The 56,447-nt window shown below is 71.5% G+C and carries 52 protein-coding genes, 1 tRNA gene and 1 pseudogene (1 of these 54 running past the window's edge); 37 read left to right on the top strand and 17 right to left on the bottom strand.

Annotated features, from left to right (window positions below; genetic code table 11):
- A protein-coding gene (locus AB0E02_RS31925) for a diiron oxygenase (RefSeq protein WP_362145804.1) crosses the window boundary here: on the bottom strand, positions 1-374 show its 5' portion. The gene continues 574 nt to the left of window position 1, outside the view; only the first 374 of its 948 coding nucleotides appear in the window; the start codon lies at positions 372-374; the stop codon falls past the left edge of the window.
- A gap of 170 nt (positions 375-544) precedes the next feature.
- On the opposite strand from AB0E02_RS31925, the gene AB0E02_RS31920 reads away from it, so the two are divergent.
- Entirely contained in the window at positions 545-1,654 is a 1,110-nt protein-coding gene (locus AB0E02_RS31920) for a ferritin-like domain-containing protein (protein ID WP_362145801.1), read from the top strand.
- A 46-nt stretch (positions 1,655-1,700) separates the two neighbouring features.
- Entirely contained in the window at positions 1,701-2,627 is a 927-nt protein-coding gene (locus AB0E02_RS31915; RefSeq protein WP_362145798.1) for an ADP-ribosylglycohydrolase family protein, read from the top strand.
- Here the strand turns inward: AB0E02_RS31915 and AB0E02_RS31910 are convergent.
- Complete coding sequence (locus tag AB0E02_RS31910; protein ID WP_362145795.1) at positions 2,539-3,459, bottom strand: alpha/beta hydrolase; 921 nt, start codon at positions 3,457-3,459, stop codon at positions 2,539-2,541. The genes AB0E02_RS31915 and AB0E02_RS31910 overlap by 89 nt on opposite strands.
- Positions 3,460-3,550: 91 nt before the next feature.
- On the opposite strand from AB0E02_RS31910, the gene AB0E02_RS31905 reads away from it, so the two are divergent.
- Positions 3,551-4,003, top strand: a complete 453-nt coding sequence (locus tag AB0E02_RS31905; RefSeq protein ID WP_362145792.1) for a MarR family transcriptional regulator — start codon at positions 3,551-3,553, stop codon at positions 4,001-4,003.
- Positions 4,004-4,014: 11 nt separating this feature from the next.
- Here the strand turns inward: AB0E02_RS31905 and AB0E02_RS31900 are convergent, their stop codons facing one another.
- From AB0E02_RS31900 to AB0E02_RS31880, 5 genes are all read right to left on the bottom strand, one after another.
- Complete coding sequence (locus AB0E02_RS31900) at positions 4,015-4,860, bottom strand: ATP-binding cassette domain-containing protein (protein ID WP_362145789.1); 846 nt, start codon at positions 4,858-4,860, stop codon at positions 4,015-4,017.
- Between the two features lie 94 nt (positions 4,861-4,954).
- Positions 4,955-5,443 carry an HD domain-containing protein gene (locus tag AB0E02_RS31895; RefSeq protein ID WP_362145786.1) on the bottom strand — a complete coding sequence of 163 codons (489 nt, stop codon included), beginning with the start codon at positions 5,441-5,443 and terminating at the stop codon, positions 4,955-4,957.
- Positions 5,444-5,511: 68 nt separating this feature from the next.
- A complete protein-coding gene (locus AB0E02_RS31890; protein WP_362145783.1) occupies positions 5,512-6,963 on the bottom strand; it encodes a penicillin-binding transpeptidase domain-containing protein in 1,452 nt (483 codons plus the stop codon).
- On the bottom strand, positions 6,960-8,423 hold the full coding sequence (locus tag AB0E02_RS31885) for an FtsW/RodA/SpoVE family cell cycle protein (protein WP_362145780.1): 1,464 nt from the start codon (positions 8,421-8,423) through the stop codon (positions 6,960-6,962). Before AB0E02_RS31885 ends, AB0E02_RS31890 begins: the two co-directional genes overlap by 4 nt.
- Before the next feature lie 364 nt (positions 8,424-8,787).
- Positions 8,788-9,087, bottom strand: coding sequence for a hypothetical protein (locus tag AB0E02_RS31880; RefSeq protein WP_362145777.1), 300 nt, complete (start codon positions 9,085-9,087; stop codon positions 8,788-8,790).
- Between the two features lie 1,119 nt (positions 9,088-10,206).
- Here AB0E02_RS31880 and AB0E02_RS31875 point away from each other — a divergent pair.
- Complete coding sequence (locus AB0E02_RS31875; RefSeq protein ID WP_362145774.1) at positions 10,207-11,493, top strand: cytochrome P450; 1,287 nt, start codon at positions 10,207-10,209, stop codon at positions 11,491-11,493.
- 599 nt (positions 11,494-12,092) lie between these two features.
- Here the strand turns inward: AB0E02_RS31875 and AB0E02_RS31870 are convergent.
- Positions 12,093-12,164 (bottom strand) — tRNA-Arg (locus AB0E02_RS31870).
- Positions 12,165-12,400: 236 nt separating this feature from the next.
- Between AB0E02_RS31870 and AB0E02_RS31865 the strand changes: the two are divergent.
- From AB0E02_RS31865 to AB0E02_RS31740, 26 genes and pseudogenes are all read left to right on the top strand, one after another.
- Positions 12,401-12,775, top strand: a pseudogene (locus AB0E02_RS31865) (response regulator); the annotation flags it as partial.
- Between the two features lie 457 nt (positions 12,776-13,232).
- Positions 13,233-14,570 carry an ArgS-related anticodon-binding protein NrtL gene (gene nrtL, locus AB0E02_RS31860; protein ID WP_362145771.1) on the top strand — a complete coding sequence of 446 codons (1,338 nt, stop codon included), beginning with the start codon at positions 13,233-13,235 and terminating at the stop codon, positions 14,568-14,570.
- Between the two features lie 31 nt (positions 14,571-14,601).
- Positions 14,602-15,993, top strand: coding sequence for a diaminopimelate decarboxylase (gene lysA / locus AB0E02_RS31855; RefSeq protein ID WP_362145768.1), 1,392 nt, complete (start codon positions 14,602-14,604; stop codon positions 15,991-15,993).
- A gap of 149 nt (positions 15,994-16,142) precedes the next feature.
- Positions 16,143-17,435 (top strand): homoserine dehydrogenase, encoded by a 1,293-nt coding sequence (locus tag AB0E02_RS31850; RefSeq protein ID WP_362145765.1) that lies wholly within the window; start codon positions 16,143-16,145, stop codon positions 17,433-17,435.
- An 8-nt stretch (positions 17,436-17,443) separates the two neighbouring features.
- Positions 17,444-18,529 carry a threonine synthase gene (thrC, locus tag AB0E02_RS31845; RefSeq protein WP_030414153.1) on the top strand — a complete coding sequence of 362 codons (1,086 nt, stop codon included), beginning with the start codon at positions 17,444-17,446 and terminating at the stop codon, positions 18,527-18,529.
- A gap of 339 nt (positions 18,530-18,868) precedes the next feature.
- A complete protein-coding gene (gene thrB / locus AB0E02_RS31840) occupies positions 18,869-19,786 on the top strand; it encodes a homoserine kinase (RefSeq protein ID WP_362145760.1) in 918 nt (305 codons plus the stop codon).
- A gap of 375 nt (positions 19,787-20,161) precedes the next feature.
- Positions 20,162-22,201 carry a transcription termination factor Rho gene (rho, locus tag AB0E02_RS31835; protein ID WP_362145757.1) on the top strand — a complete coding sequence of 680 codons (2,040 nt, stop codon included), beginning with the start codon at positions 20,162-20,164 and terminating at the stop codon, positions 22,199-22,201.
- Positions 22,202-22,627: 426 nt separating this feature from the next.
- Positions 22,628-23,755 carry an LCP family protein gene (locus tag AB0E02_RS31830; RefSeq protein WP_362145754.1) on the top strand — a complete coding sequence of 376 codons (1,128 nt, stop codon included), beginning with the start codon at positions 22,628-22,630 and terminating at the stop codon, positions 23,753-23,755.
- A gap of 174 nt (positions 23,756-23,929) precedes the next feature.
- Entirely contained in the window at positions 23,930-24,154 is a 225-nt protein-coding gene (gene rpmE / locus AB0E02_RS31825; protein ID WP_362145751.1) for a 50S ribosomal protein L31, read from the top strand.
- 123 nt (positions 24,155-24,277) lie between these two features.
- Positions 24,278-25,357 (top strand): peptide chain release factor 1, encoded by a 1,080-nt coding sequence (gene prfA, locus AB0E02_RS31820; RefSeq protein ID WP_265361106.1) that lies wholly within the window; start codon positions 24,278-24,280, stop codon positions 25,355-25,357.
- Positions 25,358-25,394: 37 nt separating this feature from the next.
- On the top strand, positions 25,395-26,240 hold the full coding sequence (prmC, locus tag AB0E02_RS31815; RefSeq protein WP_030414147.1) for a peptide chain release factor N(5)-glutamine methyltransferase: 846 nt from the start codon (positions 25,395-25,397) through the stop codon (positions 26,238-26,240).
- A 52-nt stretch (positions 26,241-26,292) separates the two neighbouring features.
- Positions 26,293-26,940 carry an L-threonylcarbamoyladenylate synthase gene (locus tag AB0E02_RS31810; protein ID WP_030414146.1) on the top strand — a complete coding sequence of 216 codons (648 nt, stop codon included), beginning with the start codon at positions 26,293-26,295 and terminating at the stop codon, positions 26,938-26,940.
- Positions 26,940-27,620 carry a protein-tyrosine-phosphatase gene (locus AB0E02_RS31805; protein WP_201801568.1) on the top strand — a complete coding sequence of 227 codons (681 nt, stop codon included), beginning with the start codon at positions 26,940-26,942 and terminating at the stop codon, positions 27,618-27,620. The genes AB0E02_RS31810 and AB0E02_RS31805 overlap by 1 nt, the downstream gene beginning before the upstream one ends.
- Positions 27,621-27,750: 130 nt before the next feature.
- A complete protein-coding gene (locus AB0E02_RS31800) occupies positions 27,751-29,154 on the top strand; it encodes a serine hydroxymethyltransferase (protein ID WP_362145745.1) in 1,404 nt (467 codons plus the stop codon).
- Positions 29,155-29,253: 99 nt separating this feature from the next.
- Positions 29,254-30,597, top strand: coding sequence for an MraY family glycosyltransferase (locus tag AB0E02_RS31795; RefSeq protein WP_362145819.1), 1,344 nt, complete (start codon positions 29,254-29,256; stop codon positions 30,595-30,597).
- Positions 30,598-30,885: 288 nt separating this feature from the next.
- On the top strand, positions 30,886-31,323 hold the full coding sequence (locus AB0E02_RS31790; RefSeq protein WP_362145742.1) for a hypothetical protein: 438 nt from the start codon (positions 30,886-30,888) through the stop codon (positions 31,321-31,323).
- Between the two features lie 279 nt (positions 31,324-31,602).
- Positions 31,603-32,397 (top strand): F0F1 ATP synthase subunit A, encoded by a 795-nt coding sequence (gene atpB, locus AB0E02_RS31785; protein WP_362145816.1) that lies wholly within the window; start codon positions 31,603-31,605, stop codon positions 32,395-32,397.
- A 76-nt stretch (positions 32,398-32,473) separates the two neighbouring features.
- Complete coding sequence (gene atpE, locus AB0E02_RS31780; RefSeq protein WP_018087389.1) at positions 32,474-32,722, top strand: ATP synthase F0 subunit C; 249 nt, start codon at positions 32,474-32,476, stop codon at positions 32,720-32,722.
- A gap of 42 nt (positions 32,723-32,764) precedes the next feature.
- Positions 32,765-33,331 carry a F0F1 ATP synthase subunit B gene (locus AB0E02_RS31775; RefSeq protein ID WP_362145738.1) on the top strand — a complete coding sequence of 189 codons (567 nt, stop codon included), beginning with the start codon at positions 32,765-32,767 and terminating at the stop codon, positions 33,329-33,331.
- Positions 33,328-34,143: a F0F1 ATP synthase subunit delta gene (locus AB0E02_RS31770; RefSeq protein WP_362145735.1), complete on the top strand. Its 816-nt coding sequence runs from the start codon at positions 33,328-33,330 to the stop codon at positions 34,141-34,143. Before AB0E02_RS31775 ends, AB0E02_RS31770 begins: the two co-directional genes overlap by 4 nt.
- Positions 34,144-34,354: 211 nt before the next feature.
- A complete protein-coding gene (gene atpA, locus AB0E02_RS31765; RefSeq protein WP_030414137.1) occupies positions 34,355-35,947 on the top strand; it encodes a F0F1 ATP synthase subunit alpha in 1,593 nt (530 codons plus the stop codon).
- Positions 35,948-35,967: 20 nt separating this feature from the next.
- Positions 35,968-36,888 (top strand): F0F1 ATP synthase subunit gamma, encoded by a 921-nt coding sequence (locus tag AB0E02_RS31760; protein ID WP_030414136.1) that lies wholly within the window; start codon positions 35,968-35,970, stop codon positions 36,886-36,888.
- Between the two features lie 5 nt (positions 36,889-36,893).
- The gene (gene atpD, locus AB0E02_RS31755; protein ID WP_362145730.1) at positions 36,894-38,336 is read left to right on the top strand and encodes a F0F1 ATP synthase subunit beta; all 1,443 of its coding nucleotides are present in this window, start codon (positions 36,894-36,896) and stop codon (positions 38,334-38,336) included.
- 108 nt (positions 38,337-38,444) lie between these two features.
- The gene (locus AB0E02_RS31750) at positions 38,445-38,828 is read left to right on the top strand and encodes a F0F1 ATP synthase subunit epsilon (RefSeq protein ID WP_261955682.1); all 384 of its coding nucleotides are present in this window, start codon (positions 38,445-38,447) and stop codon (positions 38,826-38,828) included.
- Positions 38,829-38,991: 163 nt separating this feature from the next.
- Positions 38,992-39,435 (top strand): DUF2550 domain-containing protein, encoded by a 444-nt coding sequence (locus AB0E02_RS31745; protein ID WP_362145725.1) that lies wholly within the window; start codon positions 38,992-38,994, stop codon positions 39,433-39,435.
- A 198-nt stretch (positions 39,436-39,633) separates the two neighbouring features.
- Complete coding sequence (locus AB0E02_RS31740; protein ID WP_362145722.1) at positions 39,634-40,017, top strand: VOC family protein; 384 nt, start codon at positions 39,634-39,636, stop codon at positions 40,015-40,017.
- A gap of 177 nt (positions 40,018-40,194) precedes the next feature.
- Here AB0E02_RS31740 and AB0E02_RS31735 read toward each other — a convergent pair whose 3' ends face one another.
- Both AB0E02_RS31735 and AB0E02_RS31730 read right to left on the bottom strand, forming a co-directional pair.
- The gene (locus AB0E02_RS31735) at positions 40,195-40,884 is read right to left on the bottom strand and encodes a response regulator transcription factor (protein WP_362145720.1); all 690 of its coding nucleotides are present in this window, start codon (positions 40,882-40,884) and stop codon (positions 40,195-40,197) included.
- Positions 40,881-42,119 carry a histidine kinase gene (locus tag AB0E02_RS31730; RefSeq protein ID WP_362145718.1) on the bottom strand — a complete coding sequence of 413 codons (1,239 nt, stop codon included), beginning with the start codon at positions 42,117-42,119 and terminating at the stop codon, positions 40,881-40,883. Before AB0E02_RS31730 ends, AB0E02_RS31735 begins: the two co-directional genes overlap by 4 nt.
- Before the next feature lie 172 nt (positions 42,120-42,291).
- Here AB0E02_RS31730 and AB0E02_RS31725 point away from each other — a divergent pair, with 172 nt between their 5' ends.
- Entirely contained in the window at positions 42,292-42,885 is a 594-nt protein-coding gene (locus AB0E02_RS31725) for a hypothetical protein (protein ID WP_362145715.1), read from the top strand.
- Between the two features lie 194 nt (positions 42,886-43,079).
- Here the strand turns inward: AB0E02_RS31725 and AB0E02_RS31720 are convergent, their stop codons facing one another.
- Genes AB0E02_RS31720 through AB0E02_RS31710 form a run of 3 tightly spaced genes read right to left on the bottom strand, consistent with a single transcriptional unit; the run spans position 43,080 to position 45,213 of the window.
- Positions 43,080-43,652 (bottom strand): cob(I)yrinic acid a,c-diamide adenosyltransferase, encoded by a 573-nt coding sequence (locus tag AB0E02_RS31720; protein ID WP_030815491.1) that lies wholly within the window; start codon positions 43,650-43,652, stop codon positions 43,080-43,082.
- A gap of 10 nt (positions 43,653-43,662) precedes the next feature.
- Entirely contained in the window at positions 43,663-44,418 is a 756-nt protein-coding gene (locus AB0E02_RS31715; protein WP_362145710.1) for an ABC transporter permease, read from the bottom strand.
- A gap of 12 nt (positions 44,419-44,430) precedes the next feature.
- A complete protein-coding gene (locus tag AB0E02_RS31710) occupies positions 44,431-45,213 on the bottom strand; it encodes an ATP-binding cassette domain-containing protein (RefSeq protein WP_362145708.1) in 783 nt (260 codons plus the stop codon).
- A gap of 80 nt (positions 45,214-45,293) precedes the next feature.
- Here AB0E02_RS31710 and AB0E02_RS31705 point away from each other — a divergent pair, with 80 nt between their 5' ends.
- The 4 genes from AB0E02_RS31705 to AB0E02_RS31690 all read left to right on the top strand — a co-directional run bounded on the left by AB0E02_RS31705 (position 45,294) and on the right by AB0E02_RS31690 (position 50,349).
- Positions 45,294-45,935 carry a TetR/AcrR family transcriptional regulator gene (locus tag AB0E02_RS31705; protein ID WP_362145705.1) on the top strand — a complete coding sequence of 214 codons (642 nt, stop codon included), beginning with the start codon at positions 45,294-45,296 and terminating at the stop codon, positions 45,933-45,935.
- Between the two features lie 165 nt (positions 45,936-46,100).
- Complete coding sequence (locus AB0E02_RS31700) at positions 46,101-46,949, top strand: 3-hydroxyacyl-CoA dehydrogenase family protein (protein WP_030414125.1); 849 nt, start codon at positions 46,101-46,103, stop codon at positions 46,947-46,949.
- Positions 46,950-47,094: 145 nt separating this feature from the next.
- The gene (locus AB0E02_RS31695) at positions 47,095-47,418 is read left to right on the top strand and encodes an STAS domain-containing protein (protein WP_030414124.1); all 324 of its coding nucleotides are present in this window, start codon (positions 47,095-47,097) and stop codon (positions 47,416-47,418) included.
- Between the two features lie 327 nt (positions 47,419-47,745).
- Positions 47,746-50,349: an ATP-binding protein gene (locus AB0E02_RS31690; protein ID WP_362145700.1), complete on the top strand. Its 2,604-nt coding sequence runs from the start codon at positions 47,746-47,748 to the stop codon at positions 50,347-50,349.
- Positions 50,350-50,442: 93 nt separating this feature from the next.
- Here the strand turns inward: AB0E02_RS31690 and nucS are convergent, their stop codons facing one another.
- On the bottom strand, positions 50,443-51,105 hold the full coding sequence (nucS, locus tag AB0E02_RS31685) for an endonuclease NucS (protein WP_030414122.1): 663 nt from the start codon (positions 51,103-51,105) through the stop codon (positions 50,443-50,445).
- Between the two features lie 249 nt (positions 51,106-51,354).
- Here nucS and AB0E02_RS31680 point away from each other — a divergent pair, with 249 nt between their 5' ends.
- Entirely contained in the window at positions 51,355-51,747 is a 393-nt protein-coding gene (locus AB0E02_RS31680; RefSeq protein ID WP_030414121.1) for an SCO5389 family protein, read from the top strand.
- 109 nt (positions 51,748-51,856) lie between these two features.
- Here the strand turns inward: AB0E02_RS31680 and AB0E02_RS31675 are convergent, their stop codons facing one another.
- A complete protein-coding gene (locus AB0E02_RS31675) occupies positions 51,857-52,906 on the bottom strand; it encodes an LLM class flavin-dependent oxidoreductase (RefSeq protein ID WP_362145695.1) in 1,050 nt (349 codons plus the stop codon).
- Positions 52,907-53,098: 192 nt separating this feature from the next.
- On the opposite strand from AB0E02_RS31675, the gene AB0E02_RS31670 reads away from it, so the two are divergent.
- Positions 53,099-53,416: an ATP/GTP-binding protein gene (locus tag AB0E02_RS31670; RefSeq protein WP_362145692.1), complete on the top strand. Its 318-nt coding sequence runs from the start codon at positions 53,099-53,101 to the stop codon at positions 53,414-53,416.
- Positions 53,417-53,448: 32 nt separating this feature from the next.
- Here AB0E02_RS31670 and AB0E02_RS31665 read toward each other — a convergent pair whose 3' ends face one another.
- A complete protein-coding gene (locus tag AB0E02_RS31665; RefSeq protein WP_362145813.1) occupies positions 53,449-54,333 on the bottom strand; it encodes an ABC transporter permease in 885 nt (294 codons plus the stop codon).
- Positions 54,334-54,776: 443 nt separating this feature from the next.
- Positions 54,777-55,976, bottom strand: coding sequence for an ATP-binding cassette domain-containing protein (locus tag AB0E02_RS31660; protein ID WP_362145689.1), 1,200 nt, complete (start codon positions 55,974-55,976; stop codon positions 54,777-54,779).
- Positions 55,977-56,447 lie beyond the last annotated feature (471 nt).

Raw genomic sequence — 56,447 nt, 5'->3', positions numbered from 1 at the left:
GCGTACCGGACGTGGGCGCTGGTCACCGGCTTGTCGTAGATGTGCCGGACGAGCAGCTGCATCAGGATGATCTCGAACCAGATGCCCAGCGAGGCGAGCGAGGCGGCCTCGTGGCGGGCGAGGTCCTGCTGCTGCTCCAGCGACATCTTCTTCCACAGCGGGGTGTCGTAGAGCGAGACCAGCTCCGGCGGCCAGAACCATTTGCCCTCTTCGAGGGGCGCGTCCCAGTCGAGTTCGGTGTCGGGGTCGAAGGAGTGCTTGGCGGAGGAGTCGAGCAGTCGCTCGGCGACCTGTTCCCGGTCCTTGAGCAGGCCGAGGGCGTCCCGGAGGGCTTCGGTGTCCGTCACGGTCGGTGCGGTGGGCGCGCTCGTCATGGCTGTGGCTACCTCGCTAGTGGCGTGTTACCCGCGGTCAGCTCTTATGAGACTGCGTGTCAGCAAGCTCGTCAATCCCTCCTGCACGAGTTATTGACCCGCCGGTAAGGAACGTGTGAGCCTGCCAACGACCGCCGCTGGCGCGGCGTTTGGCGAGCCGAGGAGGCCCCGTGTCCACCCGAGACCTGTACGTGCGCAATCCGGGCGACGACCTGTGGGCGGTGCCGGCCACCGGCGCGGCCCGGTTCAACTGGGAGTACGACGACGGGCGGGACCGGCTGCTCGCGCTCTACCAGAAGGGCAAGGACAAGCAGTGGGACGCCACCCTGCGGATCGACTGGGACCTGGAGGTCGATCCCAAGGACCCGCTCGGCACCCCTGACGAGTCGATGTCCCTGTACGGCACGAAGTACTGGGACAAGATGACCGAGAAGGACCGCGGTGATCTGCGCCAGCACTACACCGCCTGGCAGTTCAGCCAGTTCCTGCACGGCGAACAGGGTGCCATGGTCTGCGCGGCCCGGATCGTGGAATCCGTTCCGGACATCGACGCGAAGTTCTATTCGGCGACCCAGACCATGGACGAGGCCCGGCACGCCGAGATATACAGCCGCTTTCTCCAGGAGAAGATCGGGATGCTCTACCCGATCAACGACAATCTCCAGGCGCTGCTCGCCGACACCCTCAAAGATTCCCGCTGGGACATGCCCTACCTCGGCATGCAGGTACTGATCGAGGGCCTGGCGCTGGCCGCCTTCGGCATGATCAGGGACACCACCGACAAGCCGCTGCCGAAGCAGATCCTGGCCTATGTCATGCAGGACGAGGCCCGGCACGTGGCCTTCGGCCGGATGGCGCTGCGCGACTACTACAAGCAGCTCACCGACGCCGAACTGCGCGAACGCGAGGACTTCGTCATCGAGGGCTGCTATTTGATGCGCGACCGGCTGCGCGGTCTCGAAGTCCTGGAGAATTTCGGCATTCCGCCCAAGGAGGCCGCCGAATTCACCGAACGCTCCGAATTCCTGCACCTCTTCCGGAAACTGCTGTTCAGCCGGATCGTCCCGTGCGTCAAGGACATCGGCCTGTGGGGCGAACGACTCCAGCGCGCCTATGTGGACCTGGGCGTCTTCGAATTGGGTGACGCCAACCTCGATCTGCTGATGGCCCAGGACGAGGAACTCGCCGAGAAACTGGACGCCGAGCGGTTCGCCGCCGAGGAGGCGGCCCGTACGGCCGAGGTCGCGGCGGCCATCGCCCAGGGCGAGGCGGCCGGCTGACCGGGGCGGCGCCCACGCTCCCGGGGTCGAGTGGCAGGATCCCGGCATGGACACGGACGACCGCCGGCGGGCTGCCCGCACCGCCCTCGAAGGGCTGGCGTACGGCGACGCCTTCGGGGAGCGCTTCTTCTCCCTCTTCCGCCCGCCGGAGGCGGCCCGGCAGCTGATCGCCACCCGGACCCCGCCCCCGGACCCGCACTGGCACTGGACCGACGACACCGCCATGGCACTCGACCTGCTCGCCGTCCTGGAGGAGTACGGCGAGGTCGAGGAGCGGCCGCTGGCGGAGCAGTTCGCCGCCAGCTACCGGGCCGACCCCGGGCGCGGTTACGGATCCGGCATGCATGCGCTGTTGCCCCGCGTCGCCGCCGGCCCCGAGCAGTGGGAGGAACTCGCGGGCCTGCTCTTCGGTGGCGAGGGCAGTCTCGGCAACGGCGCCGCCATGAGGGTGGCCCCGCTCGGTGCCTGGTTCCACGACGACCTCGACCGCGCCGCCGACCAGGCCGCGCGCTCCGCCCGGGTCACCCACGCCCACCCCGAGGGCATCGCGGGCGCGGTCGCGGTGGCCGTCGCGGCCGCGCTCTCCGCCCGCGGCGAGGTGCCCTCCCTCACCGCCGTCGCGGACCGCACCCCCGACGGCCCGGTCCGCCGCGGCCTGCTCCGCGCCGCCGCCCTGCCGCCCGGCACGACCCCCGAAGAGGCCGCCGCCGCACTCGGCAGCGGCGGGCGCATCCGCGCCGACGACACCGTCCCGTTCGCCCTGTGGTGCGCGGTCGTCCCCCAGGCTCTGAAGGAGCAGGGCGCCACCCCCACCTGCGGCGACCTGGAAGCCGCCCTCTGGGCCGCCGCCGCCGGCTTCGGCGACGTGGACACCACCTGCGCCATCACGGGCGGTGTGGTGGCGGCCCGTACTGGTGTGGCGGCGCTGCCGGAGGAGTGGCGGGCGCGCCGGGAACCGCTGCCAGGAAACTGAGCACCCGCCGGGCGACCTCACCGTCCGTGTCCTCCGGCAGGGAGTGGTGGGCGGCGCCCGGCACGGTCTCGATCCGCGCGCCCGGCAGCGCCCGGGCGGCCCCGGCCGCCACCCGCCGCAGGTCGTGCGCCCGGCTGCGCCCCGCCAGCAGCACCAGCGCCGGCAGCCCGGCCGCCGCCGGCCCGGACAGGTCGGGCCGCGGACCCGTCACCACCTTCGCGCCCCGGAAGGCGACCGCGCCCACGCCCATCAGCCGCACCAACTCCGGCGCCGGCGGCGCGCCCCCGGTCTCCCACTCCAGGAACCGGCGGGTGCTCCGCTCCCCGGGCCGTACGAACAGCGGCACCGCCCGCGCCAGATAGGACGGCCGGAAGGGGGCGAAACACCCGGTCGGATCGAGCAGCACCAGGTGGTCCACCCGCCGGGGCGTTCGGGCCGCGTAGGTCGCCGCGACCCAGCCTCCGTACGAGTGCCCGAGCAGCGTGGCCGAGGTCAGCCCGAGGCCGCCGTGCACCCCGTCGAGCCAGTCCATCAGGTCCGCCGGCCGCCGCACCCGGCGGCCACCGGGCACGCTCAGTCCCGGGGTGCCCATCTGGTCCACCGCGTAGACCCGGTGCGTGCCGGCGAGCGCCGGGGCGAGCGCGTACCAGACGGCCGAGGTGGTCCCGCCGCCGTGCAGCAGCACCACCGGGGGGCCGTCGGCGGGCCCGCAGGCGTGGACGCGGGTGGTGCCGAACTCCGAGGGCAGGTCGAGCCGTTCCACGGAGATCGGCCAGCGCGCCATGGCCTGCGCACAGGCGGTGGGGAAGGTGCTGGGGTCGGTGGCTGCCATACGGCCGTCCTCCCGTACATCATCTCGTTCACCAAGTATCTCGATGAGCGAGATATTAGAGTACGGTGCGGGAACGGAAAGGCGGTCGGACATGGTGCAGCGGCAGGAACCGGCGGGGATGGAACTGATCCATCTGTTGCGCGAGGTGACCCTCCAACTCGACCTCGCGGGCGCCCAGTTCGCCGGCCGCAACGGCCTGCATCCCACCGACCTGCGGGCTCTGATCGGCCTGCTGGACGCGGCCCGGGCCGGCGTCCCCTCGACCCCCGGCCGGCTCGGCGCGCACCTCGGCCTGAACTCCGCCGGCACCACCGCACTCGTCGACCGCCTGGAGCGGCTCGGTCTGATCCGCCGGGTCCGGGACACCGAGGACCGGCGCCGGGTGCTGCTGGAGGTGGACGAGCGCGCGGTCGACCTGGGCCAGTCGTTCTTCGGCCCGCTGATCGACCGCACGCTCGCCCTGCTCGCCACCTTCGACGCCGGCGAACGGGCCGCGATCCGGCGGTTCCTGGACGGCGTCCGCGAGGCGGCGGAAAGCCCGTAGCGGAGCCTTGGTCAGCGGCGGCCCGAGCGGGCCAGCCAGCGGCCCTCGTGGCGGGACACCTCGATCGGGCGCCCGAAGCAGGCCGTCATCCGCTCCCCGGTCAGCACCTCGTCCACCGGCCCGCGCGCCTGCACCCGGCCGTCCCGCAGCAGCACCGCGTGCCCGACGGCCGGGGACAGCTCCTCCAGGTGGTGGGTGACCGTCACCGTCGCCAACTCCGGCCGCCCGGTGGCGAGTCGGTGCAGGGCGTCGATCAGGTCCTCGCGGGACGGCAGGTCCAGCGCGTTGAACGGCTCGTCGAGCAGCAGCAGCGAAGGGTCGGCCATCAGTGCCCGGGCGATCAGGAGCCGGGCCCGCTGCCCGCCCGAACACACGCCGTACGGCCGGTCCGCCAGCTCCTTGCAGTCCAGCTCGGCGAGCAGGGCGTGGGCGCGTTCGCGGGTGGCCTCGTCGTACGTGCGCCACAGCGGCTGCACGGTCCCGGTCGCGCCGGTCAGCACGACCGTGTGCCCGGTGGCGTCCTGCGGAACCTTCTGGGCGCCGGAGACCAGCCCGATCACCGCCCGCAGTTCACGGACGTCCACCGAGCCGAGCCGGTGCCCGAGCACCTCGACGCTGCCGACCGTCGGGAACATCAGCGCACCGATGAGCCGCAGCACGGTGGTCTTGCCGGCGCCGTTCGCGCCGAGCAACGCCCAGTGCTCACCGGACCGCACGGTCCAGTCGATGCCGTCGAGGATGACCTGTCCGGTGGTGTAGCGACGGACGCCGACGCCCTCCAGGGCGGCGATCACGCGCGCCGCCCGCGGGGCCGTGGGGTCCGAGGACTGCGGGTCCGAAGGCTGGGTGGGAGTCATCGCCGCAGACTAGCTGTGCATACCACCTTTCCGCGTGGGCGTCCGGGGTGTGGACCGGGCCGGCGCGACCCGGTCGAGACCGGAGCCCACGCGCTCAGGCCAGGCCCAACAGCCCCCGCACCCGCGCGTACTTCGCGGTCAGCCGCTCCCGGGTCGCCGCGTCCAGCACCGCCAGCCGGGCCGGATCGGCGTTGTGCGCCAGGTCCGCCTCCTTGACCAGCAGCGCACCGGGCGTGGCCAGGATGCGCGCGGTGTACTCCTCGACCGGCTCGCCCGGCCGCTTGCTGACCGCCCGCACCATCGCCTTGGTCGCCCCGGTCAGCGCCGCACCGGCCAGCCACTCCTCGCTCAGCGCGGCGTCCTCGACCGCGTCGTGCAGCCAGGCCGCCGCGATCTGCTCGTCGCTGCCGCCCCGTTCGCGTACGCCCGCGGCCACCGCGGCCAGGTGCTCGGCATACGGGCGGCCCGCCTTGTCGGTCTGCCCCTGGTGCGCGCGCCGGGCCAGCGCCTCCACTTCGGCGAGCGACAGGGGCGGACGGGACGGGGCCCGGGGCGGGGAAGGGGACGCGGTCGGATCAGCCATGCGGCCATTGTGTCCCGGGGCCGGCCGCGGTGGCGGGGGAGCGGCTCACCGCGCCCCGGGGGAGCGGCTCACCGCGCGGCCGTCATCACCGCCCGGGCGATCGGCGCCGCATTCCCCCCGCCGCTGATGTCCGCGCGCTCGGCCGCCGCGTCCTCGACGACCACGGCCACCGCGACCGTCGGTTCGTAGGTGTCCTTCGTCCGCGCCCAGGAGATGAACCACGCGTACGGCGTGCCCTCGTTGCGCACCCCGTGCTGGGCGGTGCCCGTCTTGCCGCCGACGGTGAGGCCCTTGACGGCGGCGCGCCGGCCGCCGCCGTGCTCGACCACGTCGACCATCATCTCCTGGAGCTGCTCGGCGGTGGCCGGATTGATCACCTGGCGGGTGGCCGGATGCGGACCGGCCGCGACCAGCACCCCGTCCGCGTCGGTCACCTCGTCGACGAGGTACGGCGGCGTCAGCTGCCCCCCGTTGGCGACCGCCGCCGCGACCATCGCCATCTGGAGCGGGGTCGCCGCGGTGTCGTACTGCCCGATGGCCGACAGCGCGACCTGCGCCGGATCCATGCGGGTGTCGAAACGGCTGGGCGCGACCGGCGACGGGATGCGCAGCCCGCGGTCGTTGAAGCCGAACCGCCGCGCCGTCGCGGCCATCCCGCGCAGCCCGACGTCGACGCCCAGCCGCGCGAACACGGTGTTGCAGGAGGCCCGGAACGCCTCCTTCAGCGAGGCGTCCGCACAGTCCTTCGCGGCATTGCCGAGCCGGGTGGCGGTCCCCGGCAGGACGTACGGATCCGGAGAGTCCGTCGGCGCGTCGATGTCGGTGACCCGGCCGCTCTCCAGCGCGGCGGCCGCGGTGACGACCTTGAAGGTCGAACCGGGCGGATAGGTCTGCGCCAGCGCCCGGTTGAGCATCGGCCGGTCCGCGGCGGCGTTCAGCAGGCGCCAGGCCGCATCGACCGCGGGCCCGTTGCCGGACAGCACCCCCGGCTCGTACGACGGGGAGCTGACCAGCGCCAGGATCCGCCCGGTGCGCGGCTCGATCGCGGCGACCGCGCCCTTCCGGCCGCCCAGCCCGGCGAACGCGGCGCGCTGCATCCGCGGATCGATGGTGGTGTGGACCTGGCCGCCGGGCCGGTGGGTCCGGGTCAGCCGGTCCCACCAGGGGAAGGTGGCGAGCCGCGGGTCGGTGCCGGCGAGCACGGCGTCCTCGGCGCGCTCCAGCAGCGAGGTCCCGTAGGTCTGCGAGGAGTAGCCGGTCACCGGTGCGTACAGCGGGCCGTCGGCGTACGCGCGCTCGTAGCGCAGCCGCCCACCACTGTCCCGCGAGCCGGTCACCGGCCGGCCCGCGACGAGCACGGCGCCCCGCGGCTGCGCGTACCGGGCGATCGCCGCCCGCCGGTTGGCCGGGCTGGCGTCGTAACTCCCGGCCTCGTACACCTGCACCCGGGCGGCGTTGACCAGCAGCGCGACGAGGAGCAGGAAGGAGAACGCGGCGGTGTGCCGGATACCGCGGATCAACGCCCGGCCTCCGGGGCGGGCGCGCCACCGGCCGCGTCCCGGGCCCGCACCGGCGTCATGAACCCCGTCACCCAGCTCCCGCCCCCGGCCGGCTGCCGCCCCGCCGGCCGCGGCGCCCGCGCCCGGTCGCTGACCTTCAGCAGCAGCGCGACGATGATCCAGTTCGTCACCACCGACGACCCGCCCTGGGCGAGGAACGGCATCGCCATCCCGGTCAGCGGGATCAGGCCCATCACCCCGCCCGCGATGACGAACACCTGGATCGCCGGCAGCGCCGCCAGCCCCACGGCCAGCAGACTGCCGAACGGATCGGGCTGCCCCAGCGCGGCCCGGTAACCGCGGCCCACCAGCAGCGCGTACAGCACGAACAGCGCCGACAGCCCGGCCAGCCCCAGCTCCTCACCGCACGTCGCCAGGATGAAGTCGGACTTCATGGCGAAGCCGATCAGGTACGAGTGGCCCTGCCCGAGACCGGTGCCGAAGACCCCGCCCGCGGCGAACGCGAACAGCGACTGGGCGAGCTGCCCGGCCCCCTTCCCGGCCGCGATCCCGGCGAACGGATGCTGCCAGTCCTCGACCCGGCTGTGCACATGCGGCTCCAACGTCCCCACCGCGGCCGCCCCGACGGCCGCGAGCAGCAGCCCGACCGCGATCCAGCCGGTCCGCCCGGTCGCCACGTACAGCAGCACCACGAAGATCCCGAAGAACAGCAGCGAGGTGCCCAGATCGCGTTCGAGGACCAGCACCGCCACGCTGACCAGCCAGACCGCCACCACCGGCCCCAGCACCCGCCCGGCCGGCAGCCGCAGCGGCCCCACCGTGCGGCCGGTGTGCGCCAGCGCGCCGCCGTTGGCGGCCAGGTACGCCGCGAAGAACACCGTGATCAGCACCTTGGCGAACTCACCGGGCTGAAGCGAGAAACCGGCCAGCCGGATCCAGATCCTCGCCCCGTTCACGGCGGGGAACAGGATCGGCGCGACCATCAGCAGCAGCGCGAGCGCCGCACACACATACGCGTACCGCTGCAGCACCCGGTGGTCGCGCAGCAGCAGCACCACCGCGATGCACAGCGCCACCCCGACCGTCGACCACATCAGCTGGGCGGGCGCGGCCCGGTCCCCGGGCGTCTCCAGATCGAGCCGGAAGATCAGCACCAGCCCGAGCCCGTTGAGCAGCACGGCCGTGGGCAGCAGCAGAGGATCGGCGTACGGCGCGCGGAAGCGCACCACGAGATGCGCGAGCAGCGCCAGCCCGCCGAGCCCCGCGCCGTACCGCACCGCCCCGCCCGGCACCGCATGCCAACGGGCCAGACCGACGACGACGTACCCGCAGACGCTGATCAGCACGGCCCCTACGAGGAGGGCCAGTTCGATACCCCGCTGCTTGGTCCCCGGCGGCAGCGCGGGCGAAGGCTCCGCCGGCTGCCGTCCGGCGACGCCCGCCCTTGCCCTCGCCGTCATGCCTGGCAACGTAGCAAGCAGTGGCCGGTATTTCCGCTATGTCGGATGTGGCGGCCGGGGGGTCCGCACGTCCGGGGGCGGGTGGTCGTGCGTGCGGGGCGGGGGGCGGTGGGTGCGGGGGCGGGCGGCTGTGCGTGCGGGGGCGGGCGGCTGTGCGTGCGGGGGTGGGTGGCTGTGCCTGCGGGCGCGAGGTCCGGTTGGCCGGGGACGGGAGGCGATCGGGCGTCCGGTGACGGGAGGCCGGTTGGCTGGTGACGGGAGACGATCGGCGGTCCGGTGACGGGAGACGGTCGGTCGGTCCGGTGACGGGAGACGCTCGGTCGTCCGGTGGCGGGAGGCCGGCCGCCCGGGGTGGTGCCGCTGATCAGCACCAGCGGGGCTCCGCCCCCTCGCTCACGATCCCGCGCTCCGAAGACCAGGCGTACGAGGCGTCGCTGAGCCGGTACCAGACCGGGTTCCCCTTGACGCGCTGTCCGTTGACCCGGCAGGCGATCCCCACCACGGTCCCGTACCGCTTCGCCCCGACGGCCCGGTACCGGTTGCTCGGCCCCGTCCGCACCACCAGGCCCTCCTTGGCCACCACCCGCCCCGTGGGCCGGGCCGGGCTGCCAGGGTGGTCGCCCGCCGCCACGGCCGGTTCCGCCAGCCCCACCGGCCCCGCCACGACAACCCCACCCAACGCCCCGGAAACGACCCAGAGAACCACCCGGCCGCCCTTCCTCTGCCACGCCCGCGAATCCCACGAACGCGAATCCCCCCACCGCGAGGAACGCGAAGGCGAATGCCGCGAAGCCGAATACCGCGAGTGCGAACGCTGCGAAAACATGCGCTCCCTCCCAAGGAGAAAAGACCCCGAGCAAGACCCCGAGCGAACCCCGAGCGAACCCCGAGAACCTCTCCCTCACGCTAAGGAGACCCCATAGCGTCCGCAACCGCTTACGCTACGTAGCGCAAATCTCTCCCCATAACTCGCCGGCGCCACAAAAACCCTGCCGCACATTCCGCCACCAACGAACACCACCCGAAATTCCTCGGCCCCAATCTCTCCGCTTTCTCCGCCTCCTCCGCACCCCCCACCCCCTCCGCTTGGCTTTCCCGCCGAGCCGTCCTCGCCTACCGGAAGCGTCAGTTCGCCGTGACCCACCCCACCCCCTCGTACGGATGGAGGCAACGGCCGCGGAGCCGACGGCCGCATCGCCGTCCGCATACGCACCGGCCTACGTGACACCACCGGCGCGCGAGCACGAGGACGAGGGCGGAGGTGAAGGCGAGCACGAGGACGAAGGTGGAGTCGGAGGCGAGCACGAGGACGAGAGCGGAGACGACGACTGGGCGGAGACGACGACTGGGAGGGGCTGGGGCGCCGTCACCGGCCCGCCGGCACGTACCCCGCACCCGGTGCGGGGCGCTACGGGGGCCCCTCCCACCCCACTCCGGCCCACCCCTAAGGGGAGAATCACGCAGTCCTCAGGGTCTTCCCAGGGTCCTCCCAGGGTCTTCCAAGGGGCTTCCCGGGTTGTTCCGCGAACGCACTCAATGACAGTTTGTAAACTCCTCTCGAACGAACAGACCGAAAAGCAGAAGGCCGAGCTCGTCACGCTGAAGCGGACGACCGAAGACACCGGTCGACGGCATGGACCCGCGCCATGACCGCCGCGAGCGAGGGGCTATGGCGTACGTCACCTCCGAGCACGCCGAGTGGAGGGTCCGCGCTGCTCCGGCCGCCCTGTGCGGCCGGGCGCGCGGGTGACCGTCCCCCTCGACGAAAGGCAGTATTAGCGTCATGACGACTCTCCGTTCCCGGATCATCGCCTGGGCCGGCCGTATGTATCTGTCGAGAACGCGCAGGAAGGGATTCGATCTGTCTCGAATGTCTTTCTTGCCCGAGTCCGTCCTGATGCCGCTGCGGCGCGAAGGGCTCGACCCCGTAGGCGATTTGGCGGCTGTCCGGGAACGCGAGCCCATCAGCAAGCTCCCGGTTCCGATAGCCGCCAACGTATGGCTGGTGACGGGTTACGACGAGGTCAAGGCCGTGCTCGGAAAGGCCAACGCCTTCAGCTCGGACTTCACCAATCTCGTCGGCAAGGCGGGCGCCGGCGCCGAACAGAACCCGGGCGGCCTGGGATTCGCGGACCCGCCGGTCCACACCCGCCTCCGCCGCCTCCTCACGCCCGAATTCACCATGCGCCGCCTTGGCCGGCTCACCCCGCGCATCCACGAAATCGTCGAAGAACGCCTCGACGCGATGGAAGCCGCGGGCAAAAACGGCGACCCGGTCGACATCGTCCACGCCTTCGCGCTGCCCATTCCGTCACTCGTCATTTGCGAACTCCTCGGCGTCCCTTACGAGGACCGCGAAGACTTCGAACGACTCAGCGCCGCCCGCTTCGACCTTTTCAGCGGAGCGAACGCGTCCTTCGGCGCCATATCCGAATCCCTTTCCTACTTCCGGGACATCGTCAAGAAGCAGCGGGAAAACCCGGGTGACGGTCTCCTCGGCATGATCGTCAAGGAACACGGCGACACGGTCAGCGACGAAGAACTGGCGGGCCTGGCCGACGGCGTCCTCACCGGCGGCTTCGAAACCACCGCCAGCATGCTGGCGCTCGGCGCGCTGGTCCTCCTCCAGGACCCGAAGCACTTCGCCGCCCTCAACGACGGCGACGACGCGGTCGACCGCTACGTCGAGGAACTCCTGCGCTATCTCACCGTCGTCCAGGTCGCCTTCCCGCGCTTCGCCCGCGAGGACCTGGAAATCGCCGGCGTCCAGATCGCCGCCGGCGACGTCGTCCTCTGCTCCCTCAGCGGCGCCGACCGCGACGGCAACCTGGGCCCGGACATGGAGGTCTTCGACCCCTCCCGCAACGTCCCCTCCCACCTGGCCTTCGGCTACGGAATCCACCGCTGCGTAGGCGCCGAACTCGCCCGCATGGAACTCCGCACCGCCTACCCGGCCCTGGCCCGCCGCTTCCCCCACATGCGCCTCGCCACCACCCCCGAAACCCTCGACTTCCGCAAACTCTCCATCGTCTACGGCGTCGAATCCCTCCCGGTCCACCTGAACGGCTGACGCCAACGCCCCACGTCCGTCGGGCACTTGACACCACACAAGTGCCCGGGTGCCTCCTTCCGTCACACCGATGGAGGCGCTGCACACCCCTCGGCGGCCCCGCCGACGGATGGAGCGCGCTACCGATGGCGACTGGCCCTGACGGCGTCGAGATCATCGAAGCCAAGAGCAGCCCCGATCACGCGGACGACCGACCACGAGTACGTACGAGCGGCCCTCGCCCAGCTGCTGGACTACGCGCCGCACAGCCGGTCCGCTTCCGGGCGGCTCCCCATGTCTTCGAACGGCTGACGGCACCCGGCGAGGCCCGGGACCGGATGCGCGGGGTGGGCCAACGGCTGAGGCCCCGGCCGCCCCGTCCTTGCGGCCGCCCGCCACCCGCCGGAAATGCGGCTCCGTCCGGATCTTCCGGCGGAGCCGCACTCAGCTGATCAACAACCCGCGCCGATCACTGCACGGAGACCGGCGTCAGAATGACAAAAACTGCCCTGCGAACCGGCGCCAGAACAGCAAAAAACCGGACCCGTTAAACCAGGTCCGGCTCTTCATTCCTCGCACTCAAGCAGATCAGCAGCTTGATCAAGCCGCTTTCCGCAGAGTGCCCCCGGCAGGATTCGAACCTGCGCACACGGCTCCGGAGGCCGTTGCTCTATCCCCTGAGCTACGGGGGCGTTGCCGCGGTGTTTTGCGGCGACGGGTAGAACCCTACCAGCTCCGATGGGGTGTTCATGAACAGGTTTGGGGAGGGGTGGGGGAGAGGTGTTTCCGTGCCCGACTCGGGTGGGTGGAGGGGGGCCTTAGCGCATTGCGATGGTGCGGCGGTGGTGGTCGGGGAAAGGTCCCTCACACGGGGGCGGAAGTGGGCAAAACCGGGACGGCGCCGCAGGTGGGCCCCTAGTCTCATGGTGTGCCTGGCTTGTCCGGTCGGATCCTTGTTGTGGACGACAACAAGGTGATCCGGCAGTTGATCAGGGTCAACCTTGAGCTGGAGGGCTTCGAGGTCGTGACCGCGGCTGATGGTGCCGAATGTCTGGATGTCGTGCACCACGTGAGACCTGATGTCGTGACCCTTGATGTCGTGATGCCGCGGCTCAACGGTCTGCACACCGCGGCACGTCTGCGGTCCGATCCGCGGACCTGGGACATTCCGATCGCCATCGTCAGCGCCTGCACGGAGGGCGAGGTCGACAACGGCGAGTCGGTGGGGGTGGATGCGTTCCTGGCGAAGCCGTTCGAGCCGACGGAGCTGGTGCGGACGGTGGGGAAGCTGGTGCGTGAGGGGCGGCAGCAGCGGGAGCGTGGGCCGGGGGAGCGTTCCGGAGGGAGTCCGGCCGGGCCCGAGGGTGGGAGCGGGGAGTCGGAGTACGGCGGTGGCCGGGAGGACGGGGGAGCCGGGGTGACCGGAGCCGAGGCCGAGGGGGAGAGCGCACCGGCCGGTGGGCACGTCGGCGTGGGGGAGGGCGCCCCGTCCTCGTCCCGTGGGCATGTCGGCGTGGGGGAGGGCGCCCCGCCCTCGTCCCGTGGGCATGTCGGCGCGGGGGAAGGTGACCCGTCCTCGTCCCGTAGGCATGTCGGTACGGGTGGGGAGCATGGGGCGGGGTAGTGAGCCGGGTAGTTGAGCCGCGCGGCCACCTCGTGCCCAGGGCGGCTGCCGGGCGAGGCCGTGGAGTGCGGCGCCTCGGTGTCCACAGGGCGAAACCGGTCGCGTCGATGACCCCGTTCTCCCATACGCTTGTCCCGTGACCCCGGCTGAGCTTTCCCGTACCGTCCTGCGCTCCGTGCGCGGTGCCGTCGAGGATCGGGAGCTCTCCGTGGCGGTGCCGGCGCGGATCGTGGTGCGGCCGCCGAAGCGGCCCGGGTCCGGGGACTACGCGTCGAACGTTGCGCTGCAGCTCGCCAAGCCCGCGGGACGGCCGGCCCGGGAGATCGCCGAGATCCTGCGGAAGCGGCTGGCGGGGAGCCCGGGGATCGACCGGGTGGAGATCGCCGGGCCGGGTTTTCTGAACTTCACGCTGGGGGACGGGGCGCTGGTCGACCTCGTGCGCCAGATCCTGACGCAGGGCGTCTCCTACGGTGCCTCTTGCAGTGTCTCCTACGGTTCCTCCCACGGCGTCTCGTGCGGTGCGCCCCCTGGCGATGTCACGTACGGCGCCCACTCGTACGCCATGTCCCCCGCGGGCACTGTGGATCGCGGTGCCCGGGACGTCGTCGTCGCCGAGGCGCTGGCGCGGATCGAAGCGGCGGTGGGGGACGGCGTCCAGCCCCCCGCCCAGCAGCGGCCCCACGAGCCCGGCAGGCCCCACGAGCCCGACGCGCCTCACGAGCCCGGCAGGCCCCACGAGCCCGGCAAGCCCCGCGAGTCCGACGGGCCCCACAACCCCCACGAGCTGGCCGCGCTGGTCGCTCGGCTCGGGAGTGACGAAGCGCGGTGGGTGTTGTTGCGGCCCGCCGCTCATGATCCGGTGCGGGTGCCCGAGCGGCCGGTGCAGCGGGAGGGGAACCCGCGGTTCCTGGTGCAGTACGCGTACGCGCGGGTGCGGGCGCTGGTCCGGAATGCCGATGATCTGGGGTTCGGGTCCCGGCCGGGGGAGGTCCTCGGGGACGACCCGGGCGCCGTCCCCGCCTCCCGTCCCGACCGGCCCGTTGCCCCCGCCTCCCGTCCCGACCGGCCCGTTGCCCCCGCCTCCCGGTCCGACCAGCTCGTCGCGCCCGCCTCCCGTCCCGACCAGCTCGCCGCGCCCGCCTCCCGTCCCGACCAGCTCGCCGCGCCCGCCTCCCGTCCCGACCAGCTTGCCGCGCTGCGTGACCGGATCCGGGAGCTGCACGGTCTGCTCGCCACCTACCCCTCCGTCATCGAGGTCGCCGCGCGGCTGCGGGCGCCGGACCGGGTGGTGCGGCATCTGGAGGCGACGGCCGAGGCGTTCTTCCGGTGGCACGACGCCTGCCCGCCGCTGCCCGTCGGGGAGCAGAAACCCTTGGCCGTGCACCGTGCCCGGCTGGCCCTTGCCGAGGCCGCCGGGACGGTGCTCGCCAACGGCCTGCGACTGCTCGGCATCTCCGCACCCGAACACCTCTGAGCTTGTGAAATTTTGAGGGGAACTTCCTGTTATGAGCCGTTCCGCGCATCCTGCCGGGCCCCGGCACGCCGACGTCCTTCCCGAGGGGCACTACGCCGGGCCGCCCGCCGACCTCAACACCCTTGACCGGCACGTCTGGTCGCGTACGGTCCGGCGCAACGCCGACGGCGCGGTGACCGTCGGCGGGCTGGACGTCCGTGCGCTGGCCGAGGAATTCGGTACGCCGGCGTACTTCCTGGACGAGGACGACTTCCGGGCGCGCTGCCGGGCCTGGCGCGACGCCTTCGGTACGGACGCCGACGTGTTCTACGCGGGCAAGGCGTTCCTGTCCCGGGCCGTCGTGCGGTGGCTGCACGAGGAGGGGCTCAACCTCGATGTGTGTTCGGGGGGCGAGCTCGCCACCGCCCTCTCGGCCGGGATGCCCGCCGAGCGGATCGCGCTGCACGGGAACAACAAGAGCACCGAGGAGATCACCCGGGCCGTGGAGGCCGGGGTGGGGCGGATCGTGCTCGACTCGTTCCAGGAGATCGTGCGGGTCGCGCACATCGCCGAAAGGCTCGGCAAGCGGCAGCGGGTGCAGATCCGGGTCACGGTCGGTGTCGAGGCGCATACGCACGAATTCATCGCGACCGCGCACGAGGACCAGAAGTTCGGCATCGCACTGGCCGGTGGACAGGCCGCGGAGGCCGTGCGGCGGGCGCTGAAGCTGGACGGGCTCGAACTGATCGGGATCCACAGCCACATCGGGTCGCAGATCTTCGACATGGCCGGCTTCGAGGTGTCGGCGCGGCGGGTCGTGCAGCTGCTGACCGAGGTGCGCGACGAGCACGGGATCGAGCTGCCGGAGATCGACCTCGGTGGCGGGCTCGGGATCGCGTACACCTCCGAGGACGATCCGCGCGAGCCGCACGAGATCGCCAAGGCGCTGAACGAGATCGTGACGAAGGAGTGCCAGGCGGCCGGGCTCGGCGTACCGCGGCTGTCGGTCGAGCCGGGCCGGGCGATCGTGGGGCCGACGGCCTTCACGCTCTACGAGGTCGGCACGGTCAAGGAGCTGGAGGGGCTGCGGACGTACGTGTCCGTGGACGGCGGGATGTCGGACAACATCCGCACCGCCCTGTACGACGCGGAATACAGCGTGGCCCTGGTCTCCCGGACCTCGGACGCCGAGCCGATGCTCTCGCGGGTGGTCGGCAAGCACTGCGAGAGCGGGGACATCGTCGTCCGCGACGCCTTCCTGCCGGCCGACGTCGCGCCGGGGGACCTGCTCGCGGTGCCGGCGACCGGGGCGTACTGCCGGTCCATGGCGAGCAATTACAACCACGCGCTGCGGCCGCCGGTCGTGGCCGTGAAGGACGGTGCGGCCCGGGTCATCGTCCGGCGCGAGACGGAGGAAGATCTCCTGCGCCTGGATGTCGGGTAGGGCCGGATCGCCGGGGCCCGGCCCGGGATGAAATAAATGTCTCGGTATCCGGACGACGGACGGAAACCGGCGTCCGGTGCGTGAGACTGGTGCATGAGTCTTGCGCGGAGCAAGACGGAAATCGCTGATCGATGAGAAGCAGGGGTCGAATGATGCGTACGCGTCCGCTGAAGGTGGCGCTGCTGGGCTGTGGTGTTGTCGGCTCAGAGGTGGCGCGCATCATGACGACGCACGCGGACGACCTCACGGCCCGGATCGGCGCGCCCGTGGAGCTGGCCGGGATCGCGGTACGCCGCCCCGACCGGGTGCGCGAGGGCGTGCCGGCCGAGCTGGTCACCACCGACGCCACCGCGCTGGTGAAACGGGGCGACATCGACGTCGTCATCGAGGTCATCGGCGGCATCGAGCCCGCGCGGGCGCTGATCACCACCGCCTTCGAACACGGCGCGAGCGTGGTGTCCGCCAACAAGGCGCTGGTGGCCGCGGACGGCGCGGCGCTGCACGCCGCGGCCGAGGCCAACGGCGCGGACCTGTACTACGAGGCCGCCGTCGCCGGCGCGATCCCGCTGGTCCGGCCGCTGCGCGAGTCGCTGGCCGGCGACAAGGTCAACCGGGTCCTGGGCATCGTCAACGGCACCACCAACTTCATCCTCGACCGGATGGCGTCGACCGGCGCCGGGTACAGCGAGGCGCTGGACGAGGCGACCGCCCTCGGTTACGCGGAGGCCGACCCGACCGCCGACGTGGAGGGCTTCGACGCCGCCGCCAAGGCCGCGATCCTCGCCGGGATCGCCTTCCACACCCGCGTCACCATCGACGACGTGCACCGCGAGGGCCTGACCGAGGTCACCGCCGCCGACATCGCCTCCGCCCAGCGCATGGGCTGCACGGTCAAGCTGCTGGCGATCTGCGAGCGGGCGGCGGACGGGGCGTCGGTGACCGCCCGGGTGCACCCGGCGATGATTCCGCTGACGCATCCGCTGGCCTCCGTCCGGGAGGCGTACAACGCGGTCTTCGTGGAGGCCGACGCGGCCGGCCAGCTGATGTTCTACGGGCCCGGCGCGGGCGGTGCGCCGACCGCCTCCGCGGTGCTCGGCGACCTGGTCGCGGTCTGCCGCAACAAGCTCGCCGGCGCCACCGGCCCCGGGGAGTCGGCGTACACCGCGCTGCCGGTCAGCCCGATGGGCGAGGTCGTCACGCGCTACCACATCAGTCTCGACGTGGCCGACAAGCCCGGCGTTCTCGCGCAGGTCGCGACGGTCTTCGCCGAACACGGCGTATCGATCGATACGGTCCGCCAGCAGGGCAAGGACGGCGAGGCCGACCTCGTCGTCGTCACCCACCGGGCCGCCGACGCGGCCCTGTCGTCGACCGTCGAAGCGCTGCGCGAGCTCGACACCGTACGCGGCGTCGCCAGCATCATGCGGGTCGAAGGGGAGTAAAGGAACCCATGTCTGCCAATTCCACCGCCGCCACCACCAGCCGTCAGTGGCGCGGAATCATCGAGGAATACCGCGACCGGCTGCCGGTCAGCGACACGACCGAGGTCGTCACCCTCCGCGAGGGCGGTACGCCGCTGGTACCGGCCCAGGTGCTCTCCGAGCGCACCGGCTGTGAGGTGCATCTCAAGGTCGAGGGTGCCAACCCCACCGGTTCCTTCAAGGACCGCGGCATGACGATGGCCATCACCCGCGCCAAGGAGGAGGGCGCCAAGGCGGTCATCTGCGCCTCCACCGGCAACACCTCCGCCTCGGCCGCCGCGTACGCGGTGCGGGCCGGCATGGTCTGCGCGGTGCTCGTCCCGCAGGGCAAGATCGCGCTCGGCAAGATGGGCCAGGCGCTGGTGCACGGCGCGAAGATCCTGCAGATCGACGGGAATTTCGACGACTGTCTGACACTGGCCCGCGGCCTGTCCGACAACTACCCGGTCGCACTTGTGAACTCCGTCAACCCGGTGCGCATCGAGGGCCAGAAGACCGCCGCCTTCGAAATCGTCGACATGCTCGACGACGCGCCGGACATCCACGTGCTGCCGGTCGGCAACGCCGGCAACATCACCGCGTACTGGAAGGGCTACCAGGAGTACGCGGCCGACGGCATCGCCTCCCGCACCCCGCGGATGTGGGGCTTCCAGGCCTCCGGCTCCGCGCCGATCGTGCGCGGCGAGCCCGTCAAGGACCCGCACACCATCGCCACCGCGATCCGCATCGGCAACCCCGCATCGTGGGCGTACGCGGAGCGCGCGCGGGACGAGTCGGGCGGCTTCATCGACGAGGTGACCGACCGTCAAATCCTGGCCGCCTACCGGCTGTTGGCCGCGCAGGAGGGCGTGTTCGTGGAGCCCGCCTCGGCCGCTTCGGTGGCCGGTCTGCTCAAGGCCGCCGAGCAGGGCAAGGTCGACCCGGGCCAGCGCATCGTCTGCACGGTCACCGGCAACGGCCTGAAGGACCCGGACTGGGCGGTCGCCGGTGCGCCGCAGCCGGTCACGGTCCCGATCGACGCGGACGCGGCGGCCGAGCGGCTCGGCCTCGCCTAGGACGCGGCCGTACGGGCCCGGCGGCCCGTACGGCGCCCGGTGACCGGACGCCGCCGTCCGGTCACCGACCCGCACAGCAAACTGTGCAAAGACTGCAAAGCCCGAGGCTGCAGCCGTCGGGGCACGGGAAGGCGCGCGACACGCATCGTGCGCCTCCTGTGCGCCCTATGTCGCGGCAGAACCTTCCTTCGATAGGCTGGCAGCCAACTCCCCTCCCCACGGCATAACGCAGTGGTGTTCAGGGCAGGTCAGAACAGACCCCACGAGCCGGCCGGGCACCTCGGTGCCGCGGCGCTCCGGGTCAGTACCGCAGCATCAATCAAGGAGAGTCATCGAGCGATGGCCGGTCCCGCGTTCCGCGCCGCCGCCGTCCGGGTGCGCACCCCCGCTACCAGCGCCAATCTCGGTCCCGGCTTCGATGCCCTGGGTCTTTCCCTGGGCCTGTACGACGATGTCGTGGTGCGCGTCGCCGACTCCGGGCTGCATATCGACATCGCAGGTGAGGGCGCCGACACCCTCCCGCGCGACGAGAGCCACCTGCTCGTCCGGTCGATGCGCACCGCCTTCGAGCTGCTCGGCGGACAGCCGCGCGGCCTGGAAATCGTCTGTGCCAACCGCATCCCGCACGGTCGCGGCCTGGGCTCCTCGTCGGCCGCCATCTGCGCCGGCATCGTCGCGGCCCGCGCCGTGACGATAGGTGGCGAGCAGAAGCTCGACGACGCCGCTCTGCTGGAGCTGGCCACCGAGATCGAGGGCCACCCCGACAACGTCGCCGCCTGTCTGCTCGGCGGCTTCACGCTCGCCTGGATGGACACCGGCACCGCACGGGCGATCCGGATGGATCCGGCCGATTCCATCGTTCCGGTGGTCTTCGTGCCCGGGAAGCCGGTGCTCACCGAGACCGCCCGCGGACTGCTGCCGCGCACCGTCCCGCACGTGGACGCCGCGGCCAACGCCGGCCGCGCCGCACTGCTCGTCGAGGCCCTGACCAGGCGCCCCGAGCTGCTGCTCGCCGCGACCGAGGACCGACTTCACCAGGAATACCGTGCCCCGGCGATGCCGGAGAGCGTGGCCCTGGTGAACCGACTGCGCGCGGACGGCGTCCCCGCAGTCGTGTCCGGTGCGGGCCCGACGGTGCTCGCGCTGGTCGACGACGCGGCGGCCGAGAAGGTCGCGGCCCTGGCGGGCGAGGGGTGGGCGGCGAACCGGCTGACCCTCGACGCGACAGGGACCGGTGTCCTGCCGCTCGCCGGGTGATCACGCAGCGTATCGACGATTGCCGGTCTTTGAGAGGGGGAATGTTTGTTGGATCCGGTAGTGTTAACCTCAAGTGAGTACGAGCCGCCGCTGTGGCGCTGTGCTTCGTGTCCCCCATCGGGACCACCTTTCTTCCGGGAGCCTCCCAAACTGCTTGGAGCAGTTGCCTGAAGCAGAAGCGAGCATGCTCCGGAATCGGCGTGACGACATGAGTCACTCTGCATCTCTTCGCGCCGGAATCATGAACTGATCTCTCCGCCACTTCCGGCGGGACCACCGCCCCGGCCCGGTCCGCGAGACCTGAGGACCCAGCCGGACAGCACAACCGGTCGCCGAGCCAGACAGGCCGACGCCCGCTCCAGGGAAGGACCCTTCGTGAGCGACACCACCGATCTGATGGGCGCGCGCACCGATGGCAGTGCCACCACGCCCGCCACGGACGCTCCCGCCGCGCCTGCCACCACCCGGCGCCGCCGTTCCGGCACCGGCCTTGAGGGCATGGTCCTGGCCGAGCTGCAGCAGGTGGCCTCCGGCCTCGGTATCAAGGGCACCGCGCGGATGCGCAAGAGCCAGCTGATCGAGGTCATCAAGGAGCGCCAGGCCGGCGGCTCGGGCACGGCGGCCAAGGCCGATGCGTCCACCGAGGCCGAGGCCAAGCCCAAGCGCCGTACGACCTCCAAGGCCCGCACCGGCGAGGAGGCCGAGCCCAAGGCCGACAAGACCGAGCGCGCCGCCAAGGACAAGGCGGACAAGGCCGGCGCCCAGCAGCAGATCGACATCCCCGGCCAGCCCGTCAGCGATGAGCAGCCGGCCGGTGAGCGGCGCCGCCGCCGGGCCACCGCCGCCGCGGGCAGCCCCGAGGCCGACGGTGGCCTCAAGACCGACACCAAGGTCGAGGCGAAGACCGACACCAAGACCGAGGCGCGCACCGACACCGCCACCGCTCCGCAGGAGACCGGCGAGGGCCGGCCCGCCAAGGGCGGCGAGCGCCAGGAGCGCGGCGACCGCCAGGACCGGGGCCAGAAGGGCGACCGCGGTGACCGCGGTGACCGCCGCCAGCGCGACCGCGGTGACCGCCGCAAGGGCGACGCCGGCGACGGCGGCCAGGGCGGCCAGCGCCAGGGGCGCGACCGTGACCGGGACCGCGACCGCCGGGACGAGGACGACGACTTCGAGGGCGGCCGGCGCGGCCGGCGCGGCCGCTACCGCGACCGTCGCGGCCGCCGCGGTGGCCGCGAGGAGTTCGGCAACGAGCCGCAGATCGCCGAGGACGACGTCCTGATCCCGGTCGCCGGCATCCTGGACATCCTCGACAACTACGCGTTCATCCGGACCTCCGGCTACCTGCCCGGCCCGAACGACGTCTACGTCTCGCTCGCCCAGGTCCGCAAGAACGGCCTGCGCAAGGGTGACCACGTCACCGGCGCGGTCCGGCAGCCCAAGGACGGCGAGCGGCGCGAGAAGTTCAACGCGCTGGTGCGGCTCGACACCGTCAACAGCATGGCGCCCGAACAGGGCCGCGGGCGGCCGGACTTCGGCAAGCTGACGCCCCTTTACCCGCAGGAGCGGCTGCGCCTGGAGGGCGAGTCCGGTGCGCTGACGACCCGGATCATCGATCTGGTCTCGCCGATCGGCAAGGGCCAGCGCGGTCTGATCGTGGCCCCGCCGAAGACCGGCAAGACCATGATCATGCAGGCCATCGCCAACGCGATCACCCGCAACAACCCCGAGTGCCACCTGATGGTCGTCCTCGTCGACGAGCGTCCCGAAGAGGTCACCGACATGCAGCGGTCGGTCAAGGGCGAGGTCATCTCCTCGACCTTCGACCGCCCGGCCGAGGACCACACCACCGTCGCCGAACTCGCCATCGAGCGGGCCAAGCGCCTGGTGGAGCTGGGCCACGACGTCGTCGTCCTGCTGGACTCGATCACCCGCCTGGGCCGGGCGTACAACCTCGCCGCCCCGGCCTCGGGCCGCATCCTGTCCGGTGGTGTCGACTCCACCGCCCTCTACCCGCCGAAGAAGTTCTTCGGTGCGGCGCGCAACATCGAGGACGGCGGCTCGCTGACCATCCTGGCCACCGCGCTGGTCGAGACCGGCTCGCGGATGGACGAGGTGATCTTCGAGGAGTTCAAGGGCACCGGCAACATGGAGCTCAAGCTCGACCGGAAGCTCGCCGACAAGCGCATCTTCCCGGCGGTGGACGTGGACGCGTCCGGCACCCGTAAGGAAGAGATCCTGATGGGCAGCGACGAGCTGGCCATCGTCTGGAAGCTCCGCCGGGTGCTGCACGCCCTGGACCAGCAGCAGGCCATCGAGCTGCTGCTGGACAAGATGAAGCAGACGAAGTCCAACGCGGAGTTCCTGCTGCAGATCCAGAAGACGACGCCGACCGCGGGCAACGGCAACGACTGACGCCCCCGGAGCGCTCCGGCGCCGTCCGCACCGCCCCCCTCGCCCTCACGGGTGAGGGGGGCGTCGTGCTGAGTGGCCCGTACGGCGTCCCGTGACGGCGGCCCCCGGCACGGCTGCGCGCCCGGTGGTCCTGTGACCTGCGCCGCGTCCCGGGAGCCGACGAAGTGTCCGATCTGAGACGTTCCGCACAGATCGCCGTCGGACGCAACGTTCCGGCCAGGCCGGAAACCGGGACGAAAGACCAGGTGAGGACGGCGGAGCCGGCGCACGGCCGGCCGCGGCCCGCGGTGATTTCTAAGAATCCGCTCATCACTTGCTGTGCAACCCTTCCCGTCAGCCTCCCGTCTGACAAGGCGCGACGGGCCGTGACAGCAGGCAGCACGGTGACGGCGAGGGGTAGTGACGGCGACAAGGACTGAGGAGCAGATGGCGGACAGCAGTGGGACCGTGCAGACGGCCGAAAGCCGTGCGCGCGGCATACGTGCCACGGGCCGCCGGCGCAAGGGGCCGACCCGGCGCCGCCGGGCACTGACCATCACGCTGTGCGCGCTGGTCAGCGTCGTACTGCTCGGTGGTGCCGGACTCGGCTACGTCTACTTCAAGCTCAACGGCAATCTGAAGGGCGTCGACATCAACGCCGCCCTCGGCCACGACCGGCCCCAGAACGTCGACGACGGCTCGATGGACATCCTCGTGATGGGCTCCGACTCGCGGGCCGGCAAGAACGGCGAGTACGGCAAGGACGAGGGCGGGGCGCGCTCGGACACCGCGATGGTCGTGCACGTCTTCAAGGGCCACAAGAAGGCCAGCGTCGTCAGCATCCCCCGGGACACCCTGATCAAGCGGCCCGACTGCACCACCAAGGACGGCAAGAACGTCCCCGGTGAACGGCGGGCGATGTTCAACACCGCCTTCGAGGTCGGCGGCCCGGCGTGCGCCGTCAAGACCGTCGAGTCGATCAGCGGGATCCGGATGGACCACTTCATCGAGGTCGACTTCACCGGCTTCAAGAAGCTCATCGACGCGCTGGGCGGCGTCGACATCACCACCACCAAGGCGATCGACGACCGCAACAGCCACCTGCACCTGAAGGCCGGCCACCACACGCTCGACGGCGAGCAGTCGCTCGGCCTGGTCCGGACCCGGCACGGCGTGCCCGGCGGCGACGGCAGCGACCTGGGCCGCATCCAGCTCCAGCAGACGTTCCTCAAGGCCCTGATGAACCAGGTCAAGAACGTCGGCGTGCTGACCAACCCCACCAAGCTCTACGACATCGCCGACACGGCCACCAAGGCCATCACCACCGACACCGACCTGAACTCGGTCAGCGAACTGACCGGCCTGGCCAAGAGCCTGGGCTCCATCGGGTCGGAGAACATCGACATGGTGACGCTGCCGGTGACGTACGACACCGCCAACCCCGACCGCGTGGTGCCGCTGACCCGGCAGGGCAAGCAGGTCTGGGACGCGCTGCGCAACGACCGGGACATCCCGAAGTCCGCGATCAAGGGCTCGGCCGGTGACACGGGCGGCACGAGTCGCTACGTGAAGTAGCCGCGGTACGCGGTTCCGGGGCCCGCGCGGTCCCGGAACCGGGCGGGGAATAGTTGCGCAGGTACCCCGGTTTTGGGAGATACGGCTAGTCCTGGCAGACTGGACCGTCGGCCCCGGTTCACGTGACGCAACCCGCGACACGACCCGGTGCACTCCCGAACCTAGGAGAATCCCTTGAAGCGCGACATCCACCCGGAGTACGTCGAGACCCAGGTCAGCTGCACCTGTGGCGCGTCCTTCACCACCCGTAGCACCGTGGCCGGCGGCAGCATCCGCGCCGACATCTGCTCCGAGTGCCACCCGTTCTACACCGGTAAGCAGAAGATCCTGGACACGGGCGGTCGTGTGGCCCGCTTCGAGGCCCGCTTCGGCAAGAAGGCCGGGGCCGCCAAGAAGTAGCGACCCACAAGGCGCCGGTCTCCGGTCGCCCCTGTCCAGGGGTGGCCGGACCGGCGCCTTTTTTGGCGGGGGACACCCCCGGGTAGGTAGAGACAGTCAGCCAGCCAGCAGAGGAACCCCACGATGTTCGAGGCGGTCGAAGAACTGATCGGTGAGCACGCCGATCTCGAAAAGCGGCTGGCCGACCCCGCGGTCCACGCCGACCAGCGCGAAGCCATGCGGCTCAACAAGCGCTACGCCGAGCTGACCCCGATCATCGCGACGTACCGCGACTGGAAGCAGACCGGCGAGGACATCGAGACCGCGCGCGAACTGGCAGCGGACGACCCGGACTTCGCCGACGAGGTCAAGGAGCTCGACGCCCGCCGCGAGGAGCTGACCGAGAAGCTGCGGCTGCTGCTCGTCCCGCGCGACCCCAGCGACGACAAGGACGTCATCCTGGAGGTCAAGGCCGGCGAGGGCGGCGAGGAGTCCGCGCTGTTCGCCGGCGACCTGCTGCGGATGTACCTGCGCTACGCCGAGCGGGTCGGCTGGAAGACCGAGATCCTCGACGCCAACGAGTCCGACCTCGGCGGCTACAAGGACGTCCAGGTCGCCGTGAAGACCAAGGGCGGCAACGGCGCGGTCGAGCCCGGCCAGGGCGTCTGGGCGCGGCTGAAGTACGAGGGCGGGGTGCACCGCGTCCAGCGCGTGCCCGCCACCGAGTCGCAGGGCCGGATCCACACCTCCGCGGCCGGCGTGCTGGTCACGCCCGAGGCCGAGGAGGTCGAGGTCGAGATCGTCGCCAACGACCTGCGGATCGACGTCTACCGCTCGTCCGGGCCCGGCGGCCAGTCCGTCAACACCACCGACTCCGCGGTGCGCATCACCCACCTGCCCACCGGCATCGTCGTCTCCTGCCAGAACGAGAAGAGCCAGCTCCAGAACAAGGAGCAGGCGATGCGCATCCTGCGCTCCCGGCTGCTGGCCGCCGCCCAGGAGGAGGCCGAGCGCGAGGCGTCGGACGCCCGGCGCAGCCAGGTCCGCACGGTCGACCGCTCCGAGCGCATCCGCACGTACAACTTCCCCGAAAACCGCATTTCGGACCACCGCGTCGGCTTCAAGGCGTACAACTTGGACCAGGTGCTCGACGGCGAGCTCGACCCGGTCATCCAGGCGTGCGTCGACGCCGATTCGGCCGCCAAGCTCGCCGCCGCCCAGTAAGCCCCGCTCGACCCGTCCGCACGGCTGGAGGACCCCCGTGAACCTGCTGCTCGCCGAGGTGGCCCAGGCCACCCAGCGGCTGGCCGACGCCGGCGTGCCCTCACCCCGCTTCGACGCCGAGGAACTCGCCGCACACGTGCACGGCGTCAAGCGGAGCCAGCTGCACGCGGTCCCCGACGCGGACTTCGACGCCCGCTACTGGGAGGCCGTCGCCCGCCGCGAGGCCCGTGAGCCGCTCCAGCACATCACCGGCCGGGCCTTCTTCCGCTACCTCGAACTCAGCGTCGGGCCAGGGGTGTTCGTGCCCCGGCCGGAGACCGAGTCGGTGGTCGGCTGGGCGATAGACGCGGTGCGGGCCATGGACGTCGTCGAGCCGCTCATCGTCGACCTGTGCACCGGCTCCGGGGCGATCGCACTCGCCCTGGCGCAGGAGGTGCCGCGCTCCCGGGTGCACGCCGTGGAGCTGTCCGAGGAGGCCCTGGCGTACGCCCGCAAGAACGTCGAGGGGTCCCGCGTCGTTCTCCATCACGGCGACGCGCTGACCGCGCTTCCCGAGCTGGACGGCCAGGTCGACCTGGTCGTCTCCAACCCGCCGTACATCCCGCTGACCGAGTGGGAGTACGTCGCACCCGAGGCACGCGACCACGACCCCGAGCTCGCGCTGTTCTCGGGCCAGGACGGCCTGGACACCATCCGCGGCATCGAGCGGACCGCACACCGCCTGCTGCGGCCCGGCGGCGTGGTCGTCATCGAGCACGCGGACACCCAGGGCGGGCAGGTGCCGTGGATCTTCACCGAGGAGCGGGGCTGGGCCGACGCGGCCGACCACCCCGACCTCAACAACAGGCCCCGTTTCGCCACCGCGCGCCGGGCGATGCCATGACGCCCACCGCCTTGATGAACCCCCCAACCGTTCGGCACCAGGAGGACCGCTAATGGCACGGCGATACGACTGCAGCGACGCGACCGACCGCGCGACCGGTCTGCGCGAGGCCGCCTCGGCCGTCCGCCGCGGTGAGCTGGTCGTGCTGCCGACCGACACCGTCTACGGCATCGGCGCTGACGCCTTCAGCGCGGAGGCCGTCGGCGACCTGCTGGAGGCCAAGGGCCGCGGCCGCGGCATGCCCTCCCCGGTCCTCGTCGGCTCGCCCAACACCCTGCACGGCCTGGTCACCGACTTCTCCGAGCTGGCCTGGGAGCTCGTCGACGCCTTCTGGCCCGGCGCGCTCACCCTCGTCGCGCGGCACCAGCCGTCGCTGACCTGGGACCTCGGCGAGACCCGCGGCACGGTCGCGGTCCGCATGCCGCTGCACCCGGTCGCGATCGAGCTGCTGACCGACGTCGGCCCGATGGCCGTCTCCAGCGCCAACCTCACCGGCCACCCTTCCCCGCAGGACTGCGACGCCGCACAGGAGATGCTGGGCGACGCGGTGTCCGTCTACCTCGACGGCGGCCCGACGCCCGCCGCCGTGCCGTCCTCGATCGTCGACGTCACCGGCAAGGTGCCGGTGCTGCTGCGCGAGGGCGCGCTCGGCGCCGACGAGCTGCGCAAGGTGGTACCCGAGCTCAAGGTGGCCAATTGATGGCGCCCCTGGGGCGTGGCATAGCGGGACCAGGCGACGACACCGACCCCCCGGTACCTCCTCCGCCCCTTTTCCGGATCCTCCACGTCAGCACCGGCAACGTCTGCCGCTCGCCCATCACCGAGCGGCTGCACCGTCATGCCCTGGAACGGCGGCTCGGCGGCGCCCACTGCGGCGGGCTGATCGTGGAGAGCGCCGGCACCTGGGGGCACGAGGGCGCCCCGATGGAGGCGCACGCCGCCACGGTGCTGACCGACTACGGCGCGGACCCGGCCGGCTTCATCGGCCGCGAACTCCTCGACGAGCACGTCATCCGCGCCGACCTGGTGCTGACCGCGACCCGCGACCACCGCGCGCAGGTCATCTCGATGGGCCACTCCGCGGGGCTGCGCACCTTCACCCTCAAGGAGTTCAACCGGCTGGTGCGGGCCATAGACCCCGCCACGCTGCCCGAACCGGACCCGGACCTGCCGGACGGCGGGCTGGTCGAACGGGCCCGGGCGCTGGTCGGCGCGGCCGCCGCGCTGCGCGGCTGGCTGCTCGCGCCCAACCCGGAGTCCGACGAGGTCTACGACCCCTACGGCGCCCCCATCACGTTCTTCCGCTCCATCGGCGACGAGATCAACCAGGCCCTCGACCCGGTCGTCACCGCCCTCACCGGGGTCCCCGCCCGGGCCTGACCCGGTGCCGCCGCGGCGGGCCGTGCCGGGCCGCGGGGCCGGCCGGGCCCCCGGGCGGCCCGCACACCGCGCCCGATCGGGCCGCCGCGCCTACATTGGGACTACGTCCCGACGAGGCCCGGAGCACGCCATGCCCGCCACCACCGCGTCACCCCGCAGCGAGACCCCGGCCGGCCGCGCGCCGTCCGCAGGGACCGGCGGCGAGACCGCTGCCGACACCGCTGCCGGCACCGCCGACGAGACGCTCCAGGACCGCGCCCGGGCCGCCGCCCGCGACGGGGTCACGCACCCCGCCGGTGCCCCGGACTTCGGCGCGCTGCTGCGACAGGACCCGGAGATCGCCGGCGTCCTGCTCGGCGAGAGCGCCCGGCAGAGCGACGGGCTGCAGCTCATCGCCGCGGAGAACTTCACCTCGCCGGCCGTCCTGGCGGCCCTCGGCTCCCCACTGGGCAACAAGTACGCCGAGGGGTACCCCGGCGCGCGGCACCACGGCGGCTGCGAGATCGTCGACCTCGCCGAGCGGATCGCCGTGGAGCGCGCCAAGGCCCTTTTCGGCGCCGAACACGCCAACGTCCAGGCCCACTCCGGGTCTTCGGCCGTTCTGGCCGCCTACGCCGCCCTGCTGCGCCCCGGAGACACCGTCCTGGCCATGTCCCTGCCGCACGGCGGACACCTCACCCACGGATCGCCCGCCAACTTCTCCGGCCGCTGGTTCGACTTCGCCGGCTACGGCGTCGACGAGGAGACCGGGCTGCTGGACTACGACGCGATCCGCGACCTGGCCCGGGCCCGCCGCCCCAAGGCCATCGTCTGCGGCTCGATCTCCTACCCCCGGCACCTCGACTACGCCACCTTCCGCGACATCGCCGACGAGACCGGCGCGTACCTGATCGCGGACGTCGCCCACCCGATGGGGCTGATCGCCGGGGGAGCGGCACCGAGCCCCGTGCCGTACGCGCACGTGGTGTGCGGCACCACCCACAAGGTGCTGCGCGGGCCGCGCGGCGGGATGCTGCTGTGCGGCGCCAAACTGGCCGAGCGGATCGACCGTGCGGTGTTCCCCTTCACCCAGGGGGGCGCACAGATGAACGCGGTCGCCGCCAAGGCCGTCGCCTTCGCGGAGGCCGCCGGCCCGGCCTTCGCCGCGTATGCCCGGCAGGTCGTCGCCAATGCCCGGGCGCTCGCCGCGGCGCTCGCGGACCAGGGGCTGACGATCACCACGGGCGGCACCGACACCCATCTGATCACCGCCGACCCCACGCCGCTGGGCCTGGACGCCCGGACCGCCCGGGGCCGGCTGGCGGCCGCCGGGATCGTGCTGGACACCTGCGCGCTGCCGAGCGCACAGGGCGCCGCGGCCCGCCGTACGGGGCTGCGGCTGGGCACCGCCGCGGTCACCACCCAGGGGATGGCCGAAGCGGAGATGACGCAGGTCGCGGCGCTGATCGCGGCGGCGCTGCGGGAGGACGGCACGGCCCGCCGGGAGACCGTCGCACTGGTCCACCGTTTTCCGCCCTATCCCGCCCAAGGGTGACGGCCGGAACCGCACGCTGACACCAGGCGTCTTCTCCTGTATTCACGGCCAGGGGGCGGACCCGCATAGGGTGTGGGGCTGTGATGGCCAGCTATACCTCTGGGGCAGCCCGTGCGTGAATACCTGCTGACGCTGTGCGTCACGGCCGCGATCACCTATCTGCTGACCGGGCCGGTGCGGAAATTCGCGATCGCGGCCGGCGCGATGCCGGAGATCCGCGCGCGTGATGTGCACCGCGAGCCGACACCGCGGCTCGGCGGCATCGCCATGTTCGGCGGGCTGTGCGCGGGTCTGCTGGTGGCCTCGCACCTGACCAACCTCAAGAGCGTCTTCGAGAACTCCGACGAGCCGCGGGCGCTGCTGTCGGGCGCCGCGCTGATCTGGATCCTCGGCGTGCTCGACGACAAGTGGGGCGTGGACGCGCTGGTCAAGCTGGGCGGCCAGATGATCGCCGCGGGCGTGATGGTGCTGCAGGGCCTGACGATCCTGTGGATCCCGATCCCGGGCGTCGGCACGGTCTCGCTCACGCCGATGCAGGGCACGCTGCTGACCGTCGCCCTGGTGGTGATCACCATCAACGCGGTGAACTTCGTCGACGGCCTGGACGGGCTGGCCTCCGGCATGGTGTGCATCGCCGCAGCGGCGTTCTTCATGTACGCGTACCGGATGTGGTTCGGCTACGGCATCGAGGCCGCGGCGCCCGCAACGCTGTTCTCGGTCGTCCTGATGGGCATGTGCCTGGGCTTCCTGCCGCACAACATGCACCCGGCGCGGATCTTCATGGGCGACTCCGGGTCGATGCTGATCGGCCTGGTGATGGCGGCCGGCGCGGTGTCGGTGACCGGCCAGGTCGACCCGGACCTGCTCAACCAGAAGGCGGGCGGTCTGCGCGAGGCCACCCACGCGATGGTGCCGGTCTACATCCCGCTGCTGCTGCCGCTGACCGTCATCGCGGTGCCGGTCGCCGACCTGATCCTGGCCATCGTGCGGCGCACCTGGAAGGGACAGTCGCCGTTCGCCGCGGACCGCGGGCACCTGCACCACCGGCTGCTGGAGATCGGCCACTCGCACAGCCGCGCGGTGCTGATCATGTACTTCTGGTCCGCGCTGATCGCGTTCGGCGCGGTGGCCTACTCGGCCAACAACGCCAGCATGTGGATCGTGCTGGGCATCGTGCTGCTCAGCGCGGTGGGACTGGTGCTGCTCCTGCTGCCGCGCTTCACGCCGCGGGCGCCGCGCTGGGCGGAGCGGATGGTGCCCCCGCGCTACCGCAGGGTGGTCCGTACGGTGCTGGCGCCGGCGGGCGACGGCGTGGGCGAGGGAGCGGCCGACGGGGTGCCGGCGGAGGAGCCGGAGCCGGTCCCGGCGGGGATCAACGGGGCCACCGCGATCGGCGACCGGTCACGCTTCGTGGACCGGCGGCGGGCGGGTAGTCACCGCTGATCCCGGGGTGAGATCGCTCGAACGGGCAGCGAAAACCGGGACGGTTGACCCCATACCAGACAAAAATCCGGCTGTCAGTGCACCAACGCGCAGGTTCACGCTCAAGTGTGACAGGGTCCACACGAACCAGGTAAAGACCTCATCAAATAGTTTGTGATACCGTTCACGAAACCCGGCGACAGAGCCGAAGGACCGTAGTGCGACGGTCCTTGGGCCTCAGGTTCCGCCTCAGGCCGGGTCTACGCTCGTCCCTGACGACACACCCCCACCCCATGCCGGAGCGCCGCCATGCAGTCGAATGACGCCCGACTACTCCTTCACGCCGTTGTGCCCACGCTCGCCCTCGGCGTCGTCGCCGTTGCCGTGAGCGCGGTGGTCGCCGGCGCGACGGGAGCGATCGGCGCCGTCGTCGGCACCGTGCTGGTGCTGCTCATCATGGGCGCGGGCCTGGTGGTCCTGCAGAAAACCGCGAGGAACCTGCCGCAGCTGTTCCAGATGATGGGGCTGCTGCTTTACACGACGCAGATCCTGTTCGTGCTGCTCTTCCTGCTCGCGTTCAAGGACACAACGCTGTTCGACACCAAGGCATTTGCGTTCACCTTGCTCGGTGCCACCCTCGTATGGATCGCAGCGCAGACCCGCGGTCATATGAAGGCAAAGATTCTGTACGTGGATCCCGACTCCGCCGAGCGCAAGAAGGCGGAGACGGCGGGGTCGCCGACGTGACACGTAGGGCCGAGATAAATGCCCTCATGCGGGCCTGCTATCGTCCGGTGCCAACTGCGGCACAGTTGGCGCAGGCGGCTGAGCTCCCGGATCCCACGGGATGGAACGGGAAGTTCTCGCGGCCGATGCCTGCGATCCGGCCCGGCCCAGAGCCGGCCAGCCGCCCCCTAATCCGTAAGACCAGTCCAGTGCCGCTCCGTGGCTCAACGCCGCGCCGACACAACGAGGTTGCCGTACCCATGCGCCACGCTGAAGGAGCTCGCGGTGAGTGCTGAAACGATGCTCGCCTTCGAGACCGACTGCCACATCTTTTCCGGGTGCGGCTTCCCTGCTCCCGGCCTTCAATCGTTCGTCTTCGAGCCGCTGTTCACCATCAATGGCTTCGAGTTCAACAAAGTCATGCTGCTGGCTCTGCTCAGCACCGTCGTGGTCGTGGCGTTCTTCTGGGCGGCGTTCGGCAAGGCGAAGGTCATCCCGAGCAAGATGCAGATGATCGGCGAGGCGGGGTATGACTTCGTGCGCCGCGGGATCGTCTATGACGCCCTCGGGAAAAAGGAGGGCGAGAAGTACGTCCCCTTCATCGTCTCGCTGTTCTTCTTCGTCTGGATCATGAACCTCTGGTCGATCGTTCCGATCGCCCAGTTCCCGGTGACGTCGATCATCGCTTTCCCCGCCGGTCTCGCGGCGATCGTCTACATCACGTGGGTCACCCTGACCTTCAAGAGGCACGGCTTCGTCGGCGCGCTGAAGAACTTCAGCGGCTACGACAAGTCGCTCGGCGCGGTCCTGCCGATGCTGGTCGTCATCGAGCTCCTCTCGAACCTGATCATCCGGCCCTTCACTCACGCGGTCCGGCTCTTCGCCAACATGTTCGCCGGTCACCTCCTGCTGCTGATGTTCACCATCGCCAGCTGGTACCTGCTGAACGGATTCGGCGTGGTCTACGCGGGCGCCTCGTTCGTCATGACCATCCTGCTGACCGCGTTCGAGCTCTTCATCCAGGCCGTGCAGGCGTACGTCTTCGTACTCCTGACCGCGAACTACCTCCAGGGCGCGCTCGCCGAGCACCACTGAGCCCCTGATCCCTCAGCCCCTATAGACGCCCGGTGGCCAACCCCCACCGGTCCGTGAAAGAGAAGGAAGTATCGGCATGTCCGCTGCTCTCGAGACTGTCAACCTCGCCGCCGGTGTCACTGGCAACCTCGGTTCGATCGGTTACGGCCTCGCCGCGATCGGCCCCGGCGTCGGCGTCGGCATCATCTTCGGTAACGGCACCCAGGCCCTGGCCCGCCAGCCCGAGGCCGCCGGCCTGATCCGCACCAACCAGATCATGGGTTTCGCCTTCTGTGAGGCGCTCGCCCTCATCGGCATCGTCATGGGCTTCCTCTTCAAGGCCTGATGGACTGCTGGTAACCACCCCTGACAGACGGAAGGCACTGATGTGAACGCCCTGGTCACCATGGCGGCGGAGGTTCCCGAGAACCCCCTGATCCCGCCGATTCCAGAGCTGGTCATCGGCCTGATCGCTTTCTTCATCGTCTTCGGCATCCTCGCCAAGAAGCTCCTCCCGAACATCAACAACGTTCTGGACGAGCGCCGGAAGCAGATCGAAGGCCGGATGGAGGAAGCCGAAGCGCTTCAGGCCGAGGCCCAGCAGGTGCTCGCGGACTACCGGGCACAGCTGGCCGACGCCCGCCACGAGGCCGCGCGTCTGCGCCAGGAGGCGCAGGAGCAGGGCGCGACTCTCATCGCGGAGATGCGCGCCGAGGGCCAGCGGCAGCGTGAGGAGATCATCGCTGCCGGTCACGCCCAGATCGAGGCGGACCGCAAGCAGGCCGCGCAGTCGCTGCGTCAGGACGTGGGCAAGCTCGCCACCGACCTGGCCGGCAAGCTCGTCGGCGAGTCCCTTGAGGACCACGCCCGGCAGAGCCGGACCATCGACCGCTTCCTCGACGAGCTCGAGGCCAAGGCGGCGTCGGACGCGACGAAGGCTGAGGCCGGCCGATGAACGGAGCGAGCCGCGAGGCACTCGCCTCCGCACGCGAGCAGCTCGACGCGCTGACGGACAACACCGCCGTCGACGCCGCGAAGCTCGCCGAGGAGCTGGCTGCCGTCACCGCTCTGCTCGACCGCGAGGTGTCGCTGCGTCGGGTCCTGACCGACCCGGCGCAGGCCGGCGAGGCCCGGGCCGAACTGGCCGGACGGCTGCTCGGCGGCCGGATCGGCGGCCCGGCCACCGACCTGGTGACCGGCATGGTCCGCGCGCGCTGGTCGCGCTCGCGTGACCTGGCGGACGCGCTCGAGGAGCTGGCCTTCAGCGCCGACCTCGTCGCCGCCCAGCGGGCCGGTGCCCTCGACGACGTCGAGGACGAGCTGTTCCGGTTCGGCCGGATCGTCGGCGCCAACCCCGAGCTGCGCCGTGCGCTGACCGACCGCAACGCGGCCGCGTCGGCCAAGACGGAGCTGCTGCGTTCGCTGCTGGGCGGCCGGGCCAACCCGGTCACCGAGCGTGTCGTGATCCGTCTTGTCGTACAGCCGCGGGGCCGTAGCCTGGAAGCGGGGCTCGACGCCCTCTCCAAGCTGGCGGCGCACCGCCGGGACCGGATGGTCGCGGTGGTCACCTCCGCGGTGCCCCTCGGCGAAGGACAGCGGGAGCGGCTGAGCGCCTCCCTGACCGCGCTGTACGGACGGCAGATCCACCTGAACCTCGACGTGGACCCCGAGGTCCTCGGCGGCGTCCAGGTACGGATCGGCGACGAGGTCATCAACGGGACCATCGCGGAGCGCCTCGACGAGGCGACCCGGCGGATGGCCGGCTGACCCAGCCACCAACTCAAGAGCTGCACAACCGGCGGCCAGACGCCGGACCAGCCGGCCGGACCGAGAGGTCCGGCTGCGGTCCGGAAGAAGCCCCGGGGACCAGCACAAGCATGACGGCGGCCCGAGTTGGGCCGTAAGCGGAAAGCCCCTGGGGGACCACCCCAGACCCCGCAAGTAACTTCGGGCCCAACAAGGAGAGCAGGGAACCCAGATGGCGGAGCTCACGATCCGGCCGGAGGAGATCCGGGACGCGCTGGAGAACTTCGTCCAGGCGTACAAGCCGGACGCGGCCTCGCGCGAGGAGGTCGGCACGGTTAGCGATGCCGGTGACGGCATCGCACACGTCGAGGGGCTGCCCTCGACGATGGCGAACGAGCTGCTGAAGTTCGAGGACGGCACGCTCGGTCTTGCGCTGAACCTGGAAGAGCGCGAGATCGGTGCGGTCATCCTCGGTGAGTTCAGCGGCATCGAGCAGGGCCAGTCGGTGCAGCGCACCGGCGAGGTGCTCTCGGTCGCCGTGGGCGAGGGCTACCTCGGCCGCGTCGTCGACCCGCTGGGCAACCCGATCGACGGCCTCGGCGAGATCGAGACCGACGGCCGCCGCGCCCTGGAGCTGCAGGCCCCGGGCGTCATGGTCCGCAAGTCGGTGCACGAGCCGATGGAGACCGGCTACAAGGCCGTCGACTCGATGGTGCCGATCGGCCGCGGCCAGCGTCAGCTGATCATCGGTGACCGCCAGACCGGCAAGACCGCCCTGGCCGTCGACACGATCATCAACCAGCGCGACAACTGGCGCTCGGGCGACCCGAAGAAGCAGGTCCGCTGCATCTACGTCGCCATCGGCCAGAAGGGCTCCACCATCGCGTCCGTGCGCGGCGCGCTGGAGGAGGCCGGCGCCCTGGAGTACACCACCATCGTCGCCGCCCCGGCGTCCGACCCGGCGGGCTTCAAGTACCTCGCGCCCTACACCGGCTCGGCCATCGGCCAGCACTGGATGTACCAGGGCAAGCACGTCCTGATCATCTTCGACGACCTTTCGAAGCAGGCCGACGCCTACCGCGCCGTGTCCCTGCTCCTGCGCCGTCCGCCGGGCCGCGAGGCCTACCCGGGCGACGTCTTCTACCTGCACTCGCGTCTGCTGGAGCGCTGCGCCAAGCTCTCCGACGACATGGGCGCCGGCTCGATGACCGGTCTCCCGATCGTCGAGACCAAGGCGAACGACGTGTCGGCGTTCATCCCGACCAACGTCATCTCCATCACCGACGGCCAGTGCTTCCTGGAGTCGGACCTGTTCAACGCCAACCAGCGTCCGGCGCTGAACGTCGGTATCTCCGTCTCCCGCGTCGGTGGTTCCGCCCAGCACAAGGCCATGCGCCAGGTGTCCGGCCGGCTCCGCGTGGACCTCGCCCAGTACCGCGAGCTGGAGGCGTTCGCCGCCTTCGGTTCCGACCTGGACGCGGCCTCCAAGGCGCAGCTGGAGCGCGGTAAGCGCATGACCGAGCTGCTCAAGCAGAGCCAGTACAACCCGTACCCGGTCGAGGACCAGGTCGTCTCCATCTGGGCCGGCACCAACGGCAAGATGGACGACGTCCCGGTCGAGGACATCCGCCGCTTCGAGCGCGAGCTCCTCGACCACCTCCACCGGGAGAAGAAGGACCTCCTGACCAGCATCCGCGAGGGCGCCAAGATGTCCGACGACACCATCGGGGCGATCTCCGAGGCCGTCGACGGCTTCAAGCGGCAGTTCGAGACCTCGGACGGCAAGCTGCTCGGCGAGGACACCACGGCCGGCACGAGCAAGTGACGACGGAAGGGACCTGATCCATGGGAGCCACGCTCCGGGTCTACAAGCGTCGCATCCGCTCCGTCACCGCGACCAAGAAGATCACCAAGGCGATGGAGATGATCGCCGCCTCGCGCGTCGTCAAGGCGCAGCGCCAGGTGGCGGCGTCGACGCCGTACGCGAGTGAACTGACCCGCGCGGTGACAGCGGTTGCCACCGGCTCGAACACCCAGCACGCGCTGACGACCGAGGCGGAGCGCCCGGTCCGGGCCGCACTGCTGCTCATCACGAGCGACCGCGGTCTGGCCGGCGGATACTCCTCCAACGTCATCAAGGCCGCGGAGCAGCTCACCGAGCGGCTCAAGGCCGAGGGCAAAGAGGTCGACGTCTACATCGTCGGGCGCAAGGGTGTGTCGTACTACAGCTTCCGCGAGCGCAAGGTCGTGGAGTCGTGGACCGGTTTCACCGACAGCCCGACGTACGCGGACGCCAAGGCGATCGCCGCACCGCTGATCGAGGCCGTGCAGAAGGACACCGCGGAGGGCGGCGTGGACGAACTCCACATCGTCTTCACGGAGTTCGTCTCGATGATGACGCAGACGGCGCTCGACGACCGGCTGCTGCCGCTGTCCCTGGACAAGGCGGCCGCCGAGTCGGCGGAGTCGTCCAAGGGCGAGATCCTTCCGCTGTTCGAGTTCGAGCCGTCGGCCGAGGACGTCCTCGACGCCCTGCTGCCGCGGTATGTCGAGTCGCGGATCTACAACGCGCTGCTGCAGGCCGCCGCCTCCAAGCACGCCGCCACCCGGCGTGCGATGAAGTCGGCGACCGACAACGCAGAAGAGCTCATCAAGTCGCTCTCGCGGCTTGCCAACGCGGCCCGCCAGGCCGAAATCACCCAGGAAATCAGCGAGATCGTCGGTGGCAGTGCCGCACTGGCCGACGCGACCGCGGGGAGTGACTGACAACTATGACCACCACTGTTGAGACGGCCGCGGCGACGGGCCGCGTCGCCCGTGTCATCGGCCCGGTCGTCGACGTGGAGTTCCCCGTCGACGCGATGCCGGACATCTACAACGCGCTGACCGTCGAGGTCGCGGACCCGGCCGAGGCCGGTGCCAAGAAGATCCTGACCCTTGAGGTCGCCCAGCACCTGGGCGAGGGCCTGGTTCGTGCGATCTCGATGCAGCCCACCGACGGTCTGGTCCGCCAGGCCGCGGTGACCGACACGGGCAACGGCATCACCGTCCCGGTCGGCGACATCACCAAGGGCAAGGTGTTCAACACCCTCGGTGAGATCCTGAACAAGCCGGAGGCCGAGGCCGAGGTCACCGAGCGCTGGGCGATCCACCGCAAGGCGCCGTCCTTCGACCAGCTCGAGTCGAAGACCGAGATGTTCGAGACCGGCGTCAAGGTCATCGACCTGCTGACCCCGTACGTCAAGGGCGGCAAGATCGGTCTGTTCGGTGGAGCCGGTGTCGGCAAGACCGTTCTGATCCAGGAAATGATCTACCGCGTGGCCAACAACCACGACGGTGTGTCGGTGTTCGCCGGTGTCGGCGAGCGCACCCGTGAGGGCAACGACCTCATCGAGGAGATGCAGGACTCCGGCGTCATCGACAAGACCGCGCTGGTCTTCGGTCAGATGGACGAGCCGCCGGGCACCCGTCTCCGCGTCGCGCTGGCCGGTCTGACCATGGCGGAGTACTTCCGCGATGTGCAGAAGCAGGACGTGCTGTTCTTCATCGACAACATCTTCCGCTTCACCCAGGCCGGTTCCGAGGTGTCGACCCTGCTCGGCCGGATGCCCTCCGCGGTGGGTTACCAGCCGAACCTGGCCGACGAGATGGGTCTCCTCCAGGAGCGCATCACCTCGACCCGTGGTCACTCGATCACCTCGATGCAGGCGATCTACGTCCCCGCGGACGACCTGACCGACCCGGCGCCGGCGACGACCTTCGCGCACCTCGACGCGACGACGGTCCTCTCCCGTCCGATCTCGGAGAAGGGCATCTACCCGGCGGTCGACCCGCTGGACTCGACGTCCCGGATCCTGGACCCGCGCTACATCACGCAGGAGCACTACGACTGCGCCTCGCGCGTCAAGACGATCCTGCAGAAGTACAAGGACCTCCAGGACATCATCGCGATCCTCGGTATCGACGAGCTCGGCGAGGAGGACAAGCTCACCGTCCACCGCGCCCGTCGCATCGAGCGGTTCCTGTCGCAGAACACCCACGTGGCGAAGCAGTTCACCGGCGTGGACGGTTCGGACGTGCCGCTGGACGAGACGATCTCCGCGTTCAACCAGATCGCGGACGGCGACTACGACCACTTCCCCGAGCAGGCCTTCTTCATGTGCGGCGGTCTCGAGGACCTGAAGAAGAACGCCAAGGAGCTGGGCGTCTCCTGACCCCCGTACCGGTTCCGGGGGCGGCCCTGGCCGCCCCCGGTCCGTACGACCACTAGTATTTGACCCAACATCTGCCACACCAGGCAGGTGGAGACCCGAGGAGCCATCGTGGCTGAGCTGCACGTCGAGTTGGTCGCCGCCGACCGTCAGGTCTGGTCCGGCAAGGCCAGCCTGGTCGTCGCGCGCACCTCGTCGGGCGACATCGGCGTCATGCCCGGACACCAGCCGCTGCTCGGCGTGCTGCAGTCGGGCCCGGTGACGATTCGTACGACCGGCGAGAGCGGGGACGGCACCGTCGTCGCCGCCGTGCACGGCGGCTTCATCTCGTTCGCCGACAACAAGCTGTCCCTGCTCGCAGAGGTGGCCGAGCTGTCGGACGAGATCGATGTCCAGCGCGCGGAGCGGGCCCTGGAGCGAGCGAAGTCGGACGCTGACGCGGCCGCCGAGCGTCGCGCCGATGTCCGGCTGCGTGCGGTGACGGGCGTTCACTGAGCCCCGTCACCGACGAGATCGATCCTCAGCCGCGGGCTGCCCGGAATTCTCCGGAGCGGCCCGCGGCTGAGGCAATGCAGGTGCGTTTCCTCCCCCGCAAGCGGGAGGTACTCCCACCCCGGTTCCGTCCGGGGCACCCAACGAGGCGAGGAGGTCGGTCGAGATGGTCCTCGCTCTGCTTGTGAGCGGCGCGGTCGTGGTGCTGGTGCTGCTGGGGCTGTTCGTCTTCGGACTGAGGCGGCGGCTCATCCAGCGGTCCGGCGGCACCTTCGACTGCAGTCTGCGCTGGAACGTGCCGGAGAACGAGCCCAGCGGCAAGGGCTGGATCTACGGCGTGGCGCGCTACAACGGCGACCGGATCGAGTGGTTCCGGGTCTTCTCGTACGCGCCCCGGCCCCGCCGCCTGCTGGAGCGCTCCGCCATCGAGGTGCTGGAGCGCCGCACCCCGCAGGGTGAGGAGGAGCTCGCCCTGCTCTCCGACTCCCTCGTGCTGGCCTGCCGGCACCGCGGCACCCGTCTGGAACTGGCCATGAGCGAGGACGCGCTCACGGGTTTCCTGGCCTGGCTGGAGGCAGCCCCGCCGGGGCAACGGGTCAATGTGGCGTGAATAAGGGGCCTCGTTGATGGGGGTACCTCCCGGACGAAGTCTGGGGGAGGGGCAATGTGGCGTGAGGGCCTGGGCCTGAGGGCCTCTGGCCCCTTTTGGGCCGTGTATCGAACGTGCTGTCAGGGGCCTGAGTTCTGCGCGCGAAGAATGAGCGCGACTCGGTGGCGTTCGGCGTGGGGATCCGGAAGGCTCGCGCGCATGGTCTCGGTATTGCGGAACGTGGCGATCGACTGTGCGGATGCCTACGAGCTGGCCCGGTTCTGGAGCAATGTGACCGGCCGTCCACTGCATCCGGAGGACAGGCCGGGTGACCGGGAGACTCAGGTGCTGCTGGCGGAAGGCCCGATGTTGTACTTCAACCAGGTGCCCGAGGCCAAGACGGTCAAGAACCGGATCCATCTGTGTGTGCGCCCCGATACCTCGCGCGATCAGGAGGTGGAGCGGCTGCTGGGCCTCGGTGCCACCTTTGTCGCCGATCACCGGAACCCCGATGGTTCAGGCTGGGCGATCCTCGCCGATCCCGAAGGCAACGAATTCTGCGTTCTGCGCAGTGAGTCCGACCGGGCCGCCATGAATTCCTGACGCTCACCCGCCGTCCCGGCCCGGTGCCCCTTGAGGCGATTGATGCCGCGTTCGACGGCGTGGCGCTCGCGGTGGTCGGTCCTGTCGCACGTCGGCGGGCGGCCATCGCGAGCGCCGCACGGGCGGGGAGGGCATTCCCCATGGCCGGGGGGTTCTCCACGGCCGGGAAGGGGTTTTCTACGGCCCGTCGACTCCCAACTCCTGGGCCAGTACTGCCGCTTGGACCCGGCTGCGGAGGTCGAGTTTGGCCAGCAGGCGGCTGACGTGGGTCTTGACGGTGGCCTCGGCCATGGCCAGCCGTAAGGCGATGTCGGCGTTGGAGAGGCCGCGGCCCAGACAGCCCAGTACCTCGCGTTCGCGCGGCGTCAGTGCGTCCAGGACCGCCGGGTCGGGGGCGTCCGCGTCCCGCGCCGCCCGTGCCGCCGTACGGGGGCTGGCGAATTCCGCGATCAGCCGCCGGGTGACCGCGGGGGCGATCAGGCCCTCGCCGGACGCCACCGTGCGCACCGCGGTCAGCAGCGCAGCCGCATCGCTGTCCTTGAGCAGGAAGCCGGCGGCGCCCGCCCGCAGCGCCCCGAAGACGTACTCGTCCAGGTCGAAGGTGGTCAGCACCAGGACGTCGGCCAGCTTCTCGGCGACCACCTGGCGGGTGGCGGAGACACCGTCCAGCCGCGGCATCTGAATGTCCATCAGGACGAGGTCGGGCCGCAGTTCCCGGGCCAGCCGGACCGCCTCCTCACCGTCCTCCGCCTCCCCGACGACATCGATGTCGGGGGCGGAGCGCAGGATGAGGACCAGCCCGGCCCGTACGGCGGACTGGTCCTCGGCGACGAGTACCCGGATCGGCTGCGCTTCGGCGCCTGTCATCGTTGCTCTTCCTCCTCGGCCGCGGGCAGCGCTGCCCGCACCAGCCAGACTGTGCCGGCCGGCCCGCTCTCCGGGCCGGCCTCGAATGCCCCGCCCAGCAGGGCGGTCCGTTCGCGCATCCCGACCAGGCCGGTGCCCGACCCCGGGGCCCGGGGGCCGGGCCGGTCGGCGAACGGGCTGCGGACGGTGACGGTGAGCGCCCCGCTGCGGTCGCGGGCGATCCGCACCCGGACCTCGCCGGGCGCGGCGTGCTTGAGCGCGTTGGTCAGGGACTCCTGGACGATGCGGTAGACCGCCAGCTCGAACGGGGCGGCGGTGCGGGGCCCGGGCCCGGTGCCGTCCGGGTGGCGGGCGTCGTCCAGGACGAAGGTCAGCCCGCTGCTCGCGCCGTTCGTGCGGGCCTGGGCGATCAGCGCGTCCAGCCCGTCGAGGGTGGGGGTGGCGGCCGGCTCCTCGGCGTACTCGGCGGTGGCCTTCGGGTCGCGCAACAGGCCGATCAGCCGGCGCATTTCGGACAGGCCCTGCACGCTGTTCTCCCGGATGACGCCGAGCGCCTCGCGGGTTGCGGACGGATCGTCGATGGACTGGGCGGCGGTGGCGTGGATCGCGATCGCGGACAGGTGGTTGGCGACCATGTCGTGGAGTTCCCGGGCCATCCGCGCGCGTTCGCCCGCCACCGCCTGGGTGCGGTCCATCTCCGCCAGCAGCGCGGTCTGCTCGGCCCGCAGTCGGGCGGACTCGGCGGCGTCGCGGTGGTTGCGGATGATCAGGCCGGTCCAGGCCGGTGCGACGGTGATCACCGCGATGCCGATGACGACCATCACGACCTGCGGGTCGGGCCACGCCGCGGTCAGCGCGACGGCCGCCACGACCGTGCCCAGCACCGAGTGCAGCGGGATCCGGCGGGCCGCGGCGGCCGGGCCGTAGAGCACCGCCGCGTAGACGACGTCGGTGAACATCAGGACGGTGGCGACGAGCGTGCCGGCGCAGATGTCCAGCGCCAGGGCGGGCACCGCGATGCCCAGGGCCGTCATCGGGGCGGTCCGGCGCAGCAGTTCCGCGCCGGACATCGCGGTGAGCGACAGGAGGGTGAGCGAGGGCGGCAGTCCCAGCTGCGGTGGTCCGCCGTGCAGGTTCAGCGTCCACAGCAGCAGTCCGCCGAGCAGCCCGCCGCCCGCGATGAGCAGATCGAGTCGGTGCGGCCGGCCGAGGGCGGCGGGGGAGCTGGCGGTCACCCCTCCATCAAACACGGCGACGGCGCCCGCTGCCTCCACGTCGCGGTCATCCCCGTCCTCCGCCGGCTACATCGAAAGATGCAGTGCGGGATCGTCGCAGGTGACGACGTTTCGGGCGGCCGCCGCTGGGAGGGTTGAGGTATTCGGTGGAAGATCCTGAGAGGAGGCGGCCGTGGTCGTCACGCTGATCATCGCCTGTGAAGTCGGCTTCTGGGTGCTGCTGGCGGGGGGCCTGGCCCTGCGCTACCTGGCGCGGATGCCGCGGACCGGGGCGGCGGTGCTCCTGCTGGAACCGCTGCTGGAGCTGGTGCTGCTGATCGTCACCGCGATCGACCTGAAGAACGGCGCCTCCGCCGACTGGAAACACGGACTGGCCGCGCTCTACATCGGCTACACGGTCGCCTACGGGCACTACACGATCAAGTGGGTCGACGGGCACTTCGCGCACCGCTTCGCGGGCGGCCCGCGGCCCCCGAAGCGTTACGGCATGGACCGCGCGAAGCACGAGGGGATGCTGTGGCTGCGCACGGTGGTGTGGGTGGCCCTCGCGATCGGGCTGCTGCAGCTGGCGATCTGGTACGTCGGCACGGACGGCGACACGGCGTCGCTGCGCGGCTGGCAGGGCACCTCGCTGCGCATCCTGATGATCCACGGCGTGATCGCCCTGACCTACCTCGTCTGGCCGAAGAAGGCCCCCAGGGACACCCCCGCCGCCACCCCCACCACCGAAGCGACCCCCACCCCGCAGCAGAAGACCCTGCGCTGACGGGCCCCGCCGCCCGACCCCGGCGCCCGCCGGCCGGCCGCCGCCCGCTCGTCAGCCTCCCCGCCCGCTCGTCAGCGTTCCCCGCCCGGGACCCACAGGACGTCGCCGATTTCCTTGTTGGCGGTGCGCGCCAGGATGCTGTGTTTTCCCGGGGGATGACCCCCGGACCCCCAGCCGGTCCCGCCGCCCGCTCGTCAGCGTTCGCCGCCCGGGACCCACAGGACGTCGCCGATTTCCTTGTTGGCGGTGCGCGCCAGGATGAAGAGGAGGTCGGAGAGGCGGTTGAGGTAGGTGGCGGTGAGGGGGTTCATGGTGTCGCCGTGTTCCTCGAAGGCGGCCCAGGTGGAGCGTTCGGCGCGGCGGACGACGGTGCAGGCCTGGTGGAGGAGGGCCGCGCCGGGGGTGCCGCCCGGGAGGATGAAGCTGCGCAGTTTGTCGAGTTCGGCCAGGAAGCGGTCGCAGTCGGCCTCCAGCTTGTCGATGTAGCTCTGCTCGACGCGCAGCGGGGGGAACTCGGGGTTCTCGGCCACCGGGGTCGACAGGTCCGCACCCACGTCGAACAGATCGTTCTGCACGCGGGTGAGGACCTTGACGACCTCGGTGCCGAGCTGTCCCAGGGCGATGGCGGTACCGATCACCGCATTCGCCTCATTGGCGTCGGCGTAGGCCGCGATCCGCGAATCGGTCTTGGCGGTACGGCTCATGTCGCCCAGGGCCGTGGTGCCCTTGTCGCCGGTGCGGGTGTAGATGCGCGTCAGATTCACCATACGGGCGAGACTACGCCGCGGCCCTCCGGAAGGCGCGGGTGCCGAGTGCCAGGGACGCCGCGGCGAGGGCGAGTGCCACCACCGCGCCGTACAGGACCGCCGAGGACGCGTAGTCGCCGACGAACGCCGCCCGTACCGCGTCCACGAGGTAGCGGAACGGCATGACGTGCGAGAGGACGTCCAGCCACGCCGGGGCCAGCGTCATCGGCAGCATCAGCCCGGACAGCAGCATCGAGGGCATGGTGACCGAGTTGATCACCGGCCCGAATTCCTGCGGTGAGTTCACCCGCAGCGCCAGCGCGTACGACAGCGAGGCCAGCGCCACGGTCAGGACGGCGACGAACGCGAAGCCGATGAGGATGCCGGGCAACGGCGCCCGCAGCCCCATCACCAGCGCCGCCAGCACCAGCAGCACCGCCTGGAAGACGAACAGCGCGGCGTCCCGCAGCACCCGCCCCAGCAGCAGCGCCGACCGGCTCACCGCCGTCACCCGCATCCGCTCGACGACGCCGAACTGTTTCTCGACGATGATGCCGAAGCCGCAGAACGAGGCGCCGAACAGCCCGAGTTGGAGCAGCAGGCCGGGCACCAGCACCTGCCAGGAGCTGCCGGCCGAGGGCAGCGGCAGCCCGGTCAGCAAGGGGCCGAAGAAGAGCAGGTACAGCAGCGGCATCAGCACGCCGAAGAGCATCTGCAGCTTCGAGCGCAGGGTCTGCCGGGCGTAGCGGCCGAAGACCAGCGCGGTGTCGGACAGCAGGGAGGACATGGGGGTCGGCTCCTAGACGGCGAGGGGGGTGGTGTCCCGGGGCGTGATGCCGCGGCCGGTGATGGCGAGGAAGGTGTCCTGGAGGGACGCGTCGGGGGAGCCGCCGTGGGCGCGTTTGAGGGCGTCCGGCGTGCCGTCGGCGGCCACCACTCCCTTGTCGATGATCACCAGCCGGTCGGCGAGCGCATCGGCCTCGTCGAGGTAGTGGGTGGTGAGGAACACGGTCGTGCCGTGCTCGGTGCGGATCCGGCGGACCAGGTCCCACAGGTCGGCGCGGCTGCCCGGATCGAGGCCGGTGGTCGGCTCGTCGAGGAAGAGGACCTCGGGGCGGTGGGCCAGGCCCATGGCGACGTCCAGCCGGCGTCGCTGGCCGCCGGAGAGGGTCGCGGTCTTCCGGTCCAGGAGGTCGGTCAGGCCCAGGTCGGCGGCCAACTCCTCGGCACGGTCCCGGGCTTCGGCCTTGCCCAGGCGGTAGAGGCGGGCCTGGGTGACGAGTTCCTCGCGGACCGAGACGTTCGGGTCGACGCCGCCGGACTGGGCGACGTATCCAGAGGCGCGGCGCACCCCGGCCGGATCGCGGGCCAGGTCGCAGCCGGCGACGGTCGCGGTGCCGCCGGTGGGGGCGAGCAGGGTGGTGAGCATCCGCAGGGTGGTGGTCTTGCCGGCGCCGTTGGGGCCGAGGAAGCCGAGGATCTCGCCGCGCTCGACGGTGAGGTCGATACCGCGGACGGCCTCGACGGGGCCGCGTTTGGTGGGGAAGGTCCGGGCGAGGCCGGACGTGCTGAGTACGGGCATGCCGCAAGAAAAACAGAGAGCATGAAAAATTGCAACGCCCCCAAAATTTCAGTGACGCCAGACAGGGGTAGCCTGAGGGCATGGCAGACGGACTCAGGGAGCGGAAGAAGCGGCAGACCCGCCAGTACATCTCGGACATGGCGACCGGTCTCTTCCTGGAGCGCGGCTTCGACGCGGTGACCATCGCGGAGATCGCCGAGGCCGCCGACGTCTCCGTCAACACCGTGTACAACTACTTCCCGGCGAAGGAGGACCTCTTCTTCGACCGCAGCAAGGGGGTCGTCGACCGGCTGTCGCGGTTCGTACGGGCCCGGCGCGCGGGGGAGTCCGCCGCCCTCGCCGTCCTGCGGGAGCTGCGCGAAGAGGTCGAGAGCGTTTCACCCAAAGTGGGACTCATCGAGGGCTATGAGCGCTTCATGAAGGTCGTCCACGGCTCGCCGTCCCTCCAGGCCCGCCTGTGGCACCTGCAGCGCGAGCAGTACGAGGACCTGGAGGCCACCCTCCGGGAGGAGACCGGCGCGGCGGCCGACGACCCGATGCCCGCCCTGATGGCCGGCCAGATCAACTGGGTGCACCAGACGTTGATGACGACCATCGCCCACGAGATGATCGCCGGCCGCAAGCCCGCGGTGGTCTCGCGCGAGGCGCTGGTCCTGCTGGACGAGATGGAGGAGCTGCTGAGCGAGCGGGTCCTCAACTACGGGGTGCGCGGCGCCGGCTGAGCGCGCGCGACCTCGCAGGAGCGCCGCCCCGGGTGTGATGTCCGCCATGTCGGGTGACGGGCGGGCGTGACGCGCATCTCTTACCCACCAATGGATCGCCAACGACCGCTAACGTCACCCGAAGACCGACAGACTTTCAAATGCACAGGGTGTGAGGGGACAGCAGTGGCAAAGAAGCTCGCCGTCATCGGCGCCGGACTGATGGGGTCCGGTATCGCGCAGGTCTCCGCCCAGGCGGGCTGGGACGTGGTGCTCCGCGATGTGACGGACGAGGCCCTGGCCCGCGGCAAGGGCGGCATCGAGGCCTCGTACGAGAAGTTCGTCACCAAGGGGAAGCTGGCCGCGGCCGACGCCGAGCAGGCGCTGGCGCGCATCACCACCACCACCGACCTGGAAGCCGCCGCCGACGCGGACATCGTCGTCGAGGCGGTCTTCGAGCGGATCGACGTCAAGCGCGAGATCTTCCGGACGCTGGACAAGCTCGTCAAGGACGAGGCGGTGCTGGCCTCCAACACCTCCGCCATCCCGATCACCAAGATCGCCGCGGCCACCTCCCGCCCCGAGCGGGTCGTCGGCACGCACTTCTTCTCGCCGGTGCCGATGATGCAGCTCTGCGAGCTGGTACGCGGCTACAAGACCAGCGACGAAACCCTCGCCACGGCCCGGGAGTTCGCCGAGTCCGTCGGCAAGACCTGCGTCGTCGTCAACCGCGACGTGGCCGGCTTCGTCACCACCCGGCTGATCTCGGCGCTGGTCGTCGAGGCCGCCAAGCTCTACGAGTCCGGCGTGGCCAGCGCCGAGGACATCGACACCGCCTGCAAGCTGGGCTTCGGCCACGCCATGGGCCCGCTGGCCACCGCCGACCTGACCGGCATCGACATCCTGCTGCACGCCACCGACAACATCTACACCGAGTCCCAGGACGAGAAGTTCGCGCCGCCGGAGATCATGCGACGCATGGTCGACGCGGGCGATATCGGACGCAAGAGTGGGCAGGGCTTCTACGAGCACTGATACCGCGTCAGGTCGTTGGGCCTGATGGGGTCACCCCATGGGGTGAATTCGGTATCGGTTCGCTTACAGGCGGCAACTTCGCCGCATGAGAGGCAGTCAGATCTGTAGACGTCCATGCATGAACCCATGACACAGGGGAGCGCATATGCACATCAGGGGCGACCACGCCGAGCTGGTCGTCGAGGGCCGCCTCGACGTCCGCAGCGCGGCGGACGCCCGGACGGCGCTGCACACGGCCGTCGACTCCGGCCGGGGTGACCTGGTGCTGGACCTCACCGCGCTGGATTCCTGGGACGCCACCGGCCTCGGTGTGATCATGGGCGCACACCGTAGGGCCGGCCGGGTCAACCGGCGGCTGGTACTGCGCGGGGTGCCGCCCCAGATGCAGCGTCTGCTGGTCGCCACCCGGCTCCACCGCATCCTCGCCATCGAGGGCGGCATCGAAGCCGAATCGCTTCCCCGGGTGTGACAGCCCGGGCACGAGCAGGGGGAGCGCGCCGGAGGAACGGGGGACCTGCGCGCTCCCGGAAGCCCTGCGCGACCTCTCCGGAAGCCCCTTGCGCTCCCGGAGAGGACACGCGCAGAACACGTCACAACGGCTGAACCGGGAGCTTTCGGGCAGTGCCCGCCCCCGCCCGTGCAAGGCCCCGCGCTCCGGGTCTAAGGTTCGGATCCCGCCCGTATGCCATCATCCGCGGCGGACACCGGACCGGACGCGACGGCGGGGGCCACCTGCCGCGGCAGACGCGCGGACGGCCGGAGCGCATTCGGCACGGTACACGTGGGAGCTTGCAGCATGGACCCGAACACTCACCGGGGGCCTGAGGAACACGGCGAGCAGGGCACTCCTGCCGATCCGCCGGCCCCCGCGTTCGGCGGCGCGAAGGGCGGCCCCAACGGCCCGGCCCGCGTCGTCCGGCTCGTCTCGGGCAACTACCTCGTCACCGTCAACCCCGTCGACGGCAGCGAGATAGAGCCCTGCCCACCCGGTGAACGCCCCGCCGAACCCGTCCGGCTCGGCGCCCAGGAGCGCGCCACGGCCGCCCGCGCCGCCGCACCCCCGGTGCCCCCGGGACCGCCCGGATCCGCCGGGCACGGCAGCACGCTCGAAGAGCGCACCGAGGACATCGAGCGCCTGGTCCGGCTGCTCTCCCGCGGCCGCTCGGTACGCCTCACCGGCCCGGCAGGCTCCGGCCGCACCCGTCTGCTGGACGCCGTCGCCACCGCCTGCGCCGACCTCGCCCCCGACGGCGTGGTCCGGCTCTCCGGCTACCACCGCACCGCCACCGACCTGCTGTACGCCCTGTTCGCCGCGGTCCACCGCGCCCCGCAGCACCGCCCGGACCGGCCCGAACTGCTCCGCCTGGTCGCCGAGATCGGCGCCATCGTCGTCCTCGACGACCTCGAATTCGGCGGCGCCGCGCTCGACGAACTGCTCGACGCCACCCCCGAATGCGCCTTCCTGATCGCCGCCACCCCCGACGTCGCCGCGCCCAGCGCCGCCTCGCACCTCGAAGAGGTCTTCCTCGGCGGCATCGGCCGGGCCGGCTGCGTACGCATGCTGGAGCGCGCCGTGGACCGGCCGCTCACCGACGACGAGGCGGCCTGGGCCGCCGACCTGTGGTTCGAGTCCGAGGGGCTGCCGCTGCGGTTCGTGCAGGCCGCCGCGCTGCTCCGGCAGCGCGACCGGCGCCGCAACCGCGCCGGCGCCCTCGACGACGGCTACGGCCTCTTCCCGGCCGAGCAGCCCGGGGCCACCGACGGCGGTGGGGCCGGATCCGACGCGGACGGCGCCGACGGAACCGAGGACACCCCGGAGGCCCCGCTGCCCTCCCTCGGCGAGGCCGCCGCGCCCGCCCCGCTGCTCGCCGAGGGGCTGAGCGCCGCCGCCCGGGAGACCCTGCGGTTCGCCGTCGCGCTCGGCGGCGAGCTCCCGCACCAGGCGCACCTGCCGGCCCTCACCGAGGACACCCACGCCGACGCCGCCCTCGGCGAACTCCTCGCCTGCGGACTGATCACCCCGGTCGGCAGCCACTACCGGCTCGCCGCCACCGTCCTGGACCAGCTCACCGCGGCCGGCTACGCCGAGGACGCCACCGCCCGGGCACACACCGCCGCCCAGCACTACGCCTGGTGGGCCGGCCACCCCTCGGTCACCCCCGAGCGGGCCGCCGCCGAGTCCGACGCCGCGCTCGCCGCGATGGCCGTACTGACCGGCAGCCGGGAGAGCGGACACGCCAGCGCGGCCGTACTGCTCGCCCGTACCGCCGCCCCCGCCTTCGCCGTCGCGCTGCACTGGAGCGCCTGGGAACGCGCCCTGCGGCACGGCCAGGAGGCCGCCCGGCTGGCCGGCGAGGTCGCCGAGGAGGCGTACTTCCACCACGAGCTGGGCGTCCTCGCGCTCTGCACCGGCAGCCTCGACCGGGCCCGCGCCGAACTGGAGGCGTCCATCGGACTGCGCGGTGTGCTCTCCGACCGCAACGGCGCGGTGGCCGGACGGCGCGCGCTGGCGCTGGTCACCGACCGGTCCCGGGCCGCCTCCGCGGCCACCACGGCCGTCCCGCAGCTCCCGCCGGCCGGCTCCGGAGGCAAGCCCTCCGCCGGGCCCCGCGCGGACGGAGCCGCCTCGCCCGACGCGGTGTCCACCGCCAAGCTGCGGCTGACGTCCGCCGCCGAGGCGACCCCGGCGACCGTGCTCTCCCGCAACGTCTCCTCGACGGCAGCCACGACGGCCCTCCCCGCCACCACGGGCACCGGCGGCGCCAAGGGCGTCAAGGCACTGCTCGGTGCCCGCCGCAACCTCGTCGCGGCCGGCGCCGGAGCCCTGCTCGTGGCCGTCTTCGGCACCGTCATCACCCTCGGCATGACCTCCGGCGGCGAGGACGCCCCCGACAACAAGGTCAGCACCGAGCAGACCACCGACGACGGCACCAGCCCCGACCTGCCGGCCGCGGACCCCACCACCGGCACCGGCCTGCCGCCCACCGGCCACGGCGCCAAGCCCGCCCGGACCGGCCGCCCCGGCACCCCGGCCCCGTCGACCAGCGGCTCCGCCACCACCGGCGAACCCACCGACCCCGGCACCGACCCGACCGACCCGACCGCCGACCCCACCACCCCGACCGGCCGGCCCACCACGCCCACCGACCGGCCGACCCGGCCCACCCACCGGCCGACGAGCGAGCCGACCGACCCGACGCCGACCGATCCCAGCACCGAACCGACCGACCCCACCCCGACCGACCCGACGACCGACCCGGCGACGCAGAAGCCCTCCCAGAGCAGCGCCGCCTCCGCCTCCGCGCCCACCGGCAGCTCCCCGGCGGGCACGGACGGCAGCAGCACGTCCTCGGGCGGCACGGCCTCCTCCGCCGGCACGCAGAGCGCCCCGACCGCGTAACGCCCCCGTACGACACGGCGCGACGGCCCGGTACCGAGAGGACCGGGCCGTCGGGCCGTGTGCCGTATGCGGGTCTGTTCCGCCGGGGCCGGGTCAGAACAGCCGGAGCTTGTCGTCCTCGATGCCGCGCAGGGCGTCGTAGTCCAGCACCACGCAGCCGATACCGCGGTCGGTGGCCAGTACCCGCGCCTGCGGCTTGATCTCCTGCGCCGCGAAGACGCCCTTCACCGGCGCCAGGTGCGGGTCGCGGTTGAGGAGTTCGAGATAACGGGTGAGCTGCTCGACCCCGTCGATCTCGCCGCGCCGCTTGATCTCGACGGCCACGGTCTGCCCATCGGCGTCCCGGCACAAGATATCCACCGGCCCGATGGCAGTGGGGTATTCACGCCGAATCAGCGAATAGCCCTCGCCGAGGGTTTCGATCCGGTCCGCGAGAAGTTCCTGGAGGTGCGCCTCCACACCGTCCTTGATGAGACCCGGGTCGACGCCCAGCTCGTGCGAGGAGTCGTGCATGACCTCTTCGAGGGTGATGATGAGCTTCTCGCCCCCCTTGTTCTCCACCGTCCACACGTCCCCGTCGCCCTCCTTGAGAGTGCAGGGCGGGGACATCCAGTTGAGGGGTTTGTAGGCCCGGTCGTCCGCGTGGATGGAGACCGAACCGTCCGCCTTCACCAGGATGAGGCGCGGTGCGGAGGGAAGGTGGGCGGTGAGCCGGCCCGCGTAGTCCACGGAGCAGCGGGCAATGACGAGACGCATGGTGCGCCACGCTACTCGACCGAGGGCCGGCTACGCGATTCGCCCTGGACGGAGGTGCCTTTACGGGGGAAACCCCCGCACCCCAGGCGCTCACCAATGGCCGGTTGTATGTGCAATCTCCTGGTGCGGGCCTCTTGCGCGGCATACCGTTGAAGCGGGGGGTCGTGAGGCGAACACGCTCCGTCGCGAAACCCCTTGTCCCAGCCCTAGGCCCCGTCCGTCCCGGCGGGGCCGCGAGAGGAGAACCTCATGTCGCTCGACGTCTCACCGGCCCTCCTCGAACAGGCCGAGCGAGGCGAGGTCGACGAAGCCGCTTTTGTCGACTGCGTCCGGAACTCCCTCCCCTACGCATGGGGGATGATCAGCTCTCTGGTGGCCCAGCTGAAGGTCGACGGCGGAGAGTTCGCCGACAACCAGACGCCGCCGCCGGACGAGCAGGCGCGCGGTCAGCTGCTGCGCGCACTGGCGAGTGACGCGATCCGCGGTTCGCTGGAGCGCCACTTCGGGGTGCGCCTCGCCTTCCAGAACTGCCACCGGGTGGCGGTCTTCCCGCTCGACCCGGCGGTGGACGACCGGCTGGCCCGGTTCACCTCCGTCCGGGGCCAGCTGCTCAATCAGTCGCCCGAACTCCGCGACTGCTGAACGGAGTTGCTGCCGCTGCCGTACGCGGGGTTGGGCGCGCCCCGCAGACGGTGCGCCAGCGGCAGCACCACCGCACGGCGACGGCGACCGCACGCCGCCGCCCCACGGATCACACCAGTTGCGGCAGGACCTCCGTGCCCAGCCGGCGGACGTTCTCCTCCGTCGCCGCGAGATCGCCGGAGCCCTCGACGAGCAGCGCGAAGCGGGTGATGCCGGTGCGCTCCGACGTCGCCGCCAGGCGGTCCGCGCACCACTGCGGCGGGCCGACCGGATGCAGCCCGCACAGCAACTCCGTGTACGCCAGCGGATCGCGCATCGACCGATAGCGCCCGTCGACCGTCACATGCGCGCCCAGACCCTGCCGCAGCCAGCCGGGCATCGCCTTCATCAACGTCTCCCTCGCGGCCTCCCGGGCATCGGCGATCTGCACCACACCCGCCGAGACGTGCTCGGCCGCGGCGATCTCCTCCGGGGCCCGGCCGGCCTCCCGCGCGGCCGCCCGCCACAGCGCGATCATCTCCGCCTTCTCCTCGTCACCGCAGTGCATGCCCAGCAGCATGGGCAGCCCGCGCGCGGCGGCCATCCGCACCGACGACGGGGAGGTGCAGGCCACCACCACGGGCGGACCCGGCGGCCCGGCCCCCGGCTCGTCCGGAGCGATCAGCGCCTGGTCCGGCCGCGGCACCACCGCCACCTCGCGGAAGGCGTACCGCTCGCCCTGCGCCCCGACCCGGGGCTCGCGCAGCCAGCGCAGCAGCAGATCGAGCGACTCGGGGAAGCCGTGGTCGTACGCGGCGAGCCCGGAGCCGAAGACCTCCAGATCCACCCAGGGGCCGCCCCGGCCGACGCCGAGCGTGAACCGCCCCTCGGACGTCAGGTGCAGCAGCGCCGCGGACTCGCCGAGCGCCACCGGATGCTGGGTCGGCAGCACGCTCACCGCCGTCCCGACGCCGATCCGACGGGTCCGGCCCAGCAGCAGCGCGGCCAGCGTCACCGCATTCGGGCAGACGCCGTAAGGTACGAAGTGGTGTTCCGCCAGCCAGACCGCATCGAGGCCCGCCTCCTCCGCGACCACGGCGGAACGCACCGCCCGGTGCAGTGCTTCCCCCTGTCCCTGACCGGGGAATTGAGCGGCCAGGATGAAAGCTCCGACACGCATCGCTCTCTGCCTCCTCGCAGCCGACGCGACTCCCCCCTTACAGGCAACAACGCCTGACACGTGCCAAGGGCACGGCCTCGCCGGGAATTTCCCGATGATCACAGAAACCTGCCGTCCGGAACGGGCCCTGCCGAGCGCCGCGTACGCTGGTGACAGCCCGTGACCCCGCTTCCCCCTTTATGAGGTGTGCCCGTGTCCCCGCGTCGAAACCGCCAGCACGGCGGTGCGAAGCCCATCGACCGCACGGGCGGCGACCGTTACGGGCTCGAACGGACCGAGGAGTGGCGCGGCGAGGAGTGGGTCGTACGGCAGGTCGGGGGCGGCGGCGCGGCCAAGCACTACCGCTGCCCCGGCTGCGACCAGGAGATCCCGCCCGGCGTCCCGCACGTCGTCGCCTGGCCGCAGCACGGCGACGTCGACGACCGCCGGCACTGGCACCGCGCCTGCTGGAACGCACGGGACCGCCGGAGCGCACGGCTCCAGCGGTCCCGTAATGCGCCTCGCTACTGAGGCCTCGCCCGATTCACCGGGTCCGGGTCGTCCTAGACATCGCGCTGGGCGACGGCGGCGTAGGCACCGCCCAGCACCACCGCGGTGACCCCGGCCAGGATCCACAGCGGGGTCCAGCCCGAGGGGCCACTGGGCAGGAACGGAATGTCGTAGAGCGTCGCCAGCGCGCTGGGCACGGAGTACTCGATCAGCGCCCGCTGGAGCTCCTTCACGCTCTCGCCCTGCAGGAACAGCGCCAGCAGCATCGGCAGCAGCACCAGGCCCATCATGGCGCTGATGGCACCCGCCGAGTGCCGCAGCAGCGCGCCCACGCCCAGCGCCAGCAGACCGAGCAGCGCAACGTACAGACCCGCGCCCAGGGTGGCGCGCAGCCACTGGTCGGTGGTCGGCGCCGGGCCGTTGAGCATCCCGAAGTCGAGCAGCGCGACCAGCGTGGTGGCGATCGTGGTGATCACCAGCGCCAGCCCGAAGAACACGATCGCCTTCGCGGTCAGCACCCGCACCCGGCTGGGGCAGGCGGTCAGCGTCGTACGGATCATGCCGGTGCCGTACTCCGAGGAGATCGACAGCACGCCCAGGGTGATCACGCACAGGCTGCCGAGCAGGACGCCGACGAACCCGACCGCGAGCAGCGGGTCCATCTCGCGGTCCGAGCCCGCGGCGAGGGTCGCCAGCAGACCGATGCCGACGATCAGCAGCAGCATCACGCCCAGCGTCCAGATCGTCGAGCGCACCGAGCGGATCTTCGTCCACTCCGAGGCCAGCGCATGGCCGAGATGGGCCGGCCGCACCGGAATGGGCGAGACGTAACCACCGGCGCCCATGGGGGCGGGCGGCGCGACCGGCGGCTGCGCCTGGACCTGCGGCTGCCCCTGCGGCGCGGGCGCCGGTACGGGCGGCTGCGCCTGGAGGATCATCGTGCCGCCCCCGTTGGCCGGCGGCTGCGCCTGCGGGGCGGCGGCCTGCGGGGCCTGGGCGGGCGGCTGGGGCTGCTGGGCCTGCTGAGGTTGCTGCAGCTGGGCCTGCTGGGGCTGCTGGGGCTGGGCCTGGAGCATCATCGTGCCGGCGTCCTTGCCCTTGCCGGGCCCGTGCGCGGCGAGCGGCCGCGGCTCGGGCATCGGCTGTGCCTGGAGCATCATCGTGCCGCCCTCCTTGGCCGGAGGCGGGGCGGGGGACTCGGCGGGGGACTGGGCCTGGAGCATCATCGTGCCCGCGTCCTTGGCGGGCGCGGGCTGCTCCGGCGCAGGCGGTGCGGGCGGTGCGGTGGGCGGCACGGGAGGTGCGGCGGGCGGCACCGGCGGCTGGGCGGCGGCTTCCTGCGGGGCGCGCTCAGGCTGGGCCTGCGGCTGCTGAGGGCTGGTCATCGGGCGTCCTCGGTGTGGGGCACGGTCTGGTCGGCGGGGGCGGCGGGCGGCATCGGCGCGGCGGGCGGCTGCCCGTAAGGGTGGGGCGCCCCGTACGGTGCGGGTGCCCCGTACGGGTGACCCTGAGCCGGCGCGGGCGGCGGGTACCCCGGCCCGGGAACGGCGCCGGCCGCCTGCTGGGCGTACGGGCTGGGCAGCTGACCGGGAACCCCCGGGCCGCCGCCGTACCCCGGCGGGGCGTACCCCGCCGGGACCTCCTGCAGACCGGCCCGCGGGTCGCTGGTCGAGCGGTAGTCCACGGCACCCTGCGTCATCCGCATGTACGCCTCTTCCAGGGACGCCTGGTGCGGCGACAGCTCCCACAGCCGGACGTCGGCCTCGTGCGCCAGGTCACTGATCCGCGGCAGCGGCAGCCCCGTCACCCGCAGCGCACCGTCCGGCTCCGGCGTGGCCCGACCGCCCGCCTCGCCGATGACGGCGGTCAGCTTCTCGCGCTGCTCCGGCTCGGAGTCGGGCGTCCGCACCCGGGCGAAATCGGCCGAGTTGGCCGAGATGAAGTCCTTGACCGACATGTCCGCGAGCAGCTGCCCGCGGCCGATCACGATCAAGTGCTCGGCGGTCAGCGCCATTTCGCTCATCAGGTGCGAGGAGACGAAGACGGTACGCCCCTCGGACGCGAGCTGCTTCATCAGGTTCCGGACCCAGAGGATGCCCTCCGGGTCCAGGCCGTTGACCGGCTCGTCGAAGAGCAGCACCTGCGGATCGCCGAGCAGCGCCGAGGCGATGCCGAGCCGCTGGCCCATGCCCAGCGAGAAGCCCTTGGACCGCCGCCCGGCGACGTCCTGGAGACCGACCACGCCCAGCACCTCGTCGACCCGCCGGGCCGGAATGCCGGACAGCTGCGCCAGCGACAGCAGATGCGCGCGCGCACTGCGTCCGCCGTGCACGGCCTTGGCGTCGAGCAGCGCGCCCACCTGGCGCGGGGCGTTCGGGAGGCTGCGGAACGGGCGGCCGGCGATCGTGGCGCTCCCCGACGTCGGTGCGTCGAGCCCCAGAATCATCCGCATGGTCGTCGACTTCCCGGACCCGTTGGGCCCCAGGAAGCCGGTCACCGTGCCCGGCCGCACCTGGAACGACAGGTTGTACACGGCCGTCTTGGCGCCGTAGCGCTTCGTCAGGCCGACTGCCTCGATCATTCTCCGCCCCTCGCAGATGGTCGGGGCAGAGGCGCCCTCGTGCCCCCGTGAGGATTAGGAGGCTATCGGTGCGTTGACGGTTCCCGTTAATCCCCTTCGCTGCGCTTTGCAGTGCCGCCCACGTACCTGGCTGTCCCGCCGTGGGGGTTGCTCGCCGTTGCGCGCTTTGCGGCGCCCCGCACGTACCCGTCTGTCCCGCCGCGGGGCGTCTGGCCGTTGCGCTTTGCGGCGCCCCCGCACGTAGCTGTCTGTCCCGCCGCGGGGCGTCTGGCCGTTGCGCTTTGCGGCGCCCCCGCACGTACCCGTCTGCTGCGCCGCGGGGTGTGGTTCGCCGTTGCGCCTGCGGCGGGCTGGGTGGTGTCGGGTGCGGTGACGGGCCTGCGGGGCCGGTGTTTGGGACTGCTGTCGCTTTACGTCCCAAACACCGGCCCCACCCGCCCGTCCCCAACCCGTGGTGGGGGGGGAATCATT

Origin of the sequence: Streptomyces sp. NPDC048196 (assembly GCF_040652715.1) — a bacterium.
Taxonomy (GTDB): domain Bacteria; phylum Actinomycetota; class Actinomycetes; order Streptomycetales; family Streptomycetaceae; genus Streptomyces; species Streptomyces siderophoricus.
This window is presented reverse-complemented; position numbering and strand designations above follow the sequence as displayed.

Bases quoted from the DNA above. Each gene is read 5' to 3' on its own strand.
- AB0E02_RS31760 (WP_030414136.1), top strand. From the start codon at position 35,968: ATGGGAGCCACGCTCCGGGTCTACAAGCGTCGCATCCGCTCCGTCACC.
- AB0E02_RS31675 (WP_362145695.1), bottom strand. From the start codon at position 52,906: ATGCGTGTCGGAGCTTTCATCCTGGCCGCTCAATTCCCCGGTCAGGGA.
- AB0E02_RS31660 (WP_362145689.1), bottom strand. From the start codon at position 55,976: ATGATCGAGGCAGTCGGCCTGACGAAGCGCTACGGCGCCAAGACGGCC.
- AB0E02_RS31910 (WP_362145795.1), bottom strand. From the start codon at position 3,459: ATGGCAGCCACCGACCCCAGCACCTTCCCCACCGCCTGTGCGCAGGCC.
- nucS (WP_030414122.1), bottom strand. From the start codon at position 51,105: ATGCGTCTCGTCATTGCCCGCTGCTCCGTGGACTACGCGGGCCGGCTC.
- AB0E02_RS31740 (WP_362145722.1), top strand. From the start codon at position 39,634: ATGGTCTCGGTATTGCGGAACGTGGCGATCGACTGTGCGGATGCCTAC.
- prfA (WP_265361106.1), top strand. From the start codon at position 24,278: ATGTTCGAGGCGGTCGAAGAACTGATCGGTGAGCACGCCGATCTCGAA.
- AB0E02_RS31705 (WP_362145705.1), top strand. From the start codon at position 45,294: ATGGCAGACGGACTCAGGGAGCGGAAGAAGCGGCAGACCCGCCAGTAC.
- AB0E02_RS31875 (WP_362145774.1), top strand. From the start codon at position 10,207: ATGACGACTCTCCGTTCCCGGATCATCGCCTGGGCCGGCCGTATGTAT.
- AB0E02_RS31710 (WP_362145708.1), bottom strand. From the start codon at position 45,213: ATGCCCGTACTCAGCACGTCCGGCCTCGCCCGGACCTTCCCCACCAAA.
- AB0E02_RS31690 (WP_362145700.1), top strand. From the start codon at position 47,746: ATGGACCCGAACACTCACCGGGGGCCTGAGGAACACGGCGAGCAGGGC.
- atpE (WP_018087389.1), top strand. From the start codon at position 32,474: ATGTCCGCTGCTCTCGAGACTGTCAACCTCGCCGCCGGTGTCACTGGC.
- thrC (WP_030414153.1), top strand. From the start codon at position 17,444: ATGTCTGCCAATTCCACCGCCGCCACCACCAGCCGTCAGTGGCGCGGA.
- atpD (WP_362145730.1), top strand. From the start codon at position 36,894: ATGACCACCACTGTTGAGACGGCCGCGGCGACGGGCCGCGTCGCCCGT.
- AB0E02_RS31805 (WP_201801568.1), top strand. From the start codon at position 26,940: ATGGCGCCCCTGGGGCGTGGCATAGCGGGACCAGGCGACGACACCGAC.
- AB0E02_RS31715 (WP_362145710.1), bottom strand. From the start codon at position 44,418: ATGTCCTCCCTGCTGTCCGACACCGCGCTGGTCTTCGGCCGCTACGCC.
- AB0E02_RS31885 (WP_362145780.1), bottom strand. From the start codon at position 8,423: ATGACGGCGAGGGCAAGGGCGGGCGTCGCCGGACGGCAGCCGGCGGAG.
- AB0E02_RS31790 (WP_362145742.1), top strand. From the start codon at position 30,886: ATGCAGTCGAATGACGCCCGACTACTCCTTCACGCCGTTGTGCCCACG.
- AB0E02_RS31680 (WP_030414121.1), top strand. From the start codon at position 51,355: ATGTCGCTCGACGTCTCACCGGCCCTCCTCGAACAGGCCGAGCGAGGC.
- thrB (WP_362145760.1), top strand. From the start codon at position 18,869: ATGGCCGGTCCCGCGTTCCGCGCCGCCGCCGTCCGGGTGCGCACCCCC.
- AB0E02_RS31745 (WP_362145725.1), top strand. From the start codon at position 38,992: ATGGTCCTCGCTCTGCTTGTGAGCGGCGCGGTCGTGGTGCTGGTGCTG.
- atpB (WP_362145816.1), top strand. From the start codon at position 31,603: ATGCTCGCCTTCGAGACCGACTGCCACATCTTTTCCGGGTGCGGCTTC.
- AB0E02_RS31735 (WP_362145720.1), bottom strand. From the start codon at position 40,884: ATGACAGGCGCCGAAGCGCAGCCGATCCGGGTACTCGTCGCCGAGGAC.
- AB0E02_RS31810 (WP_030414146.1), top strand. From the start codon at position 26,293: ATGGCACGGCGATACGACTGCAGCGACGCGACCGACCGCGCGACCGGT.
- AB0E02_RS31665 (WP_362145813.1), bottom strand. From the start codon at position 54,333: ATGATCCTCCAGGCGCAGCCGCCCGTACCGGCGCCCGCGCCGCAGGGG.
- AB0E02_RS31850 (WP_362145765.1), top strand. From the start codon at position 16,143: ATGATGCGTACGCGTCCGCTGAAGGTGGCGCTGCTGGGCTGTGGTGTT.
- atpA (WP_030414137.1), top strand. From the start codon at position 34,355: ATGGCGGAGCTCACGATCCGGCCGGAGGAGATCCGGGACGCGCTGGAG.
- AB0E02_RS31915 (WP_362145798.1), top strand. From the start codon at position 1,701: ATGGACACGGACGACCGCCGGCGGGCTGCCCGCACCGCCCTCGAAGGG.
- AB0E02_RS31770 (WP_362145735.1), top strand. From the start codon at position 33,328: ATGAACGGAGCGAGCCGCGAGGCACTCGCCTCCGCACGCGAGCAGCTC.
- AB0E02_RS31800 (WP_362145745.1), top strand. From the start codon at position 27,751: ATGCCCGCCACCACCGCGTCACCCCGCAGCGAGACCCCGGCCGGCCGC.
- AB0E02_RS31830 (WP_362145754.1), top strand. From the start codon at position 22,628: ATGGCGGACAGCAGTGGGACCGTGCAGACGGCCGAAAGCCGTGCGCGC.
- AB0E02_RS31695 (WP_030414124.1), top strand. From the start codon at position 47,095: ATGCACATCAGGGGCGACCACGCCGAGCTGGTCGTCGAGGGCCGCCTC.
- AB0E02_RS31905 (WP_362145792.1), top strand. From the start codon at position 3,551: ATGGTGCAGCGGCAGGAACCGGCGGGGATGGAACTGATCCATCTGTTG.
- lysA (WP_362145768.1), top strand. From the start codon at position 14,602: ATGAGCCGTTCCGCGCATCCTGCCGGGCCCCGGCACGCCGACGTCCTT.
- AB0E02_RS31900 (WP_362145789.1), bottom strand. From the start codon at position 4,860: ATGACTCCCACCCAGCCTTCGGACCCGCAGTCCTCGGACCCCACGGCC.
- AB0E02_RS31720 (WP_030815491.1), bottom strand. From the start codon at position 43,652: ATGGTGAATCTGACGCGCATCTACACCCGCACCGGCGACAAGGGCACC.
- AB0E02_RS31895 (WP_362145786.1), bottom strand. From the start codon at position 5,443: ATGGCTGATCCGACCGCGTCCCCTTCCCCGCCCCGGGCCCCGTCCCGT.